This is a genomic window from Pseudorhodoferax aquiterrae (genome assembly GCF_014652235.1).
In the GTDB taxonomy this organism is placed as follows: domain Bacteria; phylum Pseudomonadota; class Gammaproteobacteria; order Burkholderiales; family Burkholderiaceae_C; genus Pseudorhodoferax; species Pseudorhodoferax aquiterrae.
Window position 1 is genome coordinate 110,625 of sequence record NZ_BMYK01000004.1, and the last position, 54,408, is coordinate 165,032.

At 71.2% G+C, this 54,408-nt stretch carries 55 protein-coding genes (2 of these 55 running past the window's edge); 28 read left to right on the top strand and 27 right to left on the bottom strand.

Features of this window, described 5'->3' with window-relative positions; translation table 11 throughout:
- Together IE209_RS08440 and IE209_RS08445 are read right to left on the bottom strand one after the other, a co-directional pair.
- A protein-coding gene (locus IE209_RS08440; RefSeq protein ID WP_189686519.1) for an NADPH:quinone oxidoreductase family protein crosses the window boundary here: on the bottom strand, positions 1 to 950 show its 5' portion. 70 nt of this gene lie to the left of the window's left edge; the window shows 950 of its 1,020 coding nt (coding positions 1-950); it begins with the start codon at positions 948 to 950; the stop codon falls past the left edge of the window.
- 74 nt (positions 951 to 1,024) lie between these two features.
- Positions 1,025 to 1,813, bottom strand: a complete 789-nt coding sequence (locus tag IE209_RS08445; RefSeq protein ID WP_189686520.1) for an IclR family transcriptional regulator — start codon at positions 1,811 to 1,813, stop codon at positions 1,025 to 1,027.
- 73 nt (positions 1,814 to 1,886) lie between these two features.
- On the opposite strand from IE209_RS08445, the gene IE209_RS08450 reads away from it, so the two are divergent.
- The 4 genes from IE209_RS08450 (at position 1,887) to IE209_RS08465 (ending at position 6,622) form a co-directional block, all read left to right on the top strand.
- Entirely contained in the window at positions 1,887 to 3,512 is a 1,626-nt protein-coding gene (locus tag IE209_RS08450) for a GMC family oxidoreductase (protein ID WP_189686521.1), read from the top strand.
- 69 nt (positions 3,513 to 3,581) lie between these two features.
- On the top strand, positions 3,582 to 4,700 hold the full coding sequence (locus IE209_RS08455; RefSeq protein WP_189686522.1) for a TRAP transporter substrate-binding protein: 1,119 nt from the start codon (positions 3,582 to 3,584) through the stop codon (positions 4,698 to 4,700).
- Positions 4,701 to 4,754: 54 nt separating this feature from the next.
- Positions 4,755 to 5,312 (top strand): TRAP transporter small permease subunit, encoded by a 558-nt coding sequence (locus IE209_RS08460; protein ID WP_189686523.1) that lies wholly within the window; start codon positions 4,755 to 4,757, stop codon positions 5,310 to 5,312.
- Positions 5,309 to 6,622 (top strand): TRAP transporter large permease, encoded by a 1,314-nt coding sequence (locus IE209_RS08465; RefSeq protein ID WP_189686524.1) that lies wholly within the window; start codon positions 5,309 to 5,311, stop codon positions 6,620 to 6,622. The genes IE209_RS08460 and IE209_RS08465 overlap by 4 nt, the downstream gene beginning before the upstream one ends.
- A 19-nt stretch (positions 6,623 to 6,641) precedes the next feature.
- On the opposite strand, the gene IE209_RS08470 is transcribed toward IE209_RS08465, so the two are convergent.
- Together IE209_RS08470 and xsc are read right to left on the bottom strand one after the other, a co-directional pair.
- Complete coding sequence (locus IE209_RS08470; RefSeq protein ID WP_189686525.1) at positions 6,642 to 7,577, bottom strand: bifunctional enoyl-CoA hydratase/phosphate acetyltransferase; 936 nt, start codon at positions 7,575 to 7,577, stop codon at positions 6,642 to 6,644.
- A 16-nt stretch (positions 7,578 to 7,593) separates the two neighbouring features.
- On the bottom strand, positions 7,594 to 9,411 hold the full coding sequence (gene xsc / locus IE209_RS08475) for a sulfoacetaldehyde acetyltransferase (RefSeq protein WP_189686526.1): 1,818 nt from the start codon (positions 9,409 to 9,411) through the stop codon (positions 7,594 to 7,596).
- A gap of 130 nt (positions 9,412 to 9,541) precedes the next feature.
- Between xsc and IE209_RS08480 the strand changes: the two genes are divergently transcribed.
- Genes IE209_RS08480 through IE209_RS08490 form a run of 3 tightly spaced genes read left to right on the top strand, consistent with a single transcriptional unit; the run spans position 9,542 to position 13,115 of the window.
- Complete coding sequence (locus IE209_RS08480; protein ID WP_189686527.1) at positions 9,542 to 10,372, top strand: IclR family transcriptional regulator; 831 nt, start codon at positions 9,542 to 9,544, stop codon at positions 10,370 to 10,372.
- On the top strand, positions 10,369 to 11,334 hold the full coding sequence (locus IE209_RS08485; RefSeq protein ID WP_189686528.1) for an AAA family ATPase: 966 nt from the start codon (positions 10,369 to 10,371) through the stop codon (positions 11,332 to 11,334). The genes IE209_RS08480 and IE209_RS08485 overlap by 4 nt, the downstream gene beginning before the upstream one ends.
- A complete protein-coding gene (locus IE209_RS08490; protein ID WP_189686529.1) occupies positions 11,331 to 13,115 on the top strand; it encodes a cobaltochelatase CobT-related protein in 1,785 nt (594 codons plus the stop codon). Before IE209_RS08485 ends, IE209_RS08490 begins: the two co-directional genes overlap by 4 nt.
- Before the next feature lie 11 nt (positions 13,116 to 13,126).
- Here IE209_RS08490 and vapC read toward each other — a convergent pair whose 3' ends face one another.
- Positions 13,127 to 13,531, bottom strand: coding sequence for a type II toxin-antitoxin system VapC family toxin (vapC, locus tag IE209_RS08495; protein ID WP_189686530.1), 405 nt, complete (start codon positions 13,529 to 13,531; stop codon positions 13,127 to 13,129).
- 118 nt (positions 13,532 to 13,649) lie between these two features.
- Positions 13,650 to 13,850: a type II toxin-antitoxin system VapB family antitoxin gene (locus IE209_RS08500; RefSeq protein WP_189686531.1), complete on the bottom strand. Its 201-nt coding sequence runs from the start codon at positions 13,848 to 13,850 to the stop codon at positions 13,650 to 13,652.
- 96 nt (positions 13,851 to 13,946) lie between these two features.
- Here IE209_RS08500 and IE209_RS08505 point away from each other — a divergent pair, with 96 nt between their 5' ends.
- Positions 13,947 to 14,480, top strand: a complete 534-nt coding sequence (locus tag IE209_RS08505; RefSeq protein WP_229882754.1) for an MOSC domain-containing protein — start codon at positions 13,947 to 13,949, stop codon at positions 14,478 to 14,480.
- A gap of 30 nt (positions 14,481 to 14,510) precedes the next feature.
- On the opposite strand, the gene IE209_RS08510 is transcribed toward IE209_RS08505, so the two are convergent.
- The gene (locus IE209_RS08510; protein ID WP_189686533.1) at positions 14,511 to 15,074 is read right to left on the bottom strand and encodes a pyridoxamine 5'-phosphate oxidase family protein; all 564 of its coding nucleotides are present in this window, start codon (positions 15,072 to 15,074) and stop codon (positions 14,511 to 14,513) included.
- Positions 15,075 to 15,178: 104 nt separating this feature from the next.
- Here IE209_RS08510 and IE209_RS08515 point away from each other — a divergent pair, with 104 nt between their 5' ends.
- On the top strand, positions 15,179 to 16,102 hold the full coding sequence (locus tag IE209_RS08515; protein WP_189686534.1) for a LysR family transcriptional regulator: 924 nt from the start codon (positions 15,179 to 15,181) through the stop codon (positions 16,100 to 16,102).
- A gap of 21 nt (positions 16,103 to 16,123) precedes the next feature.
- Here IE209_RS08515 and IE209_RS08520 read toward each other — a convergent pair whose 3' ends face one another.
- Genes IE209_RS08520 through IE209_RS08535 form a run of 4 tightly spaced genes read right to left on the bottom strand, consistent with a single transcriptional unit; the run spans position 16,124 to position 20,829 of the window.
- The gene (locus IE209_RS08520) at positions 16,124 to 17,383 is read right to left on the bottom strand and encodes a biosynthetic peptidoglycan transglycosylase (RefSeq protein WP_229882755.1); all 1,260 of its coding nucleotides are present in this window, start codon (positions 17,381 to 17,383) and stop codon (positions 16,124 to 16,126) included.
- Positions 17,380 to 17,964 carry an exosortase Q subunit 2 gene (xrtQb, locus tag IE209_RS08525; RefSeq protein ID WP_189686535.1) on the bottom strand — a complete coding sequence of 195 codons (585 nt, stop codon included), beginning with the start codon at positions 17,962 to 17,964 and terminating at the stop codon, positions 17,380 to 17,382. Before xrtQb ends, IE209_RS08520 begins: the two co-directional genes overlap by 4 nt.
- On the bottom strand, positions 17,948 to 18,820 hold the full coding sequence (gene xrtQa, locus IE209_RS08530) for an exosortase Q (protein WP_189686536.1): 873 nt from the start codon (positions 18,818 to 18,820) through the stop codon (positions 17,948 to 17,950). The genes xrtQb and xrtQa overlap by 17 nt, the downstream gene beginning before the upstream one ends.
- Positions 18,817 to 20,829 carry an XrtQ-dependent VIT and vWF-A domain protein gene (locus tag IE209_RS08535; RefSeq protein ID WP_189686858.1) on the bottom strand — a complete coding sequence of 671 codons (2,013 nt, stop codon included), beginning with the start codon at positions 20,827 to 20,829 and terminating at the stop codon, positions 18,817 to 18,819. Before IE209_RS08535 ends, xrtQa begins: the two co-directional genes overlap by 4 nt.
- A 256-nt stretch (positions 20,830 to 21,085) precedes the next feature.
- Here IE209_RS08535 and IE209_RS08540 point away from each other — a divergent pair, with 256 nt between their 5' ends.
- Positions 21,086 to 21,484, top strand: coding sequence for a GFA family protein (locus IE209_RS08540; RefSeq protein WP_189686537.1), 399 nt, complete (start codon positions 21,086 to 21,088; stop codon positions 21,482 to 21,484).
- 69 nt (positions 21,485 to 21,553) lie between these two features.
- Here the strand turns inward: IE209_RS08540 and IE209_RS08545 are convergent, their stop codons facing one another.
- Complete coding sequence (locus tag IE209_RS08545; protein WP_229882756.1) at positions 21,554 to 22,648, bottom strand: alpha/beta hydrolase family protein; 1,095 nt, start codon at positions 22,646 to 22,648, stop codon at positions 21,554 to 21,556.
- A gap of 6 nt (positions 22,649 to 22,654) precedes the next feature.
- Positions 22,655 to 23,647, bottom strand: coding sequence for an SDR family oxidoreductase (locus IE209_RS08550; protein WP_189686538.1), 993 nt, complete (start codon positions 23,645 to 23,647; stop codon positions 22,655 to 22,657).
- Between the two features lie 94 nt (positions 23,648 to 23,741).
- Here IE209_RS08550 and IE209_RS08555 point away from each other — a divergent pair, with 94 nt between their 5' ends.
- A complete protein-coding gene (locus tag IE209_RS08555; RefSeq protein WP_189686539.1) occupies positions 23,742 to 24,356 on the top strand; it encodes a TetR/AcrR family transcriptional regulator in 615 nt (204 codons plus the stop codon).
- A 15-nt stretch (positions 24,357 to 24,371) separates the two neighbouring features.
- On the opposite strand, the gene creC is transcribed toward IE209_RS08555, so the two are convergent.
- Positions 24,372 to 25,820: a two-component system sensor histidine kinase CreC gene (gene creC, locus IE209_RS08560; protein ID WP_189686540.1), complete on the bottom strand. Its 1,449-nt coding sequence runs from the start codon at positions 25,818 to 25,820 to the stop codon at positions 24,372 to 24,374.
- A complete protein-coding gene (gene creB / locus IE209_RS08565) occupies positions 25,817 to 26,566 on the bottom strand; it encodes a two-component system response regulator CreB (protein ID WP_189686541.1) in 750 nt (249 codons plus the stop codon). The genes creC and creB overlap by 4 nt, the downstream gene beginning before the upstream one ends.
- A gap of 87 nt (positions 26,567 to 26,653) precedes the next feature.
- On the opposite strand from creB, the gene IE209_RS08570 reads away from it, so the two are divergent.
- Both IE209_RS08570 and IE209_RS08575 read left to right on the top strand, forming a co-directional pair.
- Complete coding sequence (locus tag IE209_RS08570) at positions 26,654 to 26,899, top strand: FitA-like ribbon-helix-helix domain-containing protein (RefSeq protein ID WP_189686542.1); 246 nt, start codon at positions 26,654 to 26,656, stop codon at positions 26,897 to 26,899.
- The gene (locus IE209_RS08575) at positions 26,896 to 27,291 is read left to right on the top strand and encodes a type II toxin-antitoxin system VapC family toxin (RefSeq protein WP_189686543.1); all 396 of its coding nucleotides are present in this window, start codon (positions 26,896 to 26,898) and stop codon (positions 27,289 to 27,291) included. The genes IE209_RS08570 and IE209_RS08575 overlap by 4 nt, the downstream gene beginning before the upstream one ends.
- An 85-nt stretch (positions 27,292 to 27,376) precedes the next feature.
- Here IE209_RS08575 and IE209_RS08580 read toward each other — a convergent pair whose 3' ends face one another.
- Positions 27,377 to 30,286, bottom strand: a complete 2,910-nt coding sequence (locus IE209_RS08580) for a C1 family peptidase (RefSeq protein ID WP_189686544.1) — start codon at positions 30,284 to 30,286, stop codon at positions 27,377 to 27,379.
- 96 nt (positions 30,287 to 30,382) lie between these two features.
- On the opposite strand from IE209_RS08580, the gene IE209_RS08585 reads away from it, so the two are divergent.
- Positions 30,383 to 30,772: a RidA family protein gene (locus IE209_RS08585; RefSeq protein WP_189686545.1), complete on the top strand. Its 390-nt coding sequence runs from the start codon at positions 30,383 to 30,385 to the stop codon at positions 30,770 to 30,772.
- Here IE209_RS08585 and IE209_RS08590 read toward each other — a convergent pair whose 3' ends face one another.
- Positions 30,773 to 31,231 (bottom strand): Lrp/AsnC family transcriptional regulator, encoded by a 459-nt coding sequence (locus tag IE209_RS08590; protein WP_286197607.1) that lies wholly within the window; start codon positions 31,229 to 31,231, stop codon positions 30,773 to 30,775.
- 97 nt (positions 31,232 to 31,328) lie between these two features.
- Here IE209_RS08590 and IE209_RS08595 point away from each other — a divergent pair, with 97 nt between their 5' ends.
- The 5 genes from IE209_RS08595 to gcvH all read left to right on the top strand — a co-directional run bounded on the left by IE209_RS08595 (position 31,329) and on the right by gcvH (position 37,168).
- Positions 31,329 to 32,867, top strand: a complete 1,539-nt coding sequence (locus IE209_RS08595) for an aminotransferase class V-fold PLP-dependent enzyme (RefSeq protein WP_229882757.1) — start codon at positions 31,329 to 31,331, stop codon at positions 32,865 to 32,867.
- 255 nt (positions 32,868 to 33,122) lie between these two features.
- Entirely contained in the window at positions 33,123 to 34,124 is a 1,002-nt protein-coding gene (locus tag IE209_RS08600; RefSeq protein WP_189686546.1) for a Bug family tripartite tricarboxylate transporter substrate binding protein, read from the top strand.
- Positions 34,125 to 34,135: 11 nt separating this feature from the next.
- Positions 34,136 to 35,605, top strand: coding sequence for a flavin-containing monooxygenase (locus IE209_RS08605; RefSeq protein WP_189686547.1), 1,470 nt, complete (start codon positions 34,136 to 34,138; stop codon positions 35,603 to 35,605).
- Between the two features lie 34 nt (positions 35,606 to 35,639).
- On the top strand, positions 35,640 to 36,806 hold the full coding sequence (locus tag IE209_RS08610) for a CMD domain-containing protein (protein ID WP_189686548.1): 1,167 nt from the start codon (positions 35,640 to 35,642) through the stop codon (positions 36,804 to 36,806).
- Positions 36,803 to 37,168 carry a glycine cleavage system protein GcvH gene (gene gcvH / locus IE209_RS08615; protein WP_189686549.1) on the top strand — a complete coding sequence of 122 codons (366 nt, stop codon included), beginning with the start codon at positions 36,803 to 36,805 and terminating at the stop codon, positions 37,166 to 37,168. Before IE209_RS08610 ends, gcvH begins: the two co-directional genes overlap by 4 nt.
- On the opposite strand, the gene IE209_RS08620 is transcribed toward gcvH, so the two are convergent.
- From IE209_RS08620 to IE209_RS08665, 10 genes are all read right to left on the bottom strand, one after another.
- The gene (locus IE209_RS08620; protein ID WP_189686550.1) at positions 37,169 to 38,503 is read right to left on the bottom strand and encodes an amidase; all 1,335 of its coding nucleotides are present in this window, start codon (positions 38,501 to 38,503) and stop codon (positions 37,169 to 37,171) included.
- Positions 38,500 to 39,216, bottom strand: a complete 717-nt coding sequence (locus IE209_RS08625; protein ID WP_189686551.1) for a DUF2848 domain-containing protein — start codon at positions 39,214 to 39,216, stop codon at positions 38,500 to 38,502. Before IE209_RS08625 ends, IE209_RS08620 begins: the two co-directional genes overlap by 4 nt.
- Positions 39,217 to 39,231: 15 nt before the next feature.
- Positions 39,232 to 40,626, bottom strand: coding sequence for a TRAP transporter large permease (locus IE209_RS08630; RefSeq protein WP_189686552.1), 1,395 nt, complete (start codon positions 40,624 to 40,626; stop codon positions 39,232 to 39,234).
- On the bottom strand, positions 40,623 to 41,237 hold the full coding sequence (locus tag IE209_RS08635; protein ID WP_189686553.1) for a TRAP transporter small permease subunit: 615 nt from the start codon (positions 41,235 to 41,237) through the stop codon (positions 40,623 to 40,625). The genes IE209_RS08630 and IE209_RS08635 overlap by 4 nt, the downstream gene beginning before the upstream one ends.
- A 1-nt stretch (position 41,238) precedes the next feature.
- Entirely contained in the window at positions 41,239 to 42,294 is a 1,056-nt protein-coding gene (locus tag IE209_RS08640) for a TRAP transporter substrate-binding protein (RefSeq protein WP_189686554.1), read from the bottom strand.
- Positions 42,295 to 42,337: 43 nt separating this feature from the next.
- Complete coding sequence (locus IE209_RS08645; RefSeq protein WP_189686555.1) at positions 42,338 to 43,147, bottom strand: putative hydro-lyase; 810 nt, start codon at positions 43,145 to 43,147, stop codon at positions 42,338 to 42,340.
- On the bottom strand, positions 43,144 to 43,527 hold the full coding sequence (locus IE209_RS08650) for a cupin domain-containing protein (RefSeq protein WP_189686556.1): 384 nt from the start codon (positions 43,525 to 43,527) through the stop codon (positions 43,144 to 43,146). Before IE209_RS08650 ends, IE209_RS08645 begins: the two co-directional genes overlap by 4 nt.
- 152 nt (positions 43,528 to 43,679) lie before the next feature.
- Positions 43,680 to 44,597: a LysR family transcriptional regulator gene (locus tag IE209_RS08655; protein ID WP_189686557.1), complete on the bottom strand. Its 918-nt coding sequence runs from the start codon at positions 44,595 to 44,597 to the stop codon at positions 43,680 to 43,682.
- A gap of 60 nt (positions 44,598 to 44,657) precedes the next feature.
- A complete protein-coding gene (locus tag IE209_RS08660) occupies positions 44,658 to 44,972 on the bottom strand; it encodes a type II toxin-antitoxin system RelE/ParE family toxin (protein ID WP_189686558.1) in 315 nt (104 codons plus the stop codon).
- Positions 44,969 to 45,241, bottom strand: coding sequence for a YlcI/YnfO family protein (locus IE209_RS08665; protein ID WP_189686559.1), 273 nt, complete (start codon positions 45,239 to 45,241; stop codon positions 44,969 to 44,971). The genes IE209_RS08660 and IE209_RS08665 overlap by 4 nt, the downstream gene beginning before the upstream one ends.
- Before the next feature lie 129 nt (positions 45,242 to 45,370).
- Here IE209_RS08665 and atzF point away from each other — a divergent pair, with 129 nt between their 5' ends.
- From atzF to IE209_RS08710, 9 genes are all read left to right on the top strand, one after another.
- Entirely contained in the window at positions 45,371 to 47,056 is a 1,686-nt protein-coding gene (atzF, locus tag IE209_RS08670; RefSeq protein ID WP_229882758.1) for an allophanate hydrolase, read from the top strand.
- Positions 47,057 to 47,088: 32 nt separating this feature from the next.
- Entirely contained in the window at positions 47,089 to 48,090 is a 1,002-nt protein-coding gene (locus IE209_RS08675; protein ID WP_189686561.1) for an ABC transporter substrate-binding protein, read from the top strand.
- 5 nt (positions 48,091 to 48,095) lie between these two features.
- Positions 48,096 to 48,923 carry an ABC transporter permease gene (locus IE209_RS08680; protein WP_189686562.1) on the top strand — a complete coding sequence of 276 codons (828 nt, stop codon included), beginning with the start codon at positions 48,096 to 48,098 and terminating at the stop codon, positions 48,921 to 48,923.
- A complete protein-coding gene (locus tag IE209_RS08685; protein ID WP_189686563.1) occupies positions 48,920 to 49,741 on the top strand; it encodes an ABC transporter ATP-binding protein in 822 nt (273 codons plus the stop codon). Before IE209_RS08680 ends, IE209_RS08685 begins: the two co-directional genes overlap by 4 nt.
- On the top strand, positions 49,738 to 49,941 hold the full coding sequence (locus IE209_RS08690; RefSeq protein ID WP_189686564.1) for an AtzG-like protein: 204 nt from the start codon (positions 49,738 to 49,740) through the stop codon (positions 49,939 to 49,941). The genes IE209_RS08685 and IE209_RS08690 overlap by 4 nt, the downstream gene beginning before the upstream one ends.
- The gene (locus IE209_RS08695; protein ID WP_189686565.1) at positions 49,938 to 51,359 is read left to right on the top strand and encodes an AtzE family amidohydrolase; all 1,422 of its coding nucleotides are present in this window, start codon (positions 49,938 to 49,940) and stop codon (positions 51,357 to 51,359) included. The genes IE209_RS08690 and IE209_RS08695 overlap by 4 nt, the downstream gene beginning before the upstream one ends.
- Before the next feature lie 340 nt (positions 51,360 to 51,699).
- Positions 51,700 to 52,080, top strand: coding sequence for an oxalurate catabolism protein HpxZ (gene hpxZ, locus IE209_RS08700; RefSeq protein ID WP_189686566.1), 381 nt, complete (start codon positions 51,700 to 51,702; stop codon positions 52,078 to 52,080).
- 136 nt (positions 52,081 to 52,216) lie between these two features.
- Positions 52,217 to 53,320: a BMP family ABC transporter substrate-binding protein gene (locus IE209_RS08705; RefSeq protein ID WP_373305316.1), complete on the top strand. Its 1,104-nt coding sequence runs from the start codon at positions 52,217 to 52,219 to the stop codon at positions 53,318 to 53,320.
- 15 nt (positions 53,321 to 53,335) lie between these two features.
- Positions 53,336 to 54,408 carry the 5' portion of an ABC transporter permease gene (locus IE209_RS08710; protein WP_189686568.1) on the top strand. Its footprint extends 31 nt past the window's final position, so only the first 1,073 of its 1,104 coding nucleotides appear in the window; its start codon is at positions 53,336 to 53,338; its stop codon lies off the right edge, out of view.

Here is a 54,408-nt window from a genome sequence, read left to right on the forward strand (position 1 = left end):
CCGCGGCCTTCCAACGCCTGCAGCGCCTGCACCGCTTCGCCCAGCGCGTAGGTGCGGCCGATCAGCGGCCGCAGCACGCCCTGGTTGGCCAGGGCTTCCACGCGCGCGAACACTTCGGCGCGCTGCTGCGGATGGCGGCGCAGGTATTCGCCGGCGCGCACGCCGAAGACGGCCAGGCCCTTGATCAGCGCCCGGTTGGTGGCCAGCGTCGCGATGCGGCCGCTGGCGAATCCCAGCACCAGCAGCCGGCCGCCCCAGGCCACGGCCCGCAGGGATTCGTCGAACACGTCGCCGCCGACCGGATCGACGACCACGTCGACGCCGCGCCCGTCGGTGTGCTGCAGGACCGCGTCCCGAAAGCCGGGCCTGGCACTGAGCGTGCGGATGCCCAGCGCCGCCAGTGCCGCGATCTGCTGCGGATCCGTCGCGGTGGCGATCACCTCGGCCCCGAGATGCTGGCCGAGCCGCGCGCAGGCATGGCCCACACCGCCCCTCGCCCCGTGCACCAGCAGGCGTTCGGACGGCCGCAGCTTGCCGATCACCTCCAGCGCGACCACGGCCGTCAGGCCGGCCACGTGGTGGCAGGCGGCCTCGTCCAGGTTCAGCTGTTCCGGTCGTCGCCGCAGCGCCGTGGCGGGCAGCACGATCTCCTGCGCCAGGGCGCCCGTCTTCTCGTTGAAGCAGACCTCGTCGCCAGGCCGCCAGACCGACACCTGCGCACCGCATTCGAGGACCGTGCCGCTGCCCTCCATGCCCGGCACGAAGGGCAGCTCCGGCTTGAACTGGTAGCCGCCACGGGCCATGAGCAGGTCGGGGAAGTTCAGGCCTGCGCCGTGGATGCGCACCCGCACCTCGGACGGCGCCAGCGCACGGCGTGCCATGGCGCGCAACTGCAGGCCCGACAGGTCGTCGGAGAGCCGGTTGCAAACGAGGGCGAGGTAGGTCGACATGCGCCGGAGCTTAGTGCCCGGGGGCAGGGCGGTGCGTCGTCCATTGCGACGAAAGCGCCGCCCCGTCGCCTGGGTTACAGCAAGCTGCGCATCCGCGCCGCCGCCGCATGCAGGAACGGCAGCTTCTCGCGCGCCTGCGCCAGCGACATGCGCGCCGTGGGCGCATGCACCGCGATCGCGGCCCTCGGCCGCCCCTGGCCATCCAGCACCGGCACGGCCACGGCGATCAGCCCGGCAATGAACTCGCCGCGGTCGTCGGCATGGCCTTGCGCCGCGATCTGCGCGCACTCGGCGCGCAGCGCCTGCGCGTCGGTCAGCGTCTCGGGCGTGAGCCGCTCCAGCACCAGCTGGCCGATCAGCGCATCGCGCTCGGCCGCCGGCATCAGGGCCAGGAACAGCTTGCCGCTGGCCGTGGCGTGCAGCGGCACGTGCGAGCCGACCTCCAGCGTGAGCCGCAGCGGCCAGTGCGCCTCCACGCGGTCCAGGTAGAGCACGCGCACGCCGTCCAGCGTGGTGAAGTTGCAGGTTTCGCCGACCTCTTCGACGAGCCGTGCCAGCACCTCGTGGCGCAGTCCGCGCGCGGCGCCGTGGTTCAGCGTGTCGAAGGCCAGCTGGCCCAGCGCCGGACCGACCACGAAGCTGCGCTCGTCCACGTCGCGCGCCAGAAAGCCGCTGTCCTGCAGCTGGCCGCACAGCCGGTGCACCGTGGGCTTGGGCAACTCCAGCCGCTCGGCCAGCTCGGCCAGCGTGAGCGCATGGCCGGCCTTGGCCACCGTTGCCAACAGGCGCAGGCTGCGGGCTGCGGAGGAATCGGGCGCGGACGAGGGGATGGGCGCTGGCACGGGCTTGCTCAGGGTAATCATGAAGAAACGGAACGTTTCATTCCAAGAATAATCGCCGCCAGTCCATTTCGGAAGAAGACGTTCCGGAAATCCAATGTCCGAGGTGTTCGATCACATTGTCGTGGGTGCCGGCTCCGCTGGCTGCGTGCTGGCGGCGCGGCTGTCCGAGGACCCGGGCACGCGTGTGCTGCTGCTGGAGGCCGGCCCGCCCGACCGCTCGCCCTGGATCCACCTGCCGATCGGCTACGGCAAGACCATGTGGAGTCCCGCGGTGAACTGGTGCTACCACACCGACCCGGACCCGAACATGAATGGCCGGCGCATCTACTGGCCACGCGGCAAGACGCTGGGGGGCAGCAGCTCCATCAACGGGCTGATCTACATCCGCGGCCAGCAGGAGGATTACGACCACTGGGCCGCGCTGGGCAACACCGGCTGGAGCTACGAGGAGGTGCTGCCCTACTTCGTGAAGTCCGAGTGCAACCAGCGTGGCGCGATCCCGCTGCACGGCGATGCCGGGCCGCTGCGCGTGTCGGACATCGGCGCGCGGCACCCGCTCATCGAGGCTTTCATCGCCGGGGCCGGCGAGATCGGCGTGCCCCGCACCGACGATTTCAACGGCGCGCGCCAGGAGGGCGCGGGCTACTACCAGCTGACCACGCACCGCGGCCTGCGCGTCAGCGCGGCCAAGGCCTACCTCAAGCCCGCGCGCGGGCGGCCCAACCTGCGCGTGGAGACCGGCGCTTTCGCGGCCGGCGTGTTGATGGAAGGCAAGCGCGCCGTGGGCGTGCGCTGGCGGCAGAACGGCGTGCTGCGCGCGGCGAAGTGCCGTGGCGAGGTGCTGCTGGCCGCCGGTGCGCTGCAGTCGCCCCAGCTGCTGCAGCTCTCGGGCATCGGCCCGGCCGCGCTGCTGGCCGAGCACGGCATCCCGCTCGTGCACGACGCGCCCGGCGTGGGCGAGAACCTGCAGGACCACCTGCAGATCCGCCTGATCTACGAGTGCACGAAGCCCATCACCACCAACGACCAGTTGCGCAGTGTGTGGGGCCAGGCCCGGCTCGGCCTGCAGTGGCTGCTGGCGCGCAGCGGGCCGCTGGCCGTGGGCATCAACCAGGGCGGCTGCTTCATGCGCGCGCTGCGCGGACCCGACGGCCTGCCCGTGGCGACCACGCCCGACATCCAGTTCCACGTGGCCACGCTGTCGGCCGACATGGCCGGCGGCAAGGTGCATCCGTTCTCGGGATTCACGTTGTCGGTGTGCCAGCTGCGGCCCGAGTCGCGCGGGCGCGTGCGCATCCGTTCGGCCGACCCGTTCGAGCCGCCCTCGATGCAGCCCAACTACCTCGCCACCGCGCTGGACCGGCGCACGGCCGTGGCCGGCATGCAGGCGGCCCGCGCGATCGCGGCCGCGCCCTCGATGCGGCCTTACGTGCGGCGCGAGGTCAAGCCCGGGCCGGACGCCGCGGACGAGGCGGCGCTGCTGGCCTTCTGCCGCGACCACGGCGCGACCATCTTCCACCCCAGCGGCACCTGCCGCATGGGCGTGGACGCAGGCGCGGTGCTGGACCCGCGGCTGCGCGTGCGCGGCACCGAGGCGCTGCGTGTGGTGGACTGCTCGGCCATGCCCACGCTGGTCTCGGGCAACACCCATGCGCCGGCGGTGATGATGGCCGAGAAGGCCGTGGACATGATCCGGGAGGACGCGCGCAGGCGGCCCTGACGGATGGCGGAGCGCGCCCGCCAGCGGACGGCGCGCGGTTCTTCAACGAGCGACGAGAAGGAGACAACCATGGCGAAACTGACACGGCGCGGCGCCCTCGGCGGCGCGGCCTCGGCCCTGGCGGCGGCCGGCCTCGCGGCACCCGCGGTGGCCCGCGCGCAGAGCACGGTGCGCATGAAGATCCAGACGGCGGTGCCCACCTCCAGCATCTACTTCGACCTCATGAAGAAGATGGGCGAGCGCTGCGACAAGATGTCCGGCGGCAAGATCAAGATGGAGATGCTGCCCGACGGCGCGGTGGTCAATGCCTTCGAGATGCTGGACGCGGTGGACAAGGGCGTGGTGGACGGTGGCTACTCGTGGACGCACTACTGGTCGGGCAAGAACACGGCGGCCGGCCTGTTCTCCAACCCGGCGGCCGGTGCCGGCACCGGCATGGACCAGATCTCGCACGTGGCCTGGCTGCTGCAGGGCGGCGGCATGACGCTGTACAAGCGCTTTTACGCCGAGGTGCTCAAGCTCAACATCGAGCCGCTCATGGTGCAGCCCATGGGGCCGGACCCGCTGGGCTGGTTCAAGACGCCCATCGCCTCGCTGGAGGACATGCGCAAGCTCAAGTACCGCGCGCCTCCGGGCCTGGTCGGTGAGATCTTCAAGGAGATGGGCATCAACGCCGTGGCCATGCCGGGCGGCGAGATCGTGCCGGCGGCGCAGCGCGGCGTGATCGACGCGGCCGAGTGGATCGGCCCGGCGGACGACCTGGCACTGGGCTTTCACACGGTGTTCAAGCACTACTACCTGCAAGGCCTGCACCAGTCCACCGACGTGGGCGAGGTGCTCATCAACAAGCGCGTGTGGGACAAGCTTGCGCCCGAGCACAAGGCCATCGTCGAGACCGCGGCGCTGGCCTGCATGACCGAGACCTACAGCTACAACGTGCAGCGCAACGCGCAGGCGCTGCAGAAGATCCAGGGCGAGTTCAAGGTCCAGGTGCACGACACGCCCAAGGACATCTTCCCGGCCTTCATCAAGGCCACCAACCTGGTGTACGACCGCGAGGCCGGCAAGAATCCCTTCTTCAAGGAGGTGCTGGAGTCGCAGCGGCAGTTCGCCAAGCTGGTCGTGCCGTACTGGAACAAGATCGTCGGCCTGTACTACAACCTGGGCATCGATTCGCCCTACAAGTGAACGGCGTGCCGCAGGGCCGCCGGGCGGCTCCGCGGCATCCGGACGGAGGAACGGATGCAAGCCACGGAGACGGGACTGCTGCGCGCCGCGCGCGCGCTCGACCGCGTCGCCATCGTCTCGGGCCACCTCGTGGCCTGGATGATCGTGCCGCTGGTGCTCGCGCTGAGCTACGAGGTCGTGGCGCGCTACTGGTTCAACGCGCCCACCCAATGGGCCTACGACATGACCTTCATGCTGTACGGCAGCTTCTTCATGCTGGGCGCGGCCTACACGCTGCAGCGCAAGGGCCATGTGCGCACCGACAGCTTCTACGCGAACTGGCCGCCGCGGCGCCAGGCAGCCGTGGACCTGGCCGGCTACCTGCTGATGTTCTTCCCCTTCGTGGGCGTGCTGCTGTTCGTGGGCTGGGGCTACTTCTGGAAGGCCTTCGTCACCCACGAAACCTTCGTCAGCAGCTCCTGGCAGCCCATCACCTGGCCGTTCAAGCTGGCGCTGCCGGTGGCGGGCGCGCTGCTGGCGCTGCAGGGCATCAGCGAATGCCTCAAGTGCCTGCACACGCTGCGCAGCGGGGCCTGGCCGGGCCAGGACGCGCCGCCCGAGATCGCCGTATGAGCGACGAAGTCCTCGGCATCGTTGCGCTGCTGGTCCTGTTCGGCGCGATCTTCATCGGCTTTCCGATTTCGTTCACGCTCGGCGCGCTGTCGCTGGCCACGGGCTACATCGCGCTCGGCCCGGTGGTGTTCGACCTGGCCATCCTGCAGACCTTCTCGGTCATGCGCGACACCGTGCTGGCCTCCATCCCCTTCTTCCTGTTCATGGGCTTTCTGCTCGAGCAGTCCGGGCTCATGGAGCGGCTGTTCCGCGGCATCCAGCAGTTGCTGGCCGGCGTGCGCGGCTCGCTGTACATCGCGGTCATCGTCACGGCGACGATCTTCGCGGCCGCCACCGGCATCGTCGGTTCCTCGGTCACGCTGCTGGGCGTGATGGCCGGGCCGTCCATGATCAAGAGCGGCTACGACCCCAAGCTCAGCGCCGGCGCCATCACCGCCGGCGGCACGCTGGGCATCCTGATCCCGCCCAGCGTGATGCTGATCGTGATGGGCCCCGTGGTCGGCGTGCCGGCCACGGACCTGTTCGCCGCCGCGGTGCTGCCGGGCCTGCTGCTGTCCACGCTGTTCCTGGTCTGGTGCCTGCTGCGCTGCTGGCTCAATCCGGCGCTGGGCCCGGCGCTGCCGCCCGAGCTGCGGCCGACCGCGCTGGGGCCGGTGGTCAAGGACCTGGTGCTGGGCGTGCTGCCCGTCATCGTCGTCATCATGGCCACGCTGGGCGTGATCCTGTTGGGCATCGCCACGCCCACGGATGCCGGGGCCGTGGGCTGCGCCGCCACCTTCTTGCTGACCGTGGGATCGGGCCGCATGCGCTGGCCGCAGATCCGAAAGTCCATGCTGCAGACGCTGGAGGTCTCCTGCATGATCCTGTTGCTGGTCGTGGCCAGCAACCTGTTCGGCGCCGTGTTCGCCCGCCTGGGCAGCCCGGAGTTCATGGCCGAGTGGCTGCTGGGCCTGTCGCTGCCGCCCATGCTGATGCTGGGCCTGATCCTGGGCCTGATCTTCGTGCTGGGCTGGCCGCTGGAATGGGTGCCCATCGTGCTGATCGTGGTGCCCGTGGTGCTGCCCATCGTGCAGGCCGCCGGTATCGACCTGCTGTGGTTCTGCACGCTGGTGGCCGTCACGCTGCAGACGGCCTGGCTGTCGCCGCCGGTGGCGCTGTCGGCCTACTTCCTCAAAGGGGTGGTGCCACAGTGGGAGCTCACGCAGATCTATGCCGGCATGCTGCAGTTCATGGGGCTGCAGGTGCTGGCGGTGATCATCCTGATGCTGTTCCCGGCGCTGGCCACCTGGTTGCCGCGCGTGGCGGGCTGAGAAGAGTCGAGGCGCCCCGTCAGCCCGCCGCCAGCACCGCCAGCGCCACCGAGGCGATGCGCGCGCCGGCCGAGTCCGCGCGCGAAGTCACCACCACCGGCACGCGCGCGCCGAGCACCAGGCCGGCGCAGTCGCCGCCGCCCAGGTAGACGAAGCTCTTGTAGAGCATGTTGCCCGCGTTGAGGTCGGGCAGCAGCAGCAGGTCGGCGTCGCCCGGCACCTGGCCTGCGATCTTCTTGATGCGCGCGGCTTCGGCCGAGATCACGTTGTCGAAGCCGAACGGGCCTTCCACGACGGCGCCTGGCCAGGCGCCGGCCTGGGCCTGCGCCACCAGCGCCTGCGCGTCCAGCGTGGCCGGAATGGCCGCCGTGACGGTCTCCACCGCGGCCACGATGCCGACCTTGGGCCGGGGGTTGCCCAGCTTTTGCAGCAGCGCGATGGCATTGCCCAGGATGTCCTGCTTGGTGCGCAGGTCCGGCGCGATGTTGACCACGCAGTCGGCCATCGCCAAGAGCTTGGGGTAGTGCGGCAGGTCGAACAGGAACACATGGCTGATGCGGCGCTCGCCGCGCAGCCCGTTCTCCTTGTGGACCACGGCGGACATCAGCTCGTCGGTGTGCAGCGAGCCCTTCATGAGCACATCGACCTGGCCGTTGCGCGCCAGCCGGGTGGCTTCCAGCGCGGCGGCGGGGCCGCTGTCGGCGGTGTCGACCAGGGCCATGCCGGCCAAGTCCACGTCGGTTGCCTCTGCAGCCTGGGCGATGGCGGCGCGGGGGCCGACCAGCACGGGCTGGCCGATGCCGCTGGCCGCGATGCGCCGGGCCGCATCCAGCGCCAGCGCATCGCAGGGGTAGACCAGACCGATGCGCGGCAACCGCGCGGCGGCGCCGGCACGGGCCCGCGCGATCAGCGCGGCCAGGCGCGGATGGGCCTGGAGGTCGGGAAGGGGCTGCACGCGTCCCCTCCCGGCGTCAGACGTAGTCCTTGTACTTGTCCAGGAAGCGGACCGGCTTGCTCAGCGCATCGCGGCGGAACGGGTCGCCCAGTTCGCGCGTGCACATGATCTCGATGACGCAGGTCTTCTTCTCGTTCATCTGCAGATCGATCGCCTTTCTGAGCGCGGCGCCCACCTGGGCCAGATCGTCGACCACGATGCCTTCTGCGCCCATGCTCTGCGCGATGCCCGCGAAGCTCGGGCTCTCCAGCTCGCCGGCGACGAAGCGGCGGTTGTAGAAGTCCACCTGGTTCTTCTTCTCCGCGCCCCATTGCCGGTTGTGGAACACCACGGCCGTGACCGGGATGCCGTGGCGCACGGCCGTCATGATCTCGGTCATGCTCATGGCCCAGGCGCCGTCGCCCGCGTAGGCGATGGCCGGGCGGTCCGGGCAGGCCAGCTTGGCGCCGATCATGGTGGGCAGCGAGTAGCCGCAGTTGCCGAAACTCATGGGCGCGAAGAAGCTGCGCGGCTCCTCGAAGCGCAGGTAGCTGTTGGACACCGCGTTGATGTTGCCGATGTCGGTGGACACCATCACGCGCGGCGGCATGGCCTTCTCCAGCTCGCGCAGCACCTGGCGCGGGCTCAGGTACTGGCCGCCGTTGAAGGTCTTCTCGCCCTTGGCCTCTTCGATCATGTCCTGGCTGAAGGCGTCGCGCTCCTGCGTCCACTCGGTCAACTCCTTCTCCCAGGCGGCCTTCTCGGCGGCGATCTTCTGGGCGCGCTCGCCCTTGGTGGCGTCGCAGGCCAGGGTCTGGCCGCCGATGCGCGCGAGCAGCGCCTTGGCCACGGCCTTGGCGTCGCCGTGGATGCCCACGTGGATCTTCTTGACCAGGCCCAGGTTGGTGTGGTCGGCCTCCACCTGGATGATCTTGGCGTCCTTGGGCCAGTAGTCCATGCCGTGCTGGGGCAGGGTGCCGAAGGGCCCCATGCGCGAGCCCAGCGCGATGACCACGTCGGCCTGGCTGATCAGCTTCATGGCGGCCTTGCTGCCCTGGTAGCCCAGCGGGCCGGCCCACAGCGGGTGGCTGGCGGGGAAGCTGTCGTTGCGCAGGTAGCCGTTGCAGACGGGGGCGCCCAGGCGCTCGGCCAAGGCCTTGGTCTCCTCGACCGCATCGCCCAGCACCACGCCGCCGCCGGCCAGGATCACGGGGAACCTGGCCTTGGCCAGAAGCTCGGCCGCGGCCGCCATGCTCATCTCGCCGCCCGCACCGCGCTCCACGCGCATGGGCTTGGGGATCTCGCACTGGATCTCGCCGTAGAAGTAGTCGCGCGGGATGTTCAGCTGCGTGGGCGCCATCTCGCTCATCGCCCGGTCGAAGCAGCGCGCGGTGAACTCGGCCATGCGCTTGGGGTTGGTCACATGGCCCTGGTACTTGGTGAACTCCTGGAACATCGGCAACTGGTTGGCTTCCTGGAAGCCGCCCAGGCCCATGCCCATGGTGCCGGTTTCGGGCGTGATCATGACGACCGGGCTGTGCGCCCAGTAGGCCGCGGCGATGGCCGTCACGCAGTTGCTGATGCCCGGGCCGTTCTGGCCGATCACCACGCCGTGCCGGCCGCTGGCGCGGGCGTAGCCGTCGGCCATGTGGGCCGCGCCCTGCTCGTGCACCACCGGGATCAGCGTGATGCCGGCCGGCGCGAAGATGTCCATCGCGTCCATGAAGGCCGAGCCCATGATGCCGAAGATGTGGCGCACGCCGTTGGCGACCATGGTTTCGACGAAGGCTTCGGAAGGCGTCATCTTCTGCACGCCGGCAACGACGCTGCGGCCGTCGGTGGTGGTCTGGCTCATGGGAGTCTCCGGTAAAAGCGGGTGGGTCGAATCGCCCGCGGATTCTGAAAGCACCGCCGAAAAACGTCAACAAATTTCGAAAATCGAAACTTATTGGTCCGAATAACGGAATATGAGAACATCCAGCACCATGCACATCGTTCCCCCCTCCCTGCCCGCCGGCAGCGCGGCCGAGCTTGCCGGCGACACGCCCACGATGCGCTTGTTCGCGCTGCTGGAGGTGATCGCCGCACGCGACCAGTTGTTCACGCTGCAGTCCCTGGTCGACGAGACCGGGCTGCCCAAGCCCACGCTGCACCGCATGCTGCAGCAGCTCGAAGGCGCCGGCCTGCTGCAGCGCGAGGGCGATGGGCGCCACTACGGCACCGGCGTGCGGCTGCGCCGCCTGGCCGAGAACCTGCTGCGCAACGACACCTTCCACGGCGCGCGCCATGCGGTGCTGCGCCGGCTCGTGGAGGAGGTGGGCGAGAGCTGCAACATCACGGCGCTGGCCGGCGACGAGGTGGTCTACCTCGACCGGGTGGAGACCGCGGCGCCGCTGCGCTTCTACCTGGCGCCCGGTTCGCGCGTGCCGGCGCACTGCTCGGCCAGCGGCAAGCTGCTGCTGGCGCAGATGAGCCCGGCGCAGCGCCAGCGCCTGCTGGGCCATGCGCCGCTGATGGCCTACACGCCCAAGACCGTGACCGACCTGGCCCAGCTGGAAACCGCGCTCAAGGCCGTGCGCCGCGCCGGCCATGCGCTGGACGACGAGGAGTTCCTGCCCGGCCTGCTGTGCGTGGCCGTGCTGGTGCCCTCGGACAGCGGCCGCTCCAACCTGTGCGTGGCCGTGCAGGCCCCCGTGATGCGGCTGCCGCGCGACAAGGCCGAGAGCGTGCTGCCCGCGCTGCGGCGCGCGGCCCAGGCGCTGGCCGACATCGAGCACGCCGTGCCGCGCCAACATGCGGCCGAGACGCTGCCATGACCGACGAACCGGGCCTCGTCCCCGACACCCAGGTCAGCGTGCGCGAGGTCTTCGGCCTGGACAGCGCGCTGCGTGTGCCCGCCTTCCGCACGGCCGACGCCCATGTGCCCGAGATCGACCCGGCCTACCGCTTCCAGCACGACGTGACGCTGGCGCTGCTGGCTGGCTTCGCGCACAACCGGCGCGTGCTGGTGCAAGGCCTGCATGGCACGGGCAAATCCAGCCACATCGAGCAGGTGGCGGCGCGGCTGAACTGGCCCTGCCTGCGCGTGAACCTGGACGGGCACGTGGGCCGGCTCGACCTGATCGGCCGCGATGCCGTGGTGCTCAAGGATGGCCAGCAGGTCACCGAATTCCAGCCCGGCATCCTGCCCTGGGCCCTGCAGCGGCCCGTGGCCCTGGTGTTCGACGAGTACGACGCGGGCCGGCCCGACGTGATGTTCGTGATCCAGCGGGTGCTGGAGCAGGGCGGCCGGCTCACGTTGCTGGACCAGAACACCGTGCTCACGCCGCACCCGGCGTTCCGCCTGTTCGCCACCGCCAACACCGTGGGCCAGGGCAACCTCAACGGCCTGTACCACGGCGTGCAGCGGCTCAACCACGCGCAGATCGACCGCTGGAACATCGTCGCCGCGCTCGACTACCTGCACCCGGCCGAGGAAGAGGCCATCGTGCTGGCCCGCGTGCCGGCGCTGGGCGACGAGGCCGGCCGCCGCCTGGTGGCGCAGATGGTGGCGCTGGCCGGGCTCACGCGCAAAGGCTTCGCGGCGGGCGACGTGTCCACGCTGATGTCGCCGCGCACCGTGATCACCTGGGCCGAGAACCTGCAGATCTTCGGCGACGTGGCGCTGGCGTTCCGGCTCTCCTACGCCAACAAGTGCGACGAGGCCGAGCGCCCCGTCGTGGCCGAGTACTTCCAGCGCTGCCTGGACCGCGAGCTGGAACCGTCGGGCGCCCCATGACCCCGCGGCACTGGCCCGCGCCACCGCGCGCCGACGCCGCCGGCGTGCCGCCGACGCCGCCGCAGCTCGCGCGCTGGCACGAACAGGTGGAGGAACTCAGCGCCGGCGCCATCCGCGCGCTGAGCGGCGAGGCCGACCTGCACTACCGCGGCCGGCGCCTGCACCGCGGCCGCCAACCGCTGCCGCTGTTCGGGCCGCACCTGGCGCCGGCGCTGGAGCAGGGTGACGACGCCGGCTCCTTCCGCGGCGCGGCCGACGGCATCGCGCTGCGGCTGGCCCACAGCGATGCGGCCCTGCACCGGCGCCTCTGCCCGCAGCCACCGGTGGAGCGGCTGCTGTTCGAGCTGCTGGAGCAGCTGCGCTGCGAGTCGCTCGCCGATCCCGCCATGCCCGGCGTGGCGCGCAACCTGCGCCACCGCTTCGACGCCTGGTCGCGCGCCTACCACCATGCGCGGCTCAACGAGACCACGCGCGGCATGCTGCTCTACACCGTGGCCCAGATCGGCCGCTCGCGCGTGACGGGCGAGCCGGTCATGGAGGAGACGGAAGACCTCATCGAAGGCACGCGCGCCGAACTCGTGCCGCAGCTGGGCACCGACCTGGCCGGCCTGCGCCGCCAGCGCCGCGACCAGGCCGCCTACGCGCAGCATGCGCTGGCCATCGCGCGCGCCGTGGCCGCCATGCTGGCGCACGGTGCCGAGGCGGCCGAGCAGCAGGCTGCCGAGCGCGAAGGCGATGACGAAGACAACGCCGCCGGCTTCCGCGTGCTGATGGACTTCGACCCGCCGGCCGGCGAGGCCGGCCGCCTGGCCCAGGCCGGCGATGCCCGCGTGCTCGAAGGCGGATCCGAGGCCTACCGGGTCTTCACGCGCGCCTACGACCGCGAGGTGGCCGCCGCCGCCCTGGTGCGCCCCGACGCACTGCGCGAACTGCGCGAGCGGCTGGACGCGCGCATCGCGCGCCAGGGCGTGCAGCTGCCCTGGCTGGTGCGCGCGCTGCAAGCCCTGCTGGCGCGCCCGCGCGAGGACGGCTGGCACGATGGTCAGGAGGAAGGCCTGCTCGACGGCCGCCGCCTGGCCCGGCTGGTGGCGCAGCCGACCGAGCGCCGGCTGTTCCGCGCCGCGCGCGACCAGCCGCTCGCAGACTGCGCCGTCACGCTGCTGCTCGATTGTTCGGCCTCGATGAAGGAGCATGCCGAGTGGACGGCCATGCTGGCCGACGTGCTGGCCCGTGCGCTGGAGCGCATCGGCGCGCGCTGCGAGGTGCTGGGCTTCACCACGGGCGCCTGGAACGGCGGCCGTGCCCAGCGCGACTGGCAGCGCGCCGGCCGGCCCGCGCGGCCGGGCCGGCTCAACGAGCTGTGCCACATTGTGTTCAAGGACGCGGCCACACCCTGGCGCCGTGCGCGGCCCGGCCTCGCCGCGCTGCTCAAGCCTGACCTGTTCCGCGAAGGCGTGGACGGCGAGGCCCTGCAGTGGGCCGCCGGCCGGCTTGCCGCGCTGGACTCCGACCGGCGCATCCTGCTGGTCTTCTCCGACGGCTGCCCCATGGACGGCGCCACGCGCCTGGCCAACGGCGCCCACTGTCTGGACCGCCACCTGCAGCAGGTGGCGCAGCGCATCGAGCAGCAGGGGCGGATCGCGCTCTACGGCGTGGGGGTCGGGCTGGACCTGAGCCCCTATTACGCGGCCAGCCATGTGCTGGACCTGGCCCACGCTGGCGCGGGCAACGCGGTGTTCCGCGAAGTGGTGGGGGTGCTGGGCGGGCGGGGGCGGCGCTGACGGGCCTGCGGTCAAGCTCGCCAGAGCCTGAACGGCACATGGCGAGCGGCGTGGACGAAATCCAGGTCGGTCGAAAGCAGGGTCAGTTCGTGCCGGCCGCAGAGTTGGATCAACAGCGCATCGATGGTTCCGATCTGCACGCCCGCCCTGCGGCAGGTGTTTCGCACCTCGGCGGCGGCAATGTGGTCCTGCCGGTCCGGCGCGATGATGGGCAAGGCCTGGAAGCGTTCGATCAGGGCCGCAGCGGCGCGCGGGCCGTGGAAGCCCTGCAACAGCTCCTGCAGCACCAGGCCTGTCGTCACGACCGTGTCTGCCCCGGCGAGCGCCTCGCGCAGCAGCTGAACTTCCGGCGCCGTCGCGGTTCCGTCGCGCCGCAGCGCAAGCGACCACACGCTAGTGTCGACCAGCAGGCTCACGGAGTACCTTCGCGCTGCGCGCTGCGGTGCTGAGCACCTCGGAGCGGCCCGGCGGTGCTCACTGGAGTACCTTCGGCTTCGCCTGCGGTGCGAGCGCCTTCGGGCGGCCGGGCGGCGCTCATGCGCGGCTGCGTTCCGCCTTGTGGTCGTAGCTGGCATCCCAGTCGAGCTTGCCGAACAGCTCCGCCAGCTTGTGCTGTTCACGGCGTGCCACGAATTCCTTCAAGGCCAGTGTGACGGCGGCCTTCTTGGTCGGCTCTCCACTGAGTTCCAGAACCTGGTCCAGCAGCCGGGGATCGAGTGCAAGGTTGGTTGCCATGTGTGCCTCCTTGTGTGGAAGTCTACACACGCCGTTCCGACGTTGCGAGGGGCAGGGGCATCGGCGTTGCAGGACGCCTGTGCGAGCATGCAGGCCATGCCCGATCTGCGCCAGCTGTCCCGCCAGTTCCCCCATGCCGGCCGCGTGCAGGCCATCGTGCTGCGGCCCGCGCGCGACGCGCCGGCGCTGTCGGTGCAGCGTGCGCTGGCGCTGCCGGAGCGCGGCCTGCAGGGCGACCGCAGCGCCGCGCGGCCTTCCGCGCGCCCGGGTGGCGGCAAGCGGCAGGTCACGCTGCTGCAGGCCGAGCACCTGCCGCTGCTCGCGGCATGGACCCGGTTGCCGCACATCGCGCCCACGCTGCTGCGCCGCAACCTCGTGGTCGAAGGGCTGAACCTCGTCGCGGCACGCACGCTGTTCGCCGACCAGGCGCTGGAACTGCACATCGGCGCAGCTGTGGTGCTGCAGCTGACCGGCCCCTGCGATCCCTGCTCGAAGATGGAGGCTGCGCTGGGGCCGGGCGGCTACAACGCACTGCGCGGCCATGGCGGCATGACGGCACGCGTGCTGCAGGGCGGGGAGATCGCGGTGGGGGATGCGGTGCGGGTGGTGGCCGTGCCGGCCGGCACCTGACCGGCCACTTCGTCGGCGCGCAGGGCCGCCTCAGCCCTCTGCCGACTCCTGCAGCGCGCGGATCTCGGCCTCGCTCCAGCGCGGCGTGATGTGCTGCGGGCAGTTCCAGTCGAAGGCCTGCAGCCGCAGCCGCACGATGCGCTCGGGCCGGCCGCGGTAGCCCGGCACCGCGACCCGGGCGGTCAGCGCCGGGTCGGCGTCGAGCGCGAGCGTCTCGGCGTGGGCGTAGACCTTGAGCCGCGCGCGGCGCCGGTAGTCCATCAGGAACAGGCAGACCTTGTCGCTGGCCTGCAGGTTGCCGGTGCTGATGTACTGCCGGTTGCCGCGGAAGTCGGCAAAGGCCAGCGTGCGCTCGTCCAGCAGCTTCAGGAAGCCGCGCGGCCCGCCGCGGTGCTGCATGTAGGGCCAGCCCGTCTCCGACACCGTGGCCATGTAGAAGCTGTCGCGCTCGGCGATGAAGGCGGCCTCGGCTTCGGTGAAGCGGTCGAAGCTGCGGTCGTCCCGCACGTCGGTCCACAGGTGGTCGGCGCCCATCGCCGCCTGCGCGGCGCGCACGCTGGGGGTGATGGCGATGTCGAGGAATCCGTAGGACATGGTGTTCTCCTGGTGGAGTTGCCATGGTGCACCTTTCCATCTGATTTGATAATCCGGTTCTGGGAAGAATCAGTCTCCCGAAATCTGGAAGGATGCGCCGGCCCATGGACCGTCTGAAAGCGATGGCGATGCTCGTGAAGGTCACGGAGACCGGCAGCCTGTCGGCCGCCGGACGGGCGCTGCAGATGCCGCTGGCCACGCTGAGCCGCCGCATCTCGGACCTGGAGGCGCAGCTGGGCACGCGGCTGTTGACCCGCACCACGCGCAAGCTCACGCTGACGGATGCGGGCCAGGCCTACGTGGCCGCCGCGCGCCGCATCCTGGACCTGGTGGACGCGGCTGAGCAGGAGGCCACGGGCGAGTTCACGGCGCCCAAGGGCGATCTGGTCGTCACCGCGCCCGTGCTGTTCGGCCGGCTGCATGTGCTGCCCATCGTGGCCGATTTCCTCGCGGCGTTCACGCAGATCGACATCCGGCTGGTGCTGGCCGACCGCAACGTGGATCTGGTCGACGACCACATCGACATGGCCGTGCGCATCGGCCACCTGCCGGACAGCGCCATGGTCGCGACCCAGGTCGGCGTGTTGCGCACGGTGGCCTGCGCCAGTCCGGCGCTGCTGGCCCGGCTGGGTGCACCGTACGCACCCGAGGATCTGGCGCAGTGGCCCTGCATCGCGGTGGACGCGCCCGGGCCGGCATCGTCCTGGCGCTTCGGCGACCCGCGGTCGGCCGGGGCACGCGAGGTGGTGGTCCGGCCCCGCCTGCGCGTCACGCATCCAGAGGCCGCTGCAGACGCGGCGGTGCGCGGCATCGGCATCGCGCGGCTGCTGCACTACCAGGCGGTGGATGCGCTGCGCCGTGGCGCGCTGCAGCTGGTGCTCGAACCCTGGGAGCCGCCGCCGGTGCCGGTGCACCTGGTGCATGCATCGCGCGGGCAGATGCCCCTCAAGATGCGCCGCTTCCTGGACACCGCGGCGCCGCGGCTGCGGCAGGTGCTGGCGGAGATCGGCGGCGCGCCGTCCGCCTAGCGGGCCGAGCCCAGGCCGCGCTCATGGCGCCGGCAGCGCCATTGCGCGCAGCGCCTGCAGCGCGGCGCGGCGTTCGCGTTCGCGCGTGCCACCGCGCAGCTGGTCCGCCACCCATGCGGCGCGGCCCAACGCGATGCCACCGCGGCTGCGCCAGGCGAGTGCCTCGGCATCGGGCCGGTGCAGCATGGCCGCCAGCCACACGGCCTGCGCTGGCGCCAGTTGCCGCGCGCTGCGCCCGAAGTAGCCGCGCGCCGCGGCCTCGGCACCGCACAGCCCGCTGCCCCAGGGCGCGTTGTCCAGGTACAGCTGCAGGATGCGTGCCTTGCCCAGCGTCTGCTCCATCTCCACGGCGTACAGCAGCTCGCGCAGCTTGCGCGTGGCGCTGCGTTCGTCGCCCGTCACGAGGCGTTTGGCCAGTTGCTGGCTCAGCGAGCTGCCGCCCCGTCGCACCGCGCCCGCAATCTGGTTGCCCTGCAGCGCGGCCTGCAGTTCCACCAGGTCGTAGCCAGGATGCTCGAAGAAGCGCTGGTCTTCGGCGGCGAGCACGGCACGCACCAGCCAGTCGTGCTGACGCAGCCGGCTCGGTGCGCCGCAGCTGCTTGCCGCGTGGGCCAGCGCTTCGGTGCCCAGTCCCTGGACGGCGAAACCTTCGATCTGCGGCACCACGCGCAGCGCGCCCCCGGGCAGCTGCAACTGCACGCGCAGGGCCACCTGGCCGTCGATGCGCGCCTGGGCCAGCTCGGGCAGCTGCGGCGCCAGCACGGCATAGGCGTCGGCGATCGGCGTGGCGGGCAGGCGCAGATGCAGCGCCAGGCCGCCTTGCTGCAGCCGGCCTGTGAACCAGGCCTGCAGGGCCGGGCCGCCGGCCGTTCCCGCGTCGGCCCGCAGCCGGCCCTGCACGGTCTCGAAGTCACGGAACAGCGAGAGCTGCAGCCGCTGCAGCTGCAGCGGCGCGCTGCCCAGCGCGGGCGCGGGCAACGCACACGGCGCGCACTGCAGGTGCAGGCTGCGGTCGGCCGCTTGCCAGTGCAGCTGCACCGGTCCCCAGCGCGTGGCCAGGCGGCGGCCATCGAGCCAGCGCGCAAACGGCGCGGCCGTGGCGAGCCGCAGCGCGGCCGGCACGCTGACGTCGGTGCGCCAGGGGCCGAGGCGCACGGAGGTCGCCCACTCGCCGGGGCGTGGCGCCAGCAGGTAAAGCGTCACCGCGATGGCGAGCAGCGCGGCGACGAGCAGGCCCGCCAGAGCGGCCAGCAGCCCGCGCATGGCGCGCCGGGTGGTCACAGCAGGCCCCGGGCTGCGATGGGCGTGGCCGTCGTCACCGCCAGCCAGGGACCGGTGGACTGGCCGCGCAGGGCCGCCCAGTACCAGGCCGAGGTGTCGGTGAAGGCCCGGCCCTGGGCGTCGGTCGTGCGTTCGCACACGCGCAGCGCCTGGTCGCCCCGGCGCGTGGCGGTGAAGCAGCGCCACAGCTGTGCGTGGGCATCGTGCTCGAGCCGGGCGCTGGCGATGCCGTAGCCCAGCGCGCGGTAGCAGTCCTCGGCGGGATGCAGCATGCGCGTGGGCGCGGTCACGTGGCGCAGCACCAGCACGCGTTCGCCGTCGGTCATGCGCGCGATGGCGCCCGGGAACTGCCGCGCGAAGCGCTGCTCCACCGGCCCCAGGGCCAGAGGCCGCAGCGTGGCGCCTTCCCAGTGGCTCGGCCATTCCCAGGCCGTGGCCTCGGCCGGCGCCGCGGCGGCGGGCCAGACGGCCTGGGCCGCGCTCCAGAGCAGGCACCAGGCCAGGCCGGTGGCGAAGACGGTCTTGTGCAGCACGCGCTGCACGAAGCGGTTGGCGAACAGGGTTTCAAGCCGCGTGGGCATGGCGCACTCCGAGGGACAGGGGGTGGACAACGGGCCGCTGGACCTGCCAGGCGACAGCGGCACAGACCGCGCCGAGCACCGCCAGGCCCAGCGCTTCGTGGCCCCAGGCCGGCAGCGGCCGGCCCGCGCCCTCGGCCGCCACGAGCAGCGTGTTGCGCAGCACGTTGCCAGCCAGCACCGTGAGGCCCACGAACGGCAGGCGGGCCAGCACCGTGCGGTCGGCCAGGCCCGCCCACAGCGCCGTGGCAGCGGCCGTGAAGTAGCCCAGCCAAGCCATCTGCACCCCCGAGCAGGGTGCGTCCACGATGACGAGGCGGCCGTCCACGCGCAGCGTGCTGCCCTCGCGCCAGACCGTGAAGAACGGCGCCAGCAGCCAATGCGCGGCCTCGGCCGTGAGCACGCGCAGCGGGTAGCCGGCGTAGAACTGCAGCGAGGACAGCAGCGGCAGCGCCAGCACCGCGAGCAGCAGCACGGGCGTGGCCGCCACCTGGCGCGGCAGGAAGGCCAGCAGCGCCGCGGCCAGCGCGAGCACGGCCAGCAGACTGGCCAGCAGCGGCGCCAGCGTGCCGCGCAGCATCGTGGCGGCAAGCGTCAGCGCCGCGGCGGCGGCCAGCCAGCCCAGCGCGGGCGAAGCACGCAAGGCCTTGCGGTGCACGCCGACCAGCGTGGCGAGCGCGGCCAGCGCGAGCAGGCCCAGCGGGTCGTCGGCGCCATCGGCCAAGCGCCGCGCCATCCAGACCCAGGCGGGCAGCAGGGCCAGCGCCTGCAGCGCGATCCAGGCCCCCGCGGGCAGGCGGTCGAAGGCGATGCCCCAGCGCACGAAGCGCGGGTTGCGGACCAGGTCGTGGGCGGTCATCGCGTGAAGCTCCTATTGCGCGTGCGCTGGGCGCGGCGGCGCAGCATGGCCAGCACCGAGAGCACCAGCAGCACGGCCCCCAGGGTCTCGGGCTCGGGCGTGCTGGGCACCTCGGCGCCGGCGATCGCCAGCGCGCTTTCCTCCACACCCTGGGGCAGCGGCTGCGGCTGCTGCACGTGCCGGCTGGCGCCCGGCGCCGGGTTGCGCACCACCTGGTCGACCGCGATGAAGCTCGTGTAGGGCGTCAGCAGCGCATAGTCCAGGCCGAGCTGGGTGATCGCGGCGCGCTGGGCGTCGCCGCCTTCCAGGGCCTCCTGGTCGGCCAGCTGGGCGATGCGGTGGCGGGCCCAGAGCGCCGGCAGCGCGGCGGCCTGGCCGGGCGGGGCCGGCTGCACCTCCACGCTCTGCGCCCAAGGGCCGGCGGCTGTGTGGCCTTGCACCCGCATGCGGCCCTGCGGCTGGCCGCGCCATTTGCCGAACACCACCACGGGGCGCTCGCCCAGCACGTCGGGCTGCACGGCGGGTTCGAGGTCATACACGTCCAGGCCCTCGAACTGCAGCTGCACGCCGGTCAGCACGGGCGACTCCACCATGCGCCGGAAACGCGCCGCCTGCTCGGGCGCCTGCACCGGGTCGGTGATGACGAAGGGCTCGCCGCCACCGGCGCGGGCCAGGCCTTCGAGCAGCGCGCGGTTGACCGCCGAGCCGATGCCGAAGGCGAACAGGTTGGCCTGGTTCAAGTGGCGTCGCACGAGCGCAAAGGCCTCCTGCTCCACCGTCACGTAGCCGTCGGTCACGACGACGATGGTGCGCGCCACGGCGGGCGCCTTGGGCTGGTCGTAGACGCGGCGCAGCGCCGGGATCAGCTCGGTGCCGCCCGCGCCCATGGTCTGGTCGAGCGCCGCCAGTGCGCGGGCGATGTGGGCCTGCGTGGCCGGCACCGACTGGGGCGCCAGCATGCGGCTGCTGCCCGAGAACAGCAGCACGTTGAAGCGGTCGCCGGGCCGCATGCCTTTCAGAAGGCGCTGCAGCATGGCCTTGGCCGTGTCCAGCGGAAAGCCGTGCATGGAGCCCGAGATGTCGACCACGAAGATGTATTCGCGCGGCGCGATCTGCGTGGCCGCGACGGCCTTGGGCGGCGCGACCAGCGCGAGGAAGAAGTTCTCGGCGTTCGGGCCCCGGCCTTCGGACAGCAGGAGGCCGGCGGCCAGTTCGTCGCCGGCCAGGCCGTAGTCGAGCACGAAGTCGCGGTCGTTGGCCGGGCCGCGGCCTTCGGCCAGGCGCACGCTGGCGTGGCGGGGCCGCTCCTGCGTCTGCACCACGTCGATGGCGTGCGTGCGCGAGCGGATGTCCTGCAGCGGCAGCGGCGCGTCCAGCTGCATCTGCAGCGTGAAGCGGCTCGCAGGTGGCTCGCCGGCACGCAGCGTGGGCTGGGCCGCCCAGGTGGCGCCGCCCTGGCTGGCCGCATGCGCGTAGCGCGGGCCGACGACGGTGGGGAAGACGAAGGCGTAGCGCCCGTCCTGCGGCAGCAGCAACTCGGTGTAGCGCAGCTCCACCTGCACGTCGTCGCCTGGCAGGATGTTGGCCACCCGCATCTGGAACACGTTGGACCGGTGCTGCTCGAGCAGCGCGGCGGTCCTGCCCTCCTGCTTGGCGGCTGCGAATTCGATGCGCGCCTGCTGCTTCTCGCGGATCTGCGCGGTGACGACACGCTCGCCCAGCCGCACCTGCAGCCCGCCCACGGCGGCGCGCGTGGAGCCCGGGAACACATAGTCGGCCTCGATGGCCGCCTGGCCCTCGTTGCGGTAGTGCTGCACCACTCGGACTTCGGCGATCACGCCGGAGACCTGCACCGAGACCTCGGTGCCCTTGAGCGGCAGCTGGTCCACGCCCGTCGCGGCGCCCCGCACGAGGAAGTAGGGGCTCTCGGTCTGCTGGCGCGGGCCGTCGGCATCGCGCGTCTGCGCATCGACGGGGCGGTGCAGCAGCGCCGCGCACAGCGCCAGCATCGCCGCGGCGAGCCAGCGCCCGGTGGCGCTCTGGGGAAGGAGGAGGAAGGCGATCACGGGGTGTCCGCTGGAAGTGGCCGTGCGACGGTGCACGGCGCCACTGTCGGCCGCGTCTGAGAAGCCAGTGCGAAGGCGCCGGGCTTGTGTGAAGTCGGCGTGAAATGCTGCGGCGCCGGGCCCAGAATGGACGCAAGCCGTTTCCCTGGAGGACCACCATGCGCTGCTGCTGCCCGCCCCATCCCCTGCGCTGTCCGGCATGCTGACCGGCGGCTGCCTCTGCGGCGCTGTTCGCTACGAAGCGGGCGGCACGCCGTTCCACCTGACCTTCTGCCACTGCACGGTCTGCCGCCGCAGCACGGGCGCCCCGTGCGTGGCCTGGTTCAGTGTGCCGAAGACGGCATGGCGCATCGTGCAGGGCAGGCCCACGCGGTTCCGCTCGAGCCCGCACGCCACGCGCAGCTTCTGCGGCACCTGCGGTACCCAGCTCACGTTCGAGGACGACGAGGCCAGCGCGGAGATCGACGTCACCACCTGCAGCCTGGACGATCCGGAGCGCCTGCCGCCCGCGGACCACACCCACGCCGGCAGCAAGCTCGCGTGGACCGTGCTGGGGGACGGCCTGCCCGTGCACCGCGCCGCGCGTCCGGCGGATTGAGCGCTCCACACGCGCAGGACGCTCCTGCGCACCTGGCCGCTGCGGGCGGCGCGGCGACGGGGATGCCGATCAGCCGACGACCGGCACGGTGCGCGCCCCTCCCACCAACTGCAGGGCCCGGCCGCCGCCCTGCGCGCGGCCGACGTCGCCCGGCGCCACGCGCAGAATGGGCCGCCAGGCGGACTGCCACTGCGCCAGCGCACGGCCGTCCTGCGCGAAGACGAGGTCCAGGAAGGCCAGGCCCAGCTCCGCGGTCGCGCGCTTGGCCTGGGCGTTCAGGGCGGCCCCCCCGGTGCGCGACCGGTCGGTGAACATGCTGTGCGAGCCGCCCTCGAACACGGCGAGCAGCTTGCGCGGGTGCGCGATCGCGTCGAAGACGGCCAGCCGGTCCTGCAGATCGGAGTGGTAGCCGGGGATGTGGATCACGTCGTCGGTGCAGGTCACGTGCACGGTCGGCACGTCGATGCCGCGCAGCACGGCCGCCGGATCGGGCTCGCCGTGGAAGGGCGGGGCGGACAGCACGATGGCCGCGCGCAGGCGCGCGTCCCGGCAGTCGATGGTCCGTCCGCCGCGCACCACCTGCGCACCCACGGCCAGCAGCGTGGTGTTGGCGCCGTACGAGTGGCCCGCGGCCACCAGGCGGCCGCGGTCCACGGCCGCACCCAGGCCGGCGCTGTCGTCCGAGAGCATGCGGTCCAGCGCGAAGCGGATGTCGGCGGTGCGCGCGAGCGCCTCGGCTTCCTGCGCCGCAGCCTGCAGCCGGCCCAGCATGCCGAACGGGTTGCCGCGCCACAGGGCCGCATCGCTGCCCACGTGCTGCACGTGCAGGCTGGCCACGCCGTGGGCCGACCAGTGGCGGCCCAGGTAGCTGTAGCCGTTGCGCGAACCGCCGATGCCGTGCGAGAACACGACCAGCGGCACGGGCTGCGCGGGCGTGGCGGCGGCGGGCCAGTACAGGCGCACGGGCACGGGGCGCTCCCGGGCGGCGTCGAACCAGTCGAAGTCCAGCACGCGCGGGGCCGGGCCGGCAGCGGGCTCAGACGCGGCCAGGCCGGGGATTGCCAGCGCGGCCAGCAGCATGGCGCTCATCCTGCGCCGGCCCAGGTCGGGTGCCGCACGCGACGGCAGGCGCGCTGCTGGCGCGGTGATCGGGGTTGGCGGCATGGCGCGTCAGGCAGGCTGGACTTGGGAGAGGGCCACCCCCAGGCGCGCACGGTGCGCCGTGGCCGATGGCGGTGCGGCAGGGCTGTCGCCGAACTGCGCGCCGGTGAGCTGCTGCGACACGGCCCACAGGCGGGCCGCAGTGGCCGTCTCCAGTGCCTGCGCCGGCACGCGGGCCGGCGCCGGATGGCCGCGCGTCTCGCCGAGCCGGTCCGGGCCGTAGTAGTGGCCGCCTTGGGCTTGCGGCGCGGTGGCGGCGTACAGCGTCGGCAGGGCGCCCTGGGCGGCGGGCTGGAACAGGAACCAGAGCCAGCGGCGCGCCAGGCCCGGCAGGCTGGCCGGGCCGGCCCCGTTGGGCAGCAGGTCGGTGCGGGCGATACCCGGGTGCGCCGCCATGCTCTGCAGGCCCCAGCCCGCGGCATCGCTGCGGCGCTGCAGTTCCAGCGCGAACAGCAGGCAGGCGAGCTTGGACTGGGCGTAGGCCTGCATGGGCACGTAACGCCGCCGGGCCTGCAGGTCGTCGAAATCGATGCGGCCGCTGCGCGCGGCGATGCTGGAGACGCTGACCACGCGCGGCGCAGGGCTCTTGCGCAGCAGCGGCAGCAGCGCGGCGGTCAGCGCGAAGTGGCCCAGGTGGTTGGTGCCGAACTGCAGTTCGAAGCCGTCGGCGGTCTGCCGGCGTTCGGGTGGCGTCATCACGGCGGCGTTGTTGATCAGCAGGTCGATGCGCGCGTGCGAGCCGCGCAGCGCCGCGCCGAAGGCCGCCACCGACGCCAGGCTGGCCAGATCCAGCGGCGCGAACTCGGCCTGTGCCTGCGGCACGCTGCGGCGGATCTGCTGCAGCGCGTCCCGGCCCTTGGCCGGGTTGCGGCCGGCCAGCACCACGCGCGCGCCGGCACGCGCCAGGGCCAGCGCGTCCTGCAGGCCGAGGCCGCCGGTGCCGGTCACCACGGCCGTGCGGCCGTGCAGGGGAGGGATGTCGGAGGCGGTCCAGTGGTTCATGGCGATGGGCGGTAGGGGCTAAACTGGGTGGTCAATAAATGCACTGAGTGCAAACTTTATTGCACCAAGTGCAGATTTGCAAGAGACCCCGGCCATGTCAGGAATTTCCCCAAACACGGGCGCCGCGCCCGCCGAAGAAGGGCTGCGCGAACGCAAGCGCCGCGAGACCCGCCAGCGCATCGCCGAGGTGGCGCAGCGCCTGTTCCTCGCCCAGGGCTACGAGGGCACGACGCTGGACGCCATCGCGGCCGAGGCCGGCATCTCGCGCCGCGCCTTCTTCTCGCACTTCAAGTCCAAGGACGAGATCATCGTGTTCTGGCAGGCCGCCGATTCGGCCCGCCTGGTGGACGATCTGCGCAAGGCCTCGCCCGACCAGGCGCCGCTGGACGCGGTGCGCGACGTGATGGTCAAGCACATCGCGCGCTACACCACCGAGGAGATGACGGCGGTAGACAACCTCATGCGTTCCAGCGACGCGCTGCTGGCGCGCAAGCAGGCCTTCTATGCGCAGCAGGAGGTGGTGCTGTTCGAGGTGCTGTGCGAAGTCTGGCGCCAGCCCGAGCGCCGCGCTGCGCTGCGCATGGTGGCCATGGTGTCCATCGGCGCGATGCGGCTGGCGCTGCAGTCCTGGCGCGAGCAGGCCGGCCCGCGCAAGCCGGCGGCCAAGTTCCTGCGCGAGGCGTTCGACAGCCTGAAGACGGAACTCTGAGGCCGGCGGCGGGCGTCAACGCCGCAGCGGCAAGGCCAGCGTCGCCAGCGCACCGCCGTCCGGCGCGTTGTCCAGCAGCGCCTGCCCGCCGTGCTGCTGCGCGATCTCGCGCACGAAGGCCAGGCCCAGCCCTGTGCTCTTCTTGCCGCCGCCCGGTCGCGCCAGCGAATAGAACTTCTCGAACACCTTGTTGCGTGCGTACTCGGGGATGCCGGGACCCTGGTCGCGCACCGTGATGCGGGCCTGGCCTGCATCGGCCTGCAATGCCAGCGCGATGCGGCTGCCGGCCGGCGCGAAGTCCAGCGCATTGGCCAGCAGGTTGCTCACGGCGCGGCGCAGCAGAAAGGCATCGCCCCACACGGTAGGACTGGCCTGCAGCACCAGCTCGATGCGCAGGCCGCGCGCCGCAGCCGCGGCCTCGTGGCCGGCCGCGAGTTCCTCCAGCAGCGGCGCCAGCGCGACGGGGCCGGCATGCTCGAGCACGCGCCGGCTTTCCAGCGCGGTCAGCTCCATCATGCGGTCCACGATCTCCTGGATGCGCTGGGTCTCGCCCGTGATGTTGGCCAGGAAATGCGCGCGGGCGTCGGCCGGCATGGCAGCGTCTTCCAGCAGTTCGGCGGCGCCGCGGATGGCCGACAGCGGGCTCTTGATCTCGTGCGTGAGCGTGGCCACATGGTCGGCCACGGTGTTGCGGCCGGTCAGCGCGTCGCGCGTTTCGTGCAGGCCGGCCCGCAGCGTCGCCACGGCGTGGCGCAACATGGGCCGCAGGCGCAGCCGCGACTGCGTGCGCAGCCAGGCCAGGTAGTCGCGCACGAGGCCGAAGGGCCGCACCAGCCAGACCGAGACGATCAACGCGCCGACCAGCAGCGCCAGCGCCGAGCCCACGCCGACCCAGATCGTGCGCCAGCGCGCGTCCTGCACGAACTTGCCGAAGCTCTGCACGGGCTTGCCCACGCTGACCACGCCGATGGTCACCTGGGCACGGTTGCGCACGGGCGCGGCCACGTACATGACCGAGGTGCTGGCGTCGCTGGCCACGTCGCGCGAGGTGCGCGCGCCGTACAGGCCGTCCAGCGTGTAGCGCACGTCGCGCCAGTCGAGGAAGTTCTCGCCCAGGTGCTGGCCCAGGCGGCCGCGCTGCGCGTCGAACAGCACGCGGCCATCGGCATCGGTCACGTACAGGCGCAGGTCCACGCGCGTCTTGCGCAGCCCGTAGATCTCGGCGTCGAACCGGCGCGCGTACAGCGTGCGCAGCAGCGGCTCCAGCCGCGCGGGGTCGATGCGGTCGCCCTGCAGGTCCTGCTCCACGAGGCTGGCCACGAGGTTGGCGGTGTCCACCAGCGATTCCTCGGCCGACTCGCGGTAGCGCGGGTCGATGTCGCCGACCACGCGGTACAGCAGCAGCGCGATGCCGGCGACGTAGATCGCCAGGATGCCGACGAAGATGCGCGTGCGGCGGCTCACGGCGCGGCGGTGGGCGAGGGCGGCAGGTCCTCGTGCAGCGCGTAGCCGGTGCCGCGCAGCGTGCGGATGGGTTCGACCTCGGGCGCCACCGCCTTGAGCTTGGCGCGCAGGGTCTTGACGTGGGCGTCCACCGTGCGGTCCAGGCTCTGGGCGGCGTCGTCCCAGACCATGTCCAGCAGCTCGTCGCGCGTGTAGACGCGGCCGGGCCGCTGCACCAGCAGGGCCAGCAGGCCGTATTCGTAGCGCGAGAGTTCGAGCGGCTGGCCGTAGTAGCGGATGCGGCGGCGCTCGCCGTCGATCTGGAACACGGGCGCGGGGCCGCCCGGTGCGACGGGCGCCGGCGCCGCCGTGCCGCCGCGCGCGCTGCGGCGCAGGATGCTGCGCACGCGCGCCACCAGCTCGCGCGGCGAGAAGGGCTTGGCGATGTAGTCGTCGGCGCCCAGCTCCAGGCCGACCACGCGGTCGATCTCGTCGCTGCGCGCGGTGAGGAACAGCATGGGCACGCCGTCGGCGCCAGGCAGTTCGTGCAGGCGGCGGAACAGCTCGAAGCCGTTCATGTCGGGCAGGCCCACGTCGAGGATGGCCAGGTCGGGCTTGCAGGCGCGGTACTGGGCCAGCGCCTCGCCGGCCGTGGCGCACCAGATGGGTTCGTAGCCGTCGGCACGCAGCACGTAGGCCAGCGTGTCGGCGATGCCGGATTCGTCCTCGGCGATCAGGATGCGGGGGCGGTAAGCGGGCGCAGACATGGCCGCATGGTAGCCACGGGCACGGCGCGCCCGCGTGGACGCGATGGGCCCGAAGAACCATAATGGTTCCGTTTTGGAGTCTCTGCCATGCCCACCACCCTGACGTTGAAGAACATTCCCGATGCGGTGTACCAGCGCTTGAAGGAGTCCGCACTGGCCAACCGGCGCAGCTTGAACAGCGAGGCCATCGTGCGGCTCGAATCCGTGCTGCTGCCGCAGCAGCCCGACACCGGCGCGCGCCTGGCGCGTGCGCGCGCGCTGCGGCAGGCGCTGCCGGCAGCCGCCTTCAGCGCGCAGGGGGTGGATGCGATGAAGCGCCAGGGCCGCGCATGATCGTCGTCGACACGAACGTGCTGGCCTACCTGTACCTGCCGACCGAGTTCTCCGCCAACGCCGAAGCCTTGCTGGAGCACGACCCGCAGTGGGTGGCACCGCTGCTGTGGCGCAGCGAATTCCGCAACATCCTGGCCGGCTACCTGCGCCGCGGCAGCTTGCGGTTCGAACAGGTGCTGGCCTTGCAGGAGGAGGCCCAGGCGCTGTTGGTGGACCACGAATACGAGGTCGAATCGCGCGCCGTGCTCGAGTTGGTGCGTGACAGCGACTGCTCCGCCTACGACTGCGAGTTCGTGGCGCTCGCCATGCAACTGGGCGTTCCGCTCGTCACGATGGACCGCAAGCTGTTGAAAGCCTTCCCGCAATGTGCGGAGTCGCTGAAGGGGCCGTGAGTGCGGATGGGGCTCCGTCGCGCTGGAGCCCTCCTGCGCCGGTCCGTGGCGCGCCGCCAGAGCGCGCACGGCCGCCCATGGCTTCTCAATACCCGCGCAGGTCGTCGACGGCCAGCGGCAGCTTTCTGCCGCCGCGGATGCGCTGCAGCGTGCGCGTGACGACGTCCACGTCGTTGTCGAAACTGCCATGCGCGGGCGCCTGCGTGGCGATGGGCTGGCCAGCGGCGTCCACGGCCGTGGCGATGCGCTCGGCGTCCAGCACCGTGGTGCGCTTGGCCAGGTCCACCTGCGCGGCCGCGGCGCGCCAGGTGGCCAGGGCTTCGCCGGTGTCCGAGGTGCCGTCCCAGCCGCTGTAGCCGGTGTCGTGGATGCGGTCCAGGCCCAGGATGGGCAGGCGCAGGTCGGTCTCCAGTGCGTTCGAGACGAAGTACAGCAACGACTTGCGGTACACCGCGCCCACGCTGTCCTTGCGTTCCACGCGGTCGGACAGCACGTCGATGTAGAGCCGCTCCATCACGTGCGCGTTGCGCGCATAGCGCGCGTTGGCGAAGGGCACGCTGCAGGCCGGCGCGTACAGGTGCACCGAGGCCAGCTTGTCGTGCAGACCGGCATCGCGGCCTTCGGCCTTGCGCCGTGCCAGCGCGGCGATCAGGTGGCCCAGCGCGATGGAGCCGGCCGAATGGCCGACCACGTGCAGCTCGAAGGCGTCGCCCCAGGTGCTGGACAGGGCCTGCAGCGCATCCAGCAGCAGGTCGCCGCCGCGGCGCGGTGCGAAGGCCAGGTCGGCGTTCTCCTTCATCTCGCTCCAGATCGGCCGCGCGAGCGTGCGGCCGACGGTCTTCTCGAGCAGCAGGTCGGTCTTCTCGCTGATCCATTCGCCCAGGCCCGCGCCGGCCAGGCCGCGCTCCTTCTGCCGGCTGTCCTGCAGGATGTTGGCCAGGGTCTCGAACAGCCCGGTCTTCCAGACCAGGAACAAGGGGTAGCAGCCGTTGGCCACGAAGTAGCGGCCCATGGCGCTGGCGCGCTTGATGGCCGCGCCTTCGTCGTTGAGGCCGCCGTGCACGTACAGCACCAGGCGCTTGGTCTTGTCCTTCTGCGCGCGGAACCACTCGTCGGGCAGCGTGGTGCACTGGTGCTGCAGCTTGCGCGGCTGCTCGTCCTGCGTGAGGTAGCGGCTCACGCGGCCGTCGTTGCCCAGCACCACGCTGTGCTGGTAGGCCAGGCCCTGGTCCCACCACTTGGTGCGGTCGGTGCCCGCGAGCGCGCCGGCCTGGCCGTGCGAGACGGCGAGCCGGCCCGCCACCACGCCCGGCACGCCCAGCGCGACGACCCAGGCGTCCATGCCGTTGGCCAGCCAGTCCAGGTAGCTGATCACGCCGAAGCCGCCCGCGCCCCAGCTGTCGCCCCAGGAGTTCTGCACGATGAAGCCGACGGCGTTGAAGCCCACCAGTGCGAAGGCGTGGCCGCCGTCCTGCGAGGGGCGGCCGTCGAACGGGATCTCGGGCAGGTCGGCATGGTCCTGCGGCACCTGCCTGCGCGTGCGCACCTGGTTCCAGCCGTCGTGCGTGAAGGCCGAGACGAACACCGCCCAGTGCTGGTGGATGGCGGCCTGCATGTCGGTGATCGACTTGGTGTCGATGCGGTAGTACACGCCCAGCGTGTTCTGCACGGCGCGGTCGGCGAAGCCGTAGCGCGCCGGGTTGGCCTTGTCGGGCGCGTAGGGCCAGTCGCTCTCCAGGCACACGCCGTTGTTGAACCAGCCCTTGAGCGCGCCGCGGCAGGACGAGCCGTCGTAGTTCTCGCCCTCGTACTCGTCGTGCCGGCGCGCCAGCGTATAGAGCATGCGCGGGCTGACGGACTCCATCTGCACCGGGTTGCCGGCCTTGATCCAGCGCAGGTAGTTGACCACGCAGGCCAGGCCGAAGCCGGTGCAGGCGCCTTCCTGGCCCTGGTCCAGGATCAGGCCGGCGGCCGTGTAGCCGGGCAGGAAGCGGCTGATGTCCTGCGGCGTGGGCACCTGGTCGGGCAGCGTGATGGCGGCGGGCTGGAACTGGCGGTCGCGCAGGTCGGCCGCGTCCTTGCGCGTGTGCAGGTTGCGCGGCTTGCGGGGCACGGGCTGGATGGCGGCCAGTGCCGCGGCCTTGCCCTTGGCCGCACCCTTGCGGGCGGGCGCACGCGCCGGGGCCGGCGGCCAGACCGCGGCTGCTCGCTTGAACACATCCGAGAAGCTCTCCAGCCCATGCGATCCGCCGTTGACGAGCCGGCGCGCGGCGCGCAGGTCGCCCGCGGCCACGGCGGCGCGGAACTTGGTGGCCTTGTCGGCCAGGAACTGCGCCAGGATGACGGCCGCCACCTCGGGCGCGTTGGCCCGGTCGGGGAAGGCCACGAGGTCGATGCCGATGCGCTTGCCGTAGGTGGCGTAGTTGGCCTTGCCCGTCAGCTGCACGAAGCCGCGGCCGCGGTAGCGCTCACCGTCGCCGCGCGCGCCGTTGCCGATGTCCTTGCGCATGTCGTACAGCGAGAACGGCGCGCCGCCGGGCGGGGTGTTGTACTTGGAGGGCAGCTCGGCGATGGGCACAAAGCCCTCGGTCTCGGCGCGGATCGTGCCGAGCGCGCCGATGACCATGGCCGTGTCGGTGAGTTCTGCGGCGCCCAGGGCCGCCTCCACATAGGGCAGGTAGCGCGCGATGTTGGCCGGCCGCGTGGCCGGGAACAGCCGGCACACGTCGCCCACGTTGAGCGGCGGCTGCAGCGGCACGGGGGGCGCCAGTTCCAGCAGCACCTGGCAGCGCGGGCCGACGATGCCGTCGGCGATCAGGCCCACGCCGGACTGCCAACGCCGGATGGCCGCGTCGAAGTCCTCGTCGATGGGGCTGCCCGGCGGGGCGGCGAGCGAGGGGAAGGCCTTGGCGTCGGCGGCCAGCAGCGTGAACAGGGTGGCGCGCAAGAGGTCGACGTCGGAACCAGCGTCGCCCTTGGTCAGAAGATGCTTCATGGTTTGCCTCGCTCCGGTGGTGGATCGCGGCGCCTATCATCGCGCGCTTGTCCCACTCCTGCGCGTGCCTTGAGTCACCGCGCATTGACCAAAGTGATGAGCAAGCGCATCCGCATCAGCTCCGGCTCCACCTTCGAGGAGCAGATGGCCTATTCGCGTGCCGTGGTCGACGGCGAGTGGGTCTTCGTCTCCGGCACCACGGGCTTCGACTACACAGCGATGACGATCACGGACGACATCGTGGCCCAGGCCGACCAGTGCTTTCGCAACATCGACGCGGCGCTCCAGCAGGCCGGCAGCAGCCTGGCGGACGTGGTGCGCGTGACCTACGTGCTGCCGGACGCCAGCCTGTTCCCGCAGTGCTGGCCGGTCATGCGCCAGTACCTGGGTGAGGTGAAGCCGGCGGCCATGATGATCAGCGCCGGCCTGGCCGATCCGCGCATGAAGATCGAGATCGAGGTGACGGCGCGCCGGCAGGTGGCCTGATCAGGCGTAGTCCAGCGGCAGCGCCGTCGTGAACTTGATCTGCTCCATCGCGAAGCTGGAGCTCACGTCGGACAGCTCCACCTCGCGGATCAGCCGCTGGTAGACCGCGTCGTAGCCCTTGATGTCGGGCACGACCACGCGCAGCAGGTAGTCGATCTCGCCGCTCATGCGGTAGAACTCGACGATCTCGGGGATGGCCGTCACCACGGCCGTGAACTTCTTCGCCCACTTCTCGTTGTGCTGGTTGGTGCGCACGGCGACGAACACCGTCACGCCCACGTTGAGCTTGGCCGGATTCAGCAAGGCCACGCGCTGCTGGATGTAGCCCTCGCGCTCGAGCCGCTGGATGCGGCGCCAGCAGGGCGTGGCCGACAGGTGCACGCGTTCGCTGATCTCCTGCAGTGAGGCCGTGGCGTTGGTCTGCAGCGCATCGAGGATGGCCTTGTCGATCTTGTCCAGGGGCGGGCGCGGTTCCATGGGTAAAAGTTTTCTAGGATCAGCGGGTTCTGGAAATTGAATTTCACGGGTGGCCCCGCAGGAGCTGGATTTTGAACCCATGTTCTCCGACGTGGCCGGCAAAATTTTCGCCATGGAAATCTACCTCGATGCCAACGCCACCACGCCGGTGCTCGCGCAGGCCCGCAGCGCGGCCTTGGCCGCCATGTCCGAATCGTTCGGCAACCCCAGCAGCATCCACGGCGCCGGGCTGAAGGCCAGGGCGCTGCTCGACGGCGTGCGTGCCAGCGCGCGCCGTGTGCTGGGCGTGCCGACCGGCCGCCTGCTGTTCACGAGCGGTGCGACCGAAGGCATCCAGACCGCCGTGCTGTCGGCCCTGAGGGCACTGCGTGACCGCCGCGAGGCCGGCCAGGCCGTCCCCGCACTGCTGCTGTACGGCGCCACCGAGCACAAGGCCGTGCCCGAGGCGCTGCGGCACTGGAATGCGCTGCTCGGCCTCGACCTGCGCGTGCAGGCCATTCCCGTGGGCCTGGACGGCCGGCACGACCTGGATTGGCTGCGCCGCCACGCCGCCCAGGCCGGCCTGGTCTGCACCATGGCCGCCAACAACGAGACCGGCGCCATCAGCGACCTGGATGGCATCGCCGCGGCGCTGGCCGGCAGCCCGGCGCTGTGGCTGGTCGACGGCGTGCAGGCCCTGGGCAAGCTGGACCTGCGCCTGATGGACCGGCGCATCGACTACGCACCCTTCTCCGGCCACAAGCTCTATGCGCCCAAGGGCGTCGGCATGCTCTACGTGCGCGACGGCGCACCGTTCACCCCGCTGCAGGCCGGCGGCGGCCAGGAGAGCGGCCAGCGCGCCGGCACCGAGAACATGGCCGGCATCGCCGCGCTGGGTGCGGTGCTGCAGGCGCTGGAACAAGGTGGCGTGTTCGCGGACCACGCCACGCTGCAGGCGCACCGCGCGCAACTGGCCGATGCGCTGCGCGCGGCTTTCCCTGGCCTGGTCTTCAACGCACCGTTTGCCACCAGCCTGCCGACCACGCTCAATATCGCCGTGCCGGGCGTCGCCGCGCAGGACCTGATCGCGCTGTTCGACGCGGCCGGCGTGCGCGTGAGCGGCGGCTCGGCCTGCGGCGCTGCGCGCGCCGAGCCGAGCTACGTGTTGCAGGCCATGGGCGTGCCGGACTGGCAGGCGGCGGCGGCCGTGCGCCTGTCGTTCGGCGCCGCCGACGGCGCGGCCTTCGTCGAGGCTGCCTGCGCGCGCCTGCGGGCCTGCGGCGAGGCGCTGCGCGCTGGCGCGGTGCTGGACGAGGCCGCGCATGCCGCGCTGGAGATCCAGGCGCCGGCCGTGCGCGAGGCGCTGCAGGCCGCGCCGCGGCCGCTGGTGGTCGACGTGCGCGAGGCGGACGAGCAGCGCCAGCAGCCCGCCACCGGCCTCGCCGCCGAGCAGGTGCCGCTGTCCGCGCTGGCCGATGCGCTGCCGCGCTGGTGCGCGCTGCCGGCTGCGACGCCCGTGATCTTCGTCTGCCGCAGCGGCCGGCGCAGTGCCCAGGCCGCCGACGCGCTGCGCCGCCAGGGGCATGCCAACGCCTGGAGCCTGGCCGGCGGGCTGGCGCAATGGACGGCCGGAGCATGAGGGCGCGCACCGCCATGCACCGCGATGGCCCCTGGCCCCCACGGGTTGAGGGCCATGGCCATCCTGTGCCCAGCGCCGCGCGTGGAAAATCCTTCCCCTTGGCGCGCGTGTGCCGCATGGGTTGGGAAAAGTTCTGCTGAGATTCGACCTTCAGTGAAAGAAGAAACCAACGTCATGCAATGTCATGGGCATGGCTTGCTCAATGGCATGGCGATTGCGTCAACCAGGTTTTTTCAATCTCACCAAGGAATCTTCATGCTGGACCTGTTCAAGAACGCGCGCCGCGCTGCCCCCGTCCTGGCCGCCTGCCTGGCGCTGGGCGCCGCGGCCGCCCATGCCGAGGCCAACTGGCCGACCAAGCCCGTCACGCTGATCATGGGTTTCCCGGCCGGCTCGGGCGTGGACGTGGTGGCGCGCGCGATCCAGGACCCGCTGTCCAAGTCGCTGGGCCAGCCCGTCATCATCGACTACAAGTCCGGCGCGGCCGGCAACATCGCCTCCGAGTACGTGGCGCGCGCCAAGGCCGATGGCTACACCCTGTCCTTCGGCACGGCCGCCACGCACGGCAGCAATGCCGCGCTGTACAAGAAGCTGCCCTTCGACGTGGAGGCCGACTTCGTGCCCGTGGCGCCCGTGCTGGACGTCTCCAATGTGCTGACGATCAACCCCAGCGTGATGCCGGTCAAGACCTTCAAGGAGTTCGTCGACCTGGTCAAGGCCAACCCGGGCAAGTACAACTACGCCTCCACCGGCAACGGCGCCGGCACCCACATGGCCTTCGCCGAGCTGAATTCGCGCCTGGGCCTGGACATGGTGCACGTGCCCTACAAGGGCGGGCCCGAGGCCCTGACGGCCGTGGTGCGCGGCGAGACCTGCTGCATCATGAACCAGGTGCAGACCGTGCTGCCCCAGTACAAGGCCGGCACCGTGCGCCTGCTGGCCGTGACCACGGCCAAGCCCGTCGCAGCCGTCTCCGAGGTGCCGACGATCGCGTCCACCGGCCTGCCTGGCACCAAGGGCTTCGACAGCTCGATCTGGTTCGGCGTGTTCGCGCCCAAGGGCACGGACCCGGCCATCGTCGACAAGCTCAACGCCGCCATCAGCGCCGCCGTGCAGCAGCCCGAGGTGCGTGCGCGCTTCGAGAGCCAGGGCAACAGCATCCGCGTGGAAACGCCCGCGCAATTCAAGCAGACCGTGCACGACAACCGCGCCAAGTGGGCCGAGGTCGTGAAGGCCGCCAACATCGAACTGAACTGATCCAACACCGCATGCCGACCCAAGCACCGAACACCCTCGATCCGAACGCCGGCCTGGCAGCGCTGGAGCAGCGCCTGGCGCAGGACATGCTGTACCTGGGCCTGCCGCCGCGCGCCTGGGTGCCGCCGCGCCAGGCGGACGGGCAGCCGGTGCTGGACGTGGTGGTCATCGGCGCTGGCCAGGCCGGCCTGGCCGCGGCCATCGGCCTGGCCCAGCAGGGCATCGCCGCCGTGGTGCTGGACCGCGCCGAAGAGGGCTTCGAAGGCCCCTGGGCGACCACCGCCCGCATGGAAACGCTGCGCTCGCCCAAGGAACTCGTGGGCCCGGCCATGGGCCTGCCGGCGCTGACCTTCCGCGCCTGGTTCGTGGCGCAATTCGGCGAAGAGGCCTGGGACGCGCTCGACAAGATCCCGCGCTTGCAGTGGATGGACTATTTGCGCTGGGTGCGCCGCGTGATGCGCGTGGACGTGCGCAACGGCACGGCCGTCACCGAGATCGCGCCGCGCGCCGACGGCCTCGTGCACCTGGCGCTGCGCACGGCCAGCGGCGAGGGCAGCCTGCTCGCGCGCCGCGTGGTCGTCGCCACCGGGCGCGACGGCCTGGGCGGCCCGGCGCTGCCGGCCTTCCTCCAGGGCCTGCCGCGCAGGCTGTGGGCCCACTCGTCCGACGCCAACGACTACACGGCCTTGCGCGGCAAGCGCGTGGCCGTGGTCGGTGCCGGCTCCTCGGCCATGGACAGCGCGGCCACCGCGCTGGAGATGGGCGCGGCCAGCGTGGACCTGCTGATCCGCCGCGCCGATCTGCCGCGCGTGAACAAGAGCAAGGGCTCCATCGTGGCCGGCCTCACGCACGGCCACCACGACCTGCCCGATGCCGACAAATGGCGGCTGCGCCAATACATCAACGCGACCCAGGTGCCACCGCCGCGCGGCAGCACGCTGCGCGTGTCGCGCCATCCCAACGTGCGCTTCCTGCTGGGCTGTCCGGTGCAGAGCGTGCAGGCACAGGGCGACGGGCTGCTCGTGCGCACTGCCAAGGGCGAACTCGCCTACGACTTCCTGATCGTCTCCACAGGCTTTCAGATCGACTGGGCGCGCCGGCCCGAGTTCGACCGCATCGCGCCGCACATCCGTGTCTGGTCCGAGCGCTACCAGCCGCCGGCCGCGCTGCACGACCGGGAGCTGGCCGATTCGCCCGTGCTGGGCCCGGCCTTCGAATTCCAGGAGAAGACGCCCGGCAGCTGTCCCGGCCTGTCGCACGTGCACTGCTTCTGCTACCCGGCCACGCTGTCGCACGGCGCGCTGGCCGGCGACATCCCCAACATCAGCGACGGTGCGCGCCGCCTGGCGGCCGGCATCGCGAGCCACTTCTACCGCGAAGACTTCGAACAGCACTTCGCCAACCTGCAGGCCTACGCCGAGCCCGAACTGCTGGGCGACGAGTGGGTGCCTGCCGAATTCCCGGCCACCGCGCCGGTGTGATCCCTTCCGCTTCCCTCCGAAAGACAAGACCGACATGACCTCTTCCGAGACCTTGCCCGTGGACGTGATCGACCAGGCCGTGCCGCTGGCCGAAGGCGATGCGCTCTACGCGCTGCGCCGCCAGCGGCCCAAGATCGTCGACGCCACGCAGGGCAGCTATGCCGCCATGTTCGCGCCCACGGTGACCGGCGTGTCCGTGGTCGAGCGCCTGCTGATCGCGCTGCACGCCTGCCACCTGAGCGGCGCCGCCACGCTGGCCGCCCACTACCGTGCGCGGCTGCAGGCCGAAGGTGCCGACGCGGCGCTCGTGGCCGCGGCCGAGGGCGGTGCGGCTGCGGCCGACGACCGCGTGGCCACGCTGCTGGCCTTCACGGCCAAGCTCATCGTGCGGCCCATCGAGGGCGACCGCCGCGCCGTGCAGTCGCTGGCCGACGCCGGCCTGGCGCCGGCGGCCATCGTGGCCGTGGGCCAGCTGATCGCCTTCCTGTCCTACCAGATCCGCGTGGTCGCGGGCCTGCAGTCGCTGGCCGCGGCCGGCGGCGAAGGCCCCGCCACCGCGCAGCCGCCCGAGGCGCGCGGCGGTCACACCGTGCCCAGCCCGATCCGCATCCGCGGCTTCACCAACGAGGTGCTGGACTGGACGCCCTGGGCCGAGCCCGTGCGCCTGGAGGACGCCACGCCCGAGCAGATGGCCGCGCTGCACGAGATGAGCCCCACGGCCAAGGACCAGGCCTACTTCCGCCTGCTGGCGCACCAGCCGGAGATGCTGCTGCAGCGCTCCATCGCCTTCAACGCCATCATGTTCGCGCCGGGCGGCATGCCGCGCGCCGAGCGCGAACTGGGCGCCACCGTGGAGTCGCGCCTGAACGGCTGCGTCTACTGCGCCTCGGTGCACGCCCAGCGCTTCGAGCAGCTGGCCAAGCGCAACGACGTGATCGTGCAGCTGTTCGAAGACCCGGCCACGGCCGGCACCACGCCGCGCGAGAAGGCCATCGTGCAGTTCTCGGCCCGGCATGGCCTGGCGCCTGCCGAGCTCGGTGCGGCCGATGTGCAGGCACTGCGTGCGGCCGGCCTGACCGACGGCGAGACGCTGGATCTGGTGCACGCCGTGGCGCTGTTCGCCTGGGCCAACCGGCTCATGCTGAACCTGGGCGAGCCCATCCACAAGGACGGCACGCTGGCCGAGAAGGCACGCCTGTGATCCGCTACACCGCAGAGCATTTCTGGGTCCGCCTCGAAGCCGGCGGAACGGCCGTGGCCGGCATCACACGGCATGCGCAGGACACGCTGGGCGACATCGTCGTGGTCGACGTGACGGCGCGCGGCCGGCAGGCCGAGAACACCGTCATCGGCGTGGTCGAGTCGGTCAAGACCGCATCGGACCTGCACATGCCGCTGGACGCGGAGATCACCGAGGTCAACGCCGCGCTGGCCGACAACCCGGCGCTGGTCAACGAGGACCCCATGGGCGCGGGCTGGATGCTGCGCCTGTCGCACGTGGACGAGGCCCGCTTCGCCACGCTGCTCGACGAAGCCGCCTACGACGCACTGACGGCGGGCTGATCAGCCCAGCGCAGCCTCCACGGCCAGCGCCACGGCCGCCAGGCGTGCGTCGTCGCCGCGCACCGACGACAGCATCAGCCCGGCCGGCAGCTCGCCGGCGTCGTGGCAGGGCAGGCTGAACGAACACCCATCGAGGAAGTTGATTGCGAAGGTGTTGCGCAACAGCATGCCGTTGGCCTGGAAGAAGGCCTCGTCGGTCGCCAGTGCGGCGATGGCGGGCGCGGCGATCGGCACCGTGGGGCACAGCAGCGCGTCGAAGCCCTGCAGCGCGCCCTCCATGCGCGCGATCCAGTCGGCGCGGCGCTGCTGCATGGTGATGTAGTCGGCCGCGCTGACCGTCATGCCGAGGTCGATGCGGGCCGCCACGCGGCTGTCGTAGTCGGCGCGGTGCTCGGCGATGGTCGCGCGGTGCACGGCCGCGGCCTCGACCGGCGAGAAGCCACCCGGTGCATTGATCTTGGCCACCTCGGCCAGCTCTGCCAGCGTGATGTCCACGACCTGGGCACCGGCCGCCGAGAGCTTGGACACGGCGCGCTGGAAGGCGCGTGCCGTGGGCCGGTCGATGCCGTCGAACATCAGCGTGCTCGGCACGGCCAGGCGCAGGCCCTGCAGCGGCCGGCGGCGCACTGCCAGCGGCGCATCGGCCAGCGCGGCGTCGGCCACCAGGCAGTCCTCCACCGAGCGGGCCATGGCGCAGACGGTATCCAGCGTCTGCGACAGCGGGAAGGCGCCCGTGCGCGGCGTGCGTGCCTGCGTGCTCTTGAAGCCCACGATGCCGCACAGCGCGGCCGGGATGCGGATGGAGCCGCCCGTGTCCGAGCCCAGGCCGACCACCGAAAGACCCAGGGCCACCGACACCGCGGCACCGGACGAGGAGCCGCCCGGAATGCGCGCGATCTCCGGATCGGCCGGATTGCGCGGCGTGCCGTAGTGCGGGTTGATGCCCACGCCCGAGAACGCGAACTCGGTCATGTTGGTCTTGCCCACGATGGCAGCGCCCTGCGCACGCAGGCGCTGCACGGCCACGCTGTCCTGGCTGGCGGGCGCTGCGCTGCGCCGCACGATGGAGCCGGCCAGCGTGGTCTCGCCGGCCACGTCGTAGAGGTCCTTGACCGAGACCGGCAGGCCGGCCAGCGGCGCCAGCTGCACGCCGGCCTTGCGCGCGGCATCGGCATGGCGCGCAGCCGCGAGCGCGGCGTCGGTGTACAGGCGGGTGAAGACATGTTCGGCCGCCGGCAGCTGCGCGCCTTCCAGCGCCTGCGTGACGAGGGCCTCGTGCGAGGCGTTGCCCGCGTCGAGCCGCGCGCGCATGGCAGCGATCACGGGCCGCGTCATGCCACCACTTCCAGAACCTGCACCGCATAGCGGTGCACGATGCTGCGGTGCAGCCGCGGGTCGTGCAGCGTGATCTCCATCTCGGCAGCGGGGCGGATGCCTTCGCCCTTGGCATTGGGCAGCGCGCCCAGGGTTCCACAGGTCATGATGCTTCCTTCTTCGGGAACCGCATCGTAAATGCCATCGCGCAGGCTCGCGAGCGGACGGATGGTGGCCAGGGTGCCCTGCTGGTAGTCGACCCAGCGGCCGTCCTCGAGGATGCGCGAGGACAGCTGCAGCTCGTCCTGGTAGGCCGCCACGTCGGACCAGCGCCAGGCGGCGGTGGCCACCGGCTTGGCGCACAGCTGCTTGGAGACGGCGACCGAGTAGGTCTCGACCTGCCGGTCGGTGTGGTCCGAGCCCACCGTGAGCCACCACTGGCCATCGGCGAAGAACAGCGTGGGCTCGGCCTCGCCCGAGCTTTGCGCACCCAGGGCCTCGATCTGCGCGGCCTGGGTCAGCAGCGATGTGCCCATGCGGTAGTACAGCGGCACGCTGGACGGCGGCGGCACGCCCAGGGCCTGCAGCTCCTCGATGTGGTGGTCGATGGCGGCGCGGTCGCGGCCGGTCCAGCCCGCGACGATCAGGCGGCGCGGCACGACGGGCAGCACGCGCGTGGAGCGCACGCCGTCGGCGGCCACGGATTCGCAGGCGAAATGGAGGGTGTGGGTCATGGTGGGAAGCGCGGTTTACATCGCGATGGAAGGGAGCCACAGCGCGATGGCGGGAAAGACCATCAGCACGACGATGGCCAGCATGTAGACGAGCATGAAGGGCATGACGCCGGAGAACACGTCGGTGATGGGGCCGGGCTGGCGCCGCATGCCCTGCAGCACGTAGAGCACGGTGCCGTCGGGCGGGCTGATCATGGCGATCTCCACCAGCATGGTGATGACCACGCCGAACCAGATCGGGTCGTAGCCCAGGGCCGTGACGACCGGGAACACCAGCGGGATCGTGGTGATGACCATGGCCATGCCTTCCATGAAGGTGCCCATGGCGATGTAGAAGCCGATGATCACCAGCATCACCACCCAGCCCGGGAACGGCAGTTCGGTCAGGAACTTGGCCAGCATCTGCGGGATGCCCAGGGAGGACAGGATGTAGTTCAGGAAGTAGGCACCGAACAGGATCAGCGCGATCATGGACGTGGTGCGTGCCGTGGCGTGCATGGACTCGGCCAGCATCTTCCATTTCAGCTTGCGGTCCACCAGGGCCAGCACCAGGCTGCCGGCCACGCCGAGTGCGGCCGACTCCGTGGGCGTGGCCCAGCCCGCGTAGATCGTGCCCAGCACCAGCGCGATCAAGAGGGCCGTGGGCACCAGGTCCGACAGGCTGGCCAGGCGCTGGGCCGCCGTCGGCCTGGCGCCACCGGCGTCGCCATGCAGCTTGAGCTTCCAGCTGTAGTACAGGATCACCGCGATGAAGAGGGCGATCACCAGGATGCTGGGGCCCACCGCGGCCAGGTACAGCGCGCCCACCGAGGTCTCGGTCAACAGGCCGTAGATGATGAAGGTGATGCCGGGCGGGATCAGGTTGCCCAAGGCGCCGCCGGCCGCCAGCGAGCCCAGCACCAGCTTGGGCGGATAGTGGCTCTTCTCGAAGTAGGGCAGCGCCACCGAGCCCATGGTCGCCGCCGTCGCCACGCTGGAGCCGGCCACGGCCGAGAACACACCGCAGGACACGATGTTGGTGTGCAACAGCCCGCCAGGCAGCCGGCCCATCCAGACGTTCATCGCGCGGTACAGGCGCTCCGAGAGGCCCGCGCGCAGCATGATCTCGCCCATCAGCAGGAACAGCGGCACCGAGACCAGCACGAAGTTGGTCGAGGGGTTCCAGATCATCTCGCCGATGAAGTTCCAGAACGGCCGGTCCGACAGGCCGAAGCCCGCCAGCAGCGACAGCAGCGCGAGCGCGGCCCCCACGTAGATGCCACCGGCGAAGAAGCCGATGAAGGCCGCCAGCACGCTGGCCAGCGCCCACCAGGGCACGGCGGCCGCGGTGGAGGCCGGCACCTGCACGCCGAACAGCGAGGCACCGCCGATCAAGAGGCCGATGGCGACGATGAAGACGATGGCGATCATGCGGCGGCCCTCCGGGCGGTGGCGGGTGGTGTGTCCATGCCCTGCTGGGCGTCGGCCACGGCCTCCAGGGTCTCGGCGGCCTCGTCGACGTAGGTGCGTGCCATCAGCATGCGGTCCATGCCGTCGGCGTCACCCGTGGCCAGCTGGCGCACGGCGCGCGCACCGATGGCCAGACCGGCCAGCAGCAGCAAGGCCAGGCCCGCGGCCCACAGGCCCTGGGGGATGGCCAGCGGCGTGTGCATGGCCGACAGGTCGGTGGAGCCGAAGTCCCAGGAGTCCTTGGCCAGCGAGAACGCGCCGTAGACGAAGAAGCCCGTGGCCACCAGCAGCGCCGCGAGCGAGGCCAGGTGCAGCCAGACGCGGACCTTCAGCGGCAGCTTTTGCACCAGCACGTCGATGCGCACATGGCCGCGCTCGAACAGCGTGCCCGCCAGGCCCCAGCTCATGCCCACCGCCATCAGGTAGCCGGTCAGCTCGGCCGTGGCCTCGGTGGAAAAGCCCAACAGCCGCCGGGCCAGGATGTCGAAGCAGATCAGGGCGGTGATCAAGAGGTAGCACCAGCCGGCGACGGTCATCGCGCGGCGGCTCAGCCATTCGAGCGCGCGGAACATGTCACTTCGCCGTGTACTTGATGCCGGTGATGGGTGCGATCACGTCGTTGTAGACGCCCTCGCAGCGGCCACCGCAGCGCTTGATCCAGCCCGGCAGCACCTCGCCGGCCAGGTGCTGCTGCAGCGAGGCGGCGACGTTGGCGGCTGGCTTGACCTCGGCCATGGGCTTCTTCATGAGCGCGTGCATCCTGCAGCCCTCGGCGCGGCCCACATTGCAGGCGATGCCGTCCTCGGTGGCTTCCACGCCCAGCGACCATTGGGCTTCCTGCACCTCGGAGAAGGTCTTCTCGAACTGCGTGCGGATGGCCGGGTCGAGCTTGTTCCACCAGCCGAGGTTGACGAAGTAGCCGGCCGTGGACCAGGACACGGGCATGGTGTACAGGTGCGTCGTGACCTCGGGCCACTTGACGCCGTTGCCCGAGCCCGAGCCCGTGATGCCGCAGTCCACCGTGCCGCGCTCCAGCGCCGTATAGACCTCGCCGAAGGCCAGCGAGACGGGCTGGCCGCCGTAGGACTTGATCAGGTCCGAGGCCGAGGGACCGTTGGTGCGCACCTTCAGGCCCTTCAAGTCTTCCAGGCCCGTGATGGGCTTGCGGCAGAACAGCATCTGGCCCGAGAACGGGTAGGTGGCGACGAGCTTGATGCCCAGGCGCTCGAGTTCCTTGTTGGCCACCGGCCCCATGGCGTCGGCCACCTTGCGGGCCTGCTTGATGTCGATGTTCATGCCGGCCAGGTCCACGCCGTCCAGCATGGGCACGTCGCCTGAAACCGTGGTCAGCGGCCCGGCCGCGATGTCGACCTGGCCCGAACGCACCAGGCGCAGCACCTCGGGGCCGTTGACATTGCGCTCGGGCCAGGACGACAGCGTGATTTCCACGCGGCCGCCCGTGGCCTTGGCCATGCCGTCGCGCAGCAGCGGCTGGTCGACCTTGGTGTACTGCGGCAGGTTGGGCGCGACCTGGGTGATGGCCTGGACGGCGATCTTCGGTTGGGCTACGGCCAGCGTGGCGGTCAGCGCGAGCGTGGTGGCGCAGAGAAGTGTGAACGGGGCTTGCATGGGCGCTCCTTGGAAGGGATGGGACGGGGCGGGGAGGGGAGGGTCAGAAACTGGCGATGCGGTGGTTCAGCAGATCGGTCACGAGCATGCAGCCGGGTGCGTGCGTGATGCAGAAAGCGGGCCGTGCCGCCATCACCACGGACTGCGGCGTCACGCCGCAGGCCCAGAACACGGGCAGCTCGTCGTCGGCCACGGCCACGGCATCGCCGAAGTCGGGGCGGGCCAGGTCGGCGATGCCGATCAGGGCCGGGTCGCCGATGTGCACGGGCGCGCCGTGCACCTGCGGAAAGCGCGAGGTGACCTGCACGGCGCGGATCGCGTCCGCCGCCTTCATGGGCCGCATGGACACCACCATGGGGCCGTGGAACCTGCCCGCCGGCGTGGTCGGCAGGCTGGTGCGGTACATGGCCACGTTGCGGCCCTCGGCCACATGGCGCAGCGGCACGCCGGCCTGCAGCAGTGCCTCCTCGAACGAGAACGAGCAGCCGATCGCGAAGCCGACCAGGTCGTCGCGCCAGAGCGCCGCGATGTCGTCCACCTCGTCCACGAGGTCGCCATCGCGCCAGACGCGGTAGCGTGGCAGATCGCTGCGCAGGTCCAGGCCATCGCCCAGCGCGGGCAGCAGCGGGTCGCCGGGTTCGGTGACCGCGAGCAGGGGACAGGGCTTGGGGTTGCGCTGGCAAAAGCGCAGGAAGTCGTCGGCCTCGCGGCGCGGCAGGATGGCCAGGTTGGCCTGCACGTGGCCGGGCGCCATGCCGGCCGTGTGGCCGTTGTAGGCGCCGCTGCGCATGAGCTGGCGTGCGGCGCGGCCGTCGGGGGCCAGGCGCGCGAGGTCGGAGCGGGGCCGGGTCATGCGTAGTACTGGATTTCGAACAGCACGCAACCGCCGCGCGTCGTGAACGGGCCGTGCAGCGCGCCGGGCGGGCGGCAGGCGAAGGTGTAGGCGCCGAAGCTTTCGCCGCCTTGGCCCTCGGCGTCGCAGCCGACCACGAAGTCGCCCTCGACGATGAAGACCTCCTCGTGGAAGTCGTGCACGACGGGGCGGGCTATCAGCGCGCCGGCCGACCAGCGGGCCAGCCGCGTGCGCGAACCGGTGCCGGTGGCGGGGTCGAAGTTGTCGGCCAGCACGGTCTCTTCGATGCGGCCGGCGCTGCAGGGAACGGGCGTCCAGGCCGCGTCGCTGCGGTCGATGGCGAAGAACTCGCGGTGTCGTTTGGGCAGGGATGTCGGCATGGGGGCGCAGTGTTGTCGCGCCCCCCACCCGGGTCAAACGGGAAATTCTTGTGCCGGTCCAACAGATTTGGTGATGGCACAAGGCTGGCGCATGGCGCGCCCCAGGCTGGGGCCGAAGCTGCACCCGCCGGGTGCGGGAATACCCTGGCGCCCTACGCCGCGAGGATGTCCGGCCGGCTCGCTGCGACGAAATCGTCGCTGGCCGATTGCGCCATGGCCACCAGCGCCTCGGCCATGGGCGAGGCCGGCTCCATGCGGAAGCTGGCCACCAGCGGCAGCGGCGCGGGCAGCGGGGTCACGTCCAGCAGCACGAGGCGGCCCTGCTCCAGATCCTGCTGGATCGCGCCGATGGGCAGCAGCGCGGCACCGAAGCCCGAGCGCGCCATGTCCACCATCGCGCCCAGCGAGGAGAAGTAGCTCACGCGCAGGTTGGCGCAGCCGGCCGTGTTCTGCGCGATGTTGCGGTACACGCTGGACTCGCGGTGGAACGAGATGATGGGATGCTGCGCGATGTCGGCGAACGAGAGCTGTGTGCGCGTGGGAAAGGTCAGCGCGCGTGCCGGGCTGGCCACCCAGCCCATCGCGAAGTTGGCCAGGCGCCGGTTGTCGATGAAGCCCTGCGTGATCTCCTCGGACAGGATGGCGCAGTCCAGCGTGCCGCGCAGCAGTTCGTCGCGCAGGCGCGGCGTGGTGTCGGAGATCAGCTCCAGCGTGGCGTTGGGGTAGCGCTCGGCGAAGCGCGAGAGCAGCGCGGGCAACCAGGTGTGGGCGATGGTCTCGATCACGCCGATGCGCAGCATGCCCGAGAAGGCCTCAGGCTGGCCCATGGCGGCCATCATGCGGGCCTGCAGCTCGATCATGCGCTCGGCATGCGGCATGAGCTCGGTGCCGTGCCAGGTCAGCATCACGCCGCGGTGCTCGCGCTCGAACAGGCGCACGCCGAACTGCTCCTCGAGCGTGGCGATGCGGCTGGAGATGCCGGCCTGCGTGGTGTGCAGCTTCTCGGCCGCAGCCTTGAAGCTGCCGAGCTTGGCCACCCAGACGAAGGCTTCGAGGAAACGCACGTTCATGGCGGCGGTGGCGTGGCGGGGGAGGGGCGCCGAGCTTAGCGGAACGTGTCCACCGGCTTGTCAGTGGTAGTCCTCTTCGCGTTGGTGCCGGACCGCCAGCACGACCTCGCGCGAGGCGCTCGCAATCTCGTACAGGGCCACGTAGCCCGTGGCGCCGAAGGGGATGATCAACTCGCGCCGGGTTGGGCTGGCGCCCACCTTGCGGAAGATGTAGGGCGTGGTGCCCAGGCGGTCCAGCACGGCCGACCGGACAGCCTGCAGCGCGGCGTCGGCCCGGGCCAGGTCTTCCAGGGTCTGGGCGCTGTCCAGCAAAAAGTCGAAGAGGCGCGCCAGATCCTCGTCAGCCTGCGGGCTGAACAGCACCTCGAAGCTCATGGGCCCAATTGCTTGCGTCTGGCATCCAGCCGGGCCTGCAGCTTGCCGAGGACCCGCGCTGCCGGCACGGCCTCGCCGGTGCGCTGAAAGTTCTCCCAGGCCACCTGCCCGCGCGCAAGAAAATCGGTCTGGGCCTGTCGCACCTCGACGGCACGGCGCACGGAGGCTTCGACGAACTCCGACAGCGTTTCGTCCGGTCCCAGCACGGCCTCGAGCTGGGCGCGCAGGCCGGGGTCCACGCGCACCTGGGGAATGACGGCGGTTTTCATGGACTCAGTGTATTGCGTTTGGATTGCAATGACACCCGGCGCACGGTCATTCGGAGGCCACCCAATGGCACGTTGCTTGCATCTCATCATGTACACATGATTGGATGCCTCAAAGTGGTGCAACTCAAGATGCCTTCCTCTGTTGCCGACGCCTGGCCCGAGAACGCCTGGATCTCGCGCGCCGAACGGCCCGTGCAGACCGCCACCAGCGGCCCGCTGGCGGGCCTGCGCTTCGCGGCCAAGGACAACATCGACGCGGCCGGCTTCGCCACCACGGCCGCCTGCCCGGCCTTCGCCTACGAGCCTGCGCGGCACGCCAGCGTGGTGCAGCGCCTGCTCGATGCCGGTGCAGCCCTCTTGGGCAAGACCAACCTGGACCAGTTCGCCTGTGGGCTGAACGGCACACGCTCGCCCTACGGTGCGGTGCCCAATGCCATCGACCCGGCCTATGTGTCGGGCGGCTCCAGCTCGGGCTCGGCCTACGTGGTGGCGACGGGCGAGGCCGACTTCGCGCTCGGCACCGACACGGCCGGCTCGGGCCGCGTGCCGGCCGGCCTCAACAACATCGTGGGGATCAAGCCCAGCAAGGGCCTCATCAGTGCGCGCGGCGTGGTGCCCGCTGCGCAGAGCGTGGACTGCGTCTCCATCTTCGCGCGCACGGTGGACGTGGCGGCCCGCGTGCTGGCCGTGGCCCAGGGCCACGACGCCGAAGACCCCTATGCGCGCCGCCTGGCCATGGCCACCACGCCGCTGCCGGCCGCGTTCCGCTTCGGCGTGCCGGCGCCGCTGGCGTTCTGCGGCGACGCGCTGGCCGAGCAGGCCTTCGCCGAAGCCGTCGAACGCCTGCGCGCGCTGGGTGGCACGCCGGTGGCCATCGACTACGCACCGCTGGCCGGCGCCGCTGCGCTGCTCTACGAGAGCGCGCTCGTTGCCGAGCGCTACGCCGCCGTGCGCGGCTTCGTCGACGCGCACGACGACCAGATCGTCGAGCCCGTGCGCAGCATCCTCTTGGCCGGCAAGGGCTACAGCGCGGCCGACCTCGTCGACGCCCAGACCCGACTGCGCGCCTTCGGCCAGCAGGCCGCCGCGATGTGGGATGGCATCGACGTGCTGCTGGTGCCCACCGCGCCCACGCACTACACCGTGGCGCAGATGCAGGCCGACCCGGTGGCGCTGAACCGCAACCTGGGCGCCTACACCAACTTCGTCAACCTGCTGGACTATGCCGCGATCTCCGTGCCCAGCAGCCTGCGGCCCGATGGCCTGCCCTTCGGCATCACGCTGATCGGCCCGGCCGGCAGCGACTGGCAGCTGGCCGATCTGGGCCAGCGTTACCACCATGCCACCGGGCTGACGCTGGGCGCGACCGGCCTGCCGCTGCCGCCGCCCGTGCCGATCGCCGCGCTGCAGCCGGCCGCCACCGTCGACGTGGTCGTCGTCGGCGCCCACCTGTCCGGCCTGCCGCTCAACAGCCAGCTGACCGAGCGCGGTGCGGTGCTGCTGCGTGCCGACGAGACCGCGCCCGACTACCGGCTGTTCGCGCTGCCCGGCACGGTGCCGCCCAAGCCCGGCCTGCTGCGCGTGGCGCCGGGCCGCGGCGCGCGCATCGCGGTGGAGGTCTGGCGCATGCCGGCCACGGCCTACGGCAGCTTCGTCGCGCTGATCCCGCCGCCGCTGGGCATCGGCACCTTGTCCTTGGCCGACGGCAGCCAGGCCCAGGGCTTCGTCTGCGAACCCCTGGCGCTGGAAGGCGCGCAGGACATCAGCCACTTCGGCGGCTGGCGCGCGTTCCTGCGCGACCGTGCCACCGCCTGATCCTTGACCCATTGCCTTTGCAGGAGAGCACCATGCTGAACCGACCTCTCACCCCGTCCCGTCGCCGCCTGCTCCAGACGGCCGGTGCCTCGGCCGCGCTGGCCGCGCTCGGCGCGCCGCTGGCCGTGCACGCCCAGGCCGGCCCCAAGATCCGCATCGGCTACTGGCCCATCGCGGCCGGCCTGCCGTTCTATGCGGCCGTGGAGCTGGGCTACTTCAAGGAGGCCGGTCTGAACGTGGAGGCGCTCAAGTTCGCGGGCGCCCAGCAGGTCATGGAGGGCATGCTGTCCGACCGCGCCGACGGCAGTGCCAACGGCACGGGCTCGGCCAACATCGCCATCGGCGAGATCGCCGCGCCGGGCAGTTTCAAGATCTTCTGCTCCAACCCCAGCAACGCCAAGAACGTGCTGGACCAGGTCATCGTGCCGGCCGGCAGCACGGCCAAGACGATGGCCGATCTCAAGGGCAAACGCGTGGGCTCGGGCCCCGGCATCCAGAACGTCACGCTGGCCAAGACCGTGCTGGAACGCGGCGGTGCCACGGGCGCCACGGTGGTCGAGCTGCCGATCGGCCAGCATGTGGCGGCCCTGGCCGCCGGCCAGCTGGACGGCTGCTACACGCTGGAGCCCACGGGCACCATCGGCCGCATGAACGGCACCACCCGCGTGCTGGAGTCCGGCGTGATCGCCAAGTACGTGCTGGGCGACCCGATGGCGCCCTGGTTCGGCGGCTCCGCCTCGCTGACCTCGGCCTTCATCAAGAAGAACCCGGCCGAGGCCAGGAAGTTCATCGCGGCCTATGCCAAGGGCGTGGCCTACGTGCGCAGCAAGCCCGACGAGGCGCGCCAGTACCTCAAGGGCTACACCGCCATCGAAGGGCCGCTGACCGGCGAGGTGCCGCTGGCCGCCTACACGCTGTACGACGAGTTCAAGCCCGCCGACATCGCGCACTTCCAGAAGTTCTTCGACCTGTTCAGCGAGAAGGGCATCTTCTCTTCGCGACTGATGGTCGAGTCCATGCTCTACAAAGGCTGACGGCCATGGCCGCGACGCCCTCCACCGTGAAGCCCTGGACGCCGCCGGCGGTCCAGGCCAGCACCAGTGCGCCCCGGCCACCGGTGTGGAACAAGGTGCTGCCCTGCATCGGCCCCCTCGTGCTGTTCATCCTGTGGGACCTTGCAGTGCGCACGGGCATGATCAAGGCGCTGCTGCTGCCGCCGCCGCTCGATGCGCTGGGCACGCTCGTCAAGGGCCTGTGGGGCGGGCCGCTGCTGACGGACTTCGCCGTCACGGTCTGGCGCACGCTGCAGGCCTTCCTGATCGCCGCCATCGTCGGCATGCCGCTGGGCGTGCTGCTGGGCAGCAACGAGAAGGCCTACCGCAGCGTGGAGTTCCTGATCGACTTCTTCCGCTCCACGCCATCATCGGCGCTGATCCCGCTGTTCCTGATGATCTTCGGTGTGTCCGACGTCAACAAGGTCGCCATCGCGGCCTTCGGCGCGCTGCTGATCGTGGTCTTCAACAGCGCCTATGGCGTGATCAACGCGCGCAAGCAGCGCGTGATGGCGGCCCGGGTCATGGGCGCCACGCGCTGGCAGGTGTTCAAGGACGTGCTGGTCTGGGAAAGCCTGCAGCCCAGCTTCGTGGGCCTGCGCTCGGCCGTGTCCATGGCGCTCGTGATCGTGATCGTGGCCGAGATGTTCATCGGCGCCGATTCGGGCCTCGGAAACCGCATCATCAATTCGCAGCAGGTCATGAACGTGCGCGACATGTACGCGTCCATCCTCGCGGCGGGCGCCCTGGGCTATGCGCTCAACATCCTGTTCCTGGTGCTGGAACGCAAGATCGTGCATTGGAGTGGACGATGAGTGCCGTGCTGAACGCCCCCGTGGTCGCCGATGTGCCCAAACCGCCGTTCCAGCCGGGACCGGCCGGCACCCACATCACCATCCGCGGCCTGACCAAGTACTTCGCGGGCTGGCCGCTGTACGAGAACTTCGACCTCGACATCCCCAAGCACCAGATCGTCTCGGTGTTCGGCCCCAACGGTTGCGGCAAGAGCACGCTGATCAACATGATCGCCGGGCTGATCCCGATCGACGCGGGCGAGATCCTGTTCGACGGCAAGTCGCTCAAGGACACCAAGATCGGCTATGTGTTCCAGAACTACCGCGAGGCCATGTTTCCGTGGATGCGCACCATCGACAACATCGCCTACCCGCTCAAGCTGGAGGGCCGCAGCAAGTCCGAGGTGGACCGGCGCATGGCCGAGCTGGTGGCCAGCTTCGACGTGAAGTTCGACCTGAACCGCTTCCCTTACGAGCTCTCGGGCGGGCAGCAGCAGACCGCTTCCATCATGCGCGCGCTGGCGCCCAAGCCGGAGGTGCTGTTCCTGGACGAGCCCTTCTCGGCACTCGATTTCGAGATGACGCTCTTCATCCGCGAGAAGCTGCAGGAGGTCTTCATGCAGACCGGCACCACCATGCTGCTGGTCTCGCACGACCTGGAGGAGGCCGTCTACCTGGCCGACCAGGTGCTGCTGCTGACCAAGCGGCCGACCAGGGTGGCAGAGATCTTGCCTTACGAGGATCCGCGCCCGCGCACCGTGGCCACGCTGACGGAGCCGAGCTTCGTCGCGGCCAAGAAGCGGAGCCTGGAGATCTTCCAAAGAGAGGTGCGGCGTTGACCCCACAGCAGACCGAAGCCTACGTGGACGCCGCGGCGTCCGCCCTGGGCCTGGCCCTGGACCCCGCACACCGCCCCGGCGTGCTGCAATTCTTCGCGCTCGCGTCCGCCATGGCCGACACCGTGGCGCGCGTGCCGCTTGCGCCGCACGACGAGACGGCCGTGCACTTCACACCCATCGCGCCCGAGGACGCGCCATGACCGCCGCCGAATTGCTGCTGGCCGACGGAGCCACCATGGCCGCGGCCGTGCGTTCGGGCGCGGTCGGTGCCGTGGCGCTGGCCGAGGCCAGCCTGGCCCGCATCGCCGCGACCGATGGCCGCGTGAACGCCTTCACCGACCTGGTGCGCGAACGGGCGCTGGCGCGCGCGGCCGCGCTCGACGCCCGCGTGGCCGCCGGTGCCGACCTGTCGGCACTGCCGCTGCTGGGCGTGCCCTTCGCGGTCAAGAACCTGTTCGACATCGCCGGGCTGCGCACGCTGGCCGGCTCCAAGATCGAACGCGACAGCGCCCCCGCCCGTGCCGACGGCGTGCTGGTGCAGCGCCTGGAGGCGGCCGGCGCCGTGCTGGTGGGCGCGCTCAACATGGACGAGTACGCCTACGGCTTCACGACCGAGAACAGCCACGCGGGGCCGTGCCGCAACCCGCACGACCTGGACTGCGTGGCCGGCGGCTCCTCGGGCGGCTCGGGTGCGGCGGTGGCGGCCGGCCAGGTGCCGATCACGCTGGGCTCGGACACCAACGGCTCCATCCGCGTGCCCGCGTCGCTGTGCGGCGTGTTCGGCTTGAAGCCGACCTTCGGCCGGCTGCCGCGCAGCGGCAGCTATCCCTTCATCTCCAGCCTGGACCACCTGGGCCCGTTCGCGCGCTCGGTGCGCGATCTGGCGCTGAGCTACGACGCCATGCAGGGCCCGGAATCCGGCCCGCTGCGCGATCCGGGCTGTGCGCAGCGCGCGGCCGAGCCCGTGATGCCGCTGCTGGGCCAGGGCGTGGCTGGCCTGCGCGTGGGTGTGCTGGACGGCTGGTTCCGCGACAACGCATTGCCCGAGGCGCTGGCCGCCCTCGACCGCGTGGCCGAGGCGCTGGGCGCCGGCACGCGCGTCACGCTGCCGCTGGTGGAGGAGGGCCGCGCCGCGGCCTTTCTGATCACCAACGCCGAAGCCGGCTCGCTGCACCTGGACGACCTGCGCCGGCGCGCGCAGGACTTCGAGCCGCATTCGCGCGACCGCTTCCTGGCCGGTGCGCTGCTGCCTGCCGCCTGGGTGGCACGCGCCCAGCGCGTGCGCCGGCTGTACGCCGAGGCGGTTGCGCGCGCGTTCCGCGACTTCGACCTGTTGCTGGCGCCGTCCACGCCCTGCGCCGCCACGCCCATCGGCACCGAATGGCTGACGCTGGGCGAGCGCCGCTTGCCCCTGCGCCCCAGCATGGGCCTGCTCACGCAGCCGATCTCGTGCATCGGCCTGCCGGTCTGCGGCGTGCCGGTCTGGGACGCGCATCCGCGCATGCCCATCGGCGTGCAACTCATCGCCGCGCCTTGGCGCGAAGACATCGCGCTGCGTGCCGCCGCTGCGCTGGAGGGCCTGGGTGTGGTGCGGGCGCCTGTGGCGTCGCTGCCATGAAGCTCGTCGTTGTGTTACCTGGTGCATTGGCGTGGGGGCGCCACCACGCCGACGGCGTACTCCGCTCCGCGAATGTCTCCCGCCCCGGGCCGCAGGCGGCCCGGGGCTCCTCCTTGATCTCGCTGCGCGGAGCACGCCATCGCCGTGGTCCACGGGCATTGCGTCGCAGGGGACCGCACGGCGCGACGTGCCCAGGGTCGAGGACATCGGGTGGCCTTCGCAGCGAAATAAAGGAGGAGGCCGCCAGGCCGGGGGACATTCGCGGAGAAGGCCACCCGGTGGCGTCGACCCACACGCAACCGAAGCACGCATCGCAAGCAACACACTGCTGAACAACAACATGACCCATGCCATCAACCTCCCCGACGTGCTGGCCGAAGTGACGGCCGCGTTCGCGCAGTACGAAGACGCCCTCGTGCACAACAAGGTCGAGGTGCTGGACGCACTGTTCTGGAACAGCCCGCACACGCTGCGCTACGGCGCCGGCGAGAACCTGTACGGCTACGACGAGATCCAGGCCTTCCGCGCCGCCCGCCCGTCGCAGGGCCTGGCGCGCACGGTCACGCGCACGGCCATCACCACCTATGGCCGCGACTTCGCCACCACCAACATCGAATTCCAGCGCGAAGGCAGCCCGCGCATCGGCCGCCAGAGCCAGACCTGGCTGCGCCTGCCGGAGGGCTGGCGCGTGGTGTCCGCCCACGTGAGCCTCATGACCTGAGACGGTGCGCAGCGGCCAGCCAACGCAGGCACGCGATTTGCGTCCATTCATGTATCCAAGTGGAAGTTCAAGATCGACGCACCGCTTTGATGCAGCCCCAACCCCGACCGCAAATGGAGTCAGCCCCATGGACAAGATGAACCGCCGCGCTTCGCTCAAGACCCTGGCCGCCGTGGGCGCCAGCGGTGCACTGGGAGGCCTGCATGGCCTGGCGGCCGCACAGGCCCCGCTCACGGTCGGTGTGATCTACGTCGGCCCGCGCGACGACTACGGCTACAACCAGGCCCATGCCCAGGCCGCGGCCGAGGTCAAGAAGATGCCCGGCATCAAGGTGGTCGAGGAAGAGAACGTGCCCGAGACCGCGGCCGTGCAGAAGAGCATGACCGGCATGATCGCGCAGGACGGCGCCAAGCTGCTGTTTCCCACCTCGTTCGGCTACTTCGACCCGCACCTGCTGGCGCTGGCCGCCAAGTACCCGGACGTGCGCTTCTCGCACTGCGGCGGCATGTGGACCGAGGGCAAGCACCCCAAGAACGCGGGCAGCTTCTTCGGCTACATCGACGAGGCGCAGTTTCTCAACGGTGTGGTGGCCGGCCACCTGAGCAAGAGCGGCAAGATCGCCTTCGTCGCGGCCAAGCCCATTCCGCAGGTGCTGCGCAACATCAACGCCTTCACCTTGGGCGCGCGCTCGGTCAAGCCCGGCATCACCTGCAGCGTGATCTTCACGGGCGACTGGTCCATGGCCGTCAAGGAGGCCGAAGCCACCAACAGCCTGGCGGACCAGGGCTGCGACGTGTTCACCATGCACGTGGACGGGCCCAAGGTCGTGGTGGAGACCGCCGCCAAACGCGGCAAGATGGTCTGCGGCTACCACGCGAGCCAGGCCAAGCTCGCGCCCCAGGCCTACCTCACGGGCGCCGAGTGGAACTGGATCACCGCCTACAAGACCATCATCGACGCGGCCCGCACGGGCAAGCCGCATCCCAATTTCCTGCGTGGCGGCATGAAGGAGGGCTTCGTGAAGATGTCGGCCTACGGCCCGGCCGTGACCGACGCGGCCAAGAAGCAGGCCGACGACACCAAGGCCAAGATGCTGGCCGGCCAGTTCGACATCTGGAAGGGCCCGCTCAAGGACAACAAGGGCAAGGAGGTCATCGCCGCGGGCCAGGTGCAAAAGCAGACCGACCTCGCGCTGGAAGGCATGAACTACCTGGTCGAGGGCGTGCAGGGCAGCTTCTGATCCCGCGGAGCCCGCATGAACTCCCTCGCCAAGGACATCGGCCTGCCGGTCGCCGCGATCGCCGCGGCGCTGCTGCTGTTCGGCCTGTTCGTCGCCTTCGCCGGGGTCGACCCGGTGGAGGTCTGGACGCTGCTGTTCAAGGGCGCCTTCGGCGACTGGTTCTCCTGGCAGAACACCTTGCAGCGCGCCGCGCCGCTGATGCTCACGGCGCTGTGCGTGGCCATCCCGGCGCGCGCCGGCCTGGTCGTGATCGGCGGTGAGGGGGCGCTGGTGCTGGGCGGGCTGGGCTGCGCCGCATTGCCTTACCTGGTGCCGCTGCCGGCCAATGCCGTCGGCACGCTGCTGGTCTGCGTGGCCGGTGCGGTGCTGGGCGCGCTGTGGATCGCACTGGCCGGCTGGCTGCGCCAATACCGCGGCATCAACGAGACCATCAGCAGCCTGCTGCTGGCCTATGTGGCCATCGGCTTGTTCAAGCACCTCGTGGAAGGACCGCTGCGCGATCCGGCCAGCCTGAACAAGCCCTCCACGCTGCCGCTGGACGAGGGCCTGCGCATCACGGGCATGCTGGGTTCGGACGTGCACTGGGGCCTGGCCATCGGCGTGCTCGCCTGCCTGGGCTTGTGGATCTGGCTGCGCAGCACGGCCTCGGGTTTCTCGGTGCGTGTGGTGGGCGGCAACCCGCGCACGGCGCAGCTGGTGGGCTTGCCGGCGTCCCGGCTCATCCTCGGAGCCTGCGCGCTGGGCGGCGCCTGCGCGGGCCTGGCCGGTGCAGTCGAGGTGGCGGCCGTACACACCAATGCCAACGCCTCCATCATCGCGGGCTACGGCTACGCCGGCATCCTGGTGGCCTTCATGGCACGGCACAACCCCATCGCCATCATCCCGGTGGCCATCCTGTTCGGCGGCTTCGGTGCGGCCGGCAGCTTGCTGCAGCGCCGCGTGGGCCTGCCCGACGCCTCGGTGCTGGTGCTGCAGGGCATTGCCTTCGTGCTGATCCTGGCCAGCGAGGCGCTGCGGCATGTCGATGGCAAGGTGGTGCTGTGCAAGCTGTTCGCGCGGCCCTACGAAGAGCTCGAGCAGCGCCCGGC

Excerpts from the sequence above, each read along its gene's own strand:
- IE209_RS08575 (WP_189686543.1), top strand. The coding sequence starts at position 26,896 with ATGATCGTCGTCGACACGAACGTGCTGGCCTACCTGTACCTGCCGACC.
- IE209_RS08585 (WP_189686545.1), top strand. The coding sequence starts at position 30,383 with ATGAGCAAGCGCATCCGCATCAGCTCCGGCTCCACCTTCGAGGAGCAG.
- IE209_RS08625 (WP_189686551.1), bottom strand. The coding sequence starts at position 39,216 with ATGACCCACACCCTCCATTTCGCCTGCGAATCCGTGGCCGCCGACGGC.
- IE209_RS08545 (WP_229882756.1), bottom strand. The coding sequence starts at position 22,648 with ATGCCGCCAACCCCGATCACCGCGCCAGCAGCGCGCCTGCCGTCGCGT.
- IE209_RS08450 (WP_189686521.1), top strand. The coding sequence starts at position 1,887 with ATGTCCGAGGTGTTCGATCACATTGTCGTGGGTGCCGGCTCCGCTGGC.
- IE209_RS08665 (WP_189686559.1), bottom strand. The coding sequence starts at position 45,241 with ATGAAAACCGCCGTCATTCCCCAGGTGCGCGTGGACCCCGGCCTGCGC.
- IE209_RS08465 (WP_189686524.1), top strand. The coding sequence starts at position 5,309 with ATGAGCGACGAAGTCCTCGGCATCGTTGCGCTGCTGGTCCTGTTCGGC.
- IE209_RS08500 (WP_189686531.1), bottom strand. The coding sequence starts at position 13,850 with ATGGCAACCAACCTTGCACTCGATCCCCGGCTGCTGGACCAGGTTCTG.
- IE209_RS08490 (WP_189686529.1), top strand. The coding sequence starts at position 11,331 with ATGACCCCGCGGCACTGGCCCGCGCCACCGCGCGCCGACGCCGCCGGC.
- IE209_RS08660 (WP_189686558.1), bottom strand. The coding sequence starts at position 44,972 with ATGAGCTTCGAGGTGCTGTTCAGCCCGCAGGCTGACGAGGATCTGGCG.
- IE209_RS08680 (WP_189686562.1), top strand. The coding sequence starts at position 48,096 with ATGGCCGCGACGCCCTCCACCGTGAAGCCCTGGACGCCGCCGGCGGTC.
- IE209_RS08460 (WP_189686523.1), top strand. The coding sequence starts at position 4,755 with ATGCAAGCCACGGAGACGGGACTGCTGCGCGCCGCGCGCGCGCTCGAC.
- creB (WP_189686541.1), bottom strand. The coding sequence starts at position 26,566 with ATGTCTGCGCCCGCTTACCGCCCCCGCATCCTGATCGCCGAGGACGAA.
- IE209_RS08620 (WP_189686550.1), bottom strand. The coding sequence starts at position 38,503 with ATGACGCGGCCCGTGATCGCTGCCATGCGCGCGCGGCTCGACGCGGGC.
- IE209_RS08605 (WP_189686547.1), top strand. The coding sequence starts at position 34,136 with ATGCCGACCCAAGCACCGAACACCCTCGATCCGAACGCCGGCCTGGCA.
- IE209_RS08595 (WP_229882757.1), top strand. The coding sequence starts at position 31,329 with ATGTTCTCCGACGTGGCCGGCAAAATTTTCGCCATGGAAATCTACCTC.
- atzF (WP_229882758.1), top strand. The coding sequence starts at position 45,371 with ATGCCTTCCTCTGTTGCCGACGCCTGGCCCGAGAACGCCTGGATCTCG.
- IE209_RS08455 (WP_189686522.1), top strand. The coding sequence starts at position 3,582 with ATGGCGAAACTGACACGGCGCGGCGCCCTCGGCGGCGCGGCCTCGGCC.
- xrtQb (WP_189686535.1), bottom strand. The coding sequence starts at position 17,964 with ATGCCCACGCGGCTTGAAACCCTGTTCGCCAACCGCTTCGTGCAGCGC.
- IE209_RS08640 (WP_189686554.1), bottom strand. The coding sequence starts at position 42,294 with ATGCAAGCCCCGTTCACACTTCTCTGCGCCACCACGCTCGCGCTGACC.
- IE209_RS08580 (WP_189686544.1), bottom strand. The coding sequence starts at position 30,286 with ATGAAGCATCTTCTGACCAAGGGCGACGCTGGTTCCGACGTCGACCTC.
- IE209_RS08705 (WP_373305316.1), top strand. The coding sequence starts at position 52,217 with ATGAACCGCCGCGCTTCGCTCAAGACCCTGGCCGCCGTGGGCGCCAGC.
- IE209_RS08675 (WP_189686561.1), top strand. The coding sequence starts at position 47,089 with ATGCTGAACCGACCTCTCACCCCGTCCCGTCGCCGCCTGCTCCAGACG.
- IE209_RS08645 (WP_189686555.1), bottom strand. The coding sequence starts at position 43,147 with ATGACCCGGCCCCGCTCCGACCTCGCGCGCCTGGCCCCCGACGGCCGC.
- IE209_RS08655 (WP_189686557.1), bottom strand. The coding sequence starts at position 44,597 with ATGAACGTGCGTTTCCTCGAAGCCTTCGTCTGGGTGGCCAAGCTCGGC.
- IE209_RS08515 (WP_189686534.1), top strand. The coding sequence starts at position 15,179 with ATGGACCGTCTGAAAGCGATGGCGATGCTCGTGAAGGTCACGGAGACC.
- IE209_RS08650 (WP_189686556.1), bottom strand. The coding sequence starts at position 43,527 with ATGCCGACATCCCTGCCCAAACGACACCGCGAGTTCTTCGCCATCGAC.
- IE209_RS08685 (WP_189686563.1), top strand. The coding sequence starts at position 48,920 with ATGAGTGCCGTGCTGAACGCCCCCGTGGTCGCCGATGTGCCCAAACCG.
- IE209_RS08570 (WP_189686542.1), top strand. The coding sequence starts at position 26,654 with ATGCCCACCACCCTGACGTTGAAGAACATTCCCGATGCGGTGTACCAG.
- IE209_RS08695 (WP_189686565.1), top strand. The coding sequence starts at position 49,938 with ATGACCGCCGCCGAATTGCTGCTGGCCGACGGAGCCACCATGGCCGCG.
- IE209_RS08510 (WP_189686533.1), bottom strand. The coding sequence starts at position 15,074 with ATGTCCTACGGATTCCTCGACATCGCCATCACCCCCAGCGTGCGCGCC.
- IE209_RS08485 (WP_189686528.1), top strand. The coding sequence starts at position 10,369 with ATGACCGACGAACCGGGCCTCGTCCCCGACACCCAGGTCAGCGTGCGC.
- hpxZ (WP_189686566.1), top strand. The coding sequence starts at position 51,700 with ATGACCCATGCCATCAACCTCCCCGACGTGCTGGCCGAAGTGACGGCC.
- IE209_RS08535 (WP_189686858.1), bottom strand. The coding sequence starts at position 20,829 with ATGCTGGCGCTGTGCGCGGCGCTGCTGCACCGCCCCGTCGATGCGCAG.
- IE209_RS08550 (WP_189686538.1), bottom strand. The coding sequence starts at position 23,647 with ATGAACCACTGGACCGCCTCCGACATCCCTCCCCTGCACGGCCGCACG.
- IE209_RS08630 (WP_189686552.1), bottom strand. The coding sequence starts at position 40,626 with ATGATCGCCATCGTCTTCATCGTCGCCATCGGCCTCTTGATCGGCGGT.
- IE209_RS08555 (WP_189686539.1), top strand. The coding sequence starts at position 23,742 with ATGTCAGGAATTTCCCCAAACACGGGCGCCGCGCCCGCCGAAGAAGGG.
- IE209_RS08600 (WP_189686546.1), top strand. The coding sequence starts at position 33,123 with ATGCTGGACCTGTTCAAGAACGCGCGCCGCGCTGCCCCCGTCCTGGCC.
- IE209_RS08505 (WP_229882754.1), top strand. The coding sequence starts at position 13,947 with ATGCCCGATCTGCGCCAGCTGTCCCGCCAGTTCCCCCATGCCGGCCGC.
- xrtQa (WP_189686536.1), bottom strand. The coding sequence starts at position 18,820 with ATGACCGCCCACGACCTGGTCCGCAACCCGCGCTTCGTGCGCTGGGGC.
- IE209_RS08480 (WP_189686527.1), top strand. The coding sequence starts at position 9,542 with ATGCACATCGTTCCCCCCTCCCTGCCCGCCGGCAGCGCGGCCGAGCTT.
- IE209_RS08610 (WP_189686548.1), top strand. The coding sequence starts at position 35,640 with ATGACCTCTTCCGAGACCTTGCCCGTGGACGTGATCGACCAGGCCGTG.
- IE209_RS08445 (WP_189686520.1), bottom strand. The coding sequence starts at position 1,813 with ATGATTACCCTGAGCAAGCCCGTGCCAGCGCCCATCCCCTCGTCCGCG.
- IE209_RS08635 (WP_189686553.1), bottom strand. The coding sequence starts at position 41,237 with ATGTTCCGCGCGCTCGAATGGCTGAGCCGCCGCGCGATGACCGTCGCC.
- IE209_RS08540 (WP_189686537.1), top strand. The coding sequence starts at position 21,086 with ATGCTGACCGGCGGCTGCCTCTGCGGCGCTGTTCGCTACGAAGCGGGC.
- xsc (WP_189686526.1), bottom strand. The coding sequence starts at position 9,411 with ATGAGCCAGACCACCACCGACGGCCGCAGCGTCGTTGCCGGCGTGCAG.